Source organism: Deinococcus depolymerans (genome assembly GCF_039522025.1).
Taxonomy (GTDB): domain Bacteria; phylum Deinococcota; class Deinococci; order Deinococcales; family Deinococcaceae; genus Deinococcus; species Deinococcus depolymerans.
On the sequence record NZ_BAAADB010000004.1, the window covers coordinates 229624 to 279340 of the forward strand.

Annotated in this window: 35 protein-coding genes; 20 read left to right on the top strand and 15 right to left on the bottom strand. The window is 70.3% G+C overall.

Annotated elements, in window-relative coordinates; genetic code table 11:
• Positions 1–51 precede the first annotated feature (51 nt).
• From ABDZ66_RS03750 to ABDZ66_RS03775, 6 genes are all read left to right on the top strand, one after another.
• Positions 52–1599, top strand: a complete 1548-nt coding sequence (locus ABDZ66_RS03750; RefSeq protein ID WP_343756217.1) for a PucR family transcriptional regulator — start codon at positions 52–54, stop codon at positions 1597–1599.
• 267 nt (positions 1600–1866) lie between these two features.
• The gene (gene gabT / locus ABDZ66_RS03755; RefSeq protein WP_343756220.1) at positions 1867–3159 is read left to right on the top strand and encodes a 4-aminobutyrate--2-oxoglutarate transaminase; all 1293 of its coding nucleotides are present in this window, start codon (positions 1867–1869) and stop codon (positions 3157–3159) included.
• Between the two features lie 65 nt (positions 3160–3224).
• Complete coding sequence (locus ABDZ66_RS03760) at positions 3225–4586, top strand: aspartate aminotransferase family protein (RefSeq protein WP_343756222.1); 1362 nt, start codon at positions 3225–3227, stop codon at positions 4584–4586.
• On the top strand, positions 4583–5281 hold the full coding sequence (locus tag ABDZ66_RS03765; RefSeq protein ID WP_343756224.1) for a nitrilase: 699 nt from the start codon (positions 4583–4585) through the stop codon (positions 5279–5281). Before ABDZ66_RS03760 ends, ABDZ66_RS03765 begins: the two co-directional genes overlap by 4 nt.
• Entirely contained in the window at positions 5278–6789 is a 1512-nt protein-coding gene (locus ABDZ66_RS03770) for an amidohydrolase (protein ID WP_343756225.1), read from the top strand. Before ABDZ66_RS03765 ends, ABDZ66_RS03770 begins: the two co-directional genes overlap by 4 nt.
• Positions 6790–6829: 40 nt before the next feature.
• Complete coding sequence (locus ABDZ66_RS03775) at positions 6830–8278, top strand: NAD-dependent succinate-semialdehyde dehydrogenase (protein ID WP_343756227.1); 1449 nt, start codon at positions 6830–6832, stop codon at positions 8276–8278.
• A 360-nt stretch (positions 8279–8638) separates the two neighbouring features.
• Here the strand turns inward: ABDZ66_RS03775 and ABDZ66_RS03780 are convergent, their stop codons facing one another.
• Together ABDZ66_RS03780 and ABDZ66_RS03785 are read right to left on the bottom strand one after the other, a co-directional pair.
• Positions 8639–8827, bottom strand: a complete 189-nt coding sequence (locus ABDZ66_RS03780; protein WP_343756229.1) for a hypothetical protein — start codon at positions 8825–8827, stop codon at positions 8639–8641.
• Between the two features lie 440 nt (positions 8828–9267).
• The gene (locus tag ABDZ66_RS03785) at positions 9268–11064 is read right to left on the bottom strand and encodes an acyl-CoA dehydrogenase (RefSeq protein WP_343756231.1); all 1797 of its coding nucleotides are present in this window, start codon (positions 11062–11064) and stop codon (positions 9268–9270) included.
• 223 nt (positions 11065–11287) lie between these two features.
• Between ABDZ66_RS03785 and ABDZ66_RS03790 the strand changes: the two genes are divergently transcribed.
• Together ABDZ66_RS03790 and ABDZ66_RS03795 are read left to right on the top strand one after the other, a co-directional pair.
• Entirely contained in the window at positions 11288–12262 is a 975-nt protein-coding gene (locus tag ABDZ66_RS03790) for an NADPH:quinone oxidoreductase family protein (protein WP_343756233.1), read from the top strand.
• Positions 12259–12732, top strand: coding sequence for a MerR family transcriptional regulator (locus ABDZ66_RS03795; protein WP_343756235.1), 474 nt, complete (start codon positions 12259–12261; stop codon positions 12730–12732). Before ABDZ66_RS03790 ends, ABDZ66_RS03795 begins: the two co-directional genes overlap by 4 nt.
• A gap of 168 nt (positions 12733–12900) precedes the next feature.
• On the opposite strand, the gene ABDZ66_RS03800 is transcribed toward ABDZ66_RS03795, so the two are convergent.
• The 3 genes from ABDZ66_RS03800 to ABDZ66_RS03810 are packed head-to-tail and all read right to left on the bottom strand — an operon-like array spanning position 12901 to position 16621.
• Positions 12901–15108 carry a molybdopterin cofactor-binding domain-containing protein gene (locus ABDZ66_RS03800; RefSeq protein WP_343756237.1) on the bottom strand — a complete coding sequence of 736 codons (2208 nt, stop codon included), beginning with the start codon at positions 15106–15108 and terminating at the stop codon, positions 12901–12903.
• A complete protein-coding gene (locus ABDZ66_RS03805; protein WP_343756239.1) occupies positions 15105–16073 on the bottom strand; it encodes an FAD binding domain-containing protein in 969 nt (322 codons plus the stop codon). Before ABDZ66_RS03805 ends, ABDZ66_RS03800 begins: the two co-directional genes overlap by 4 nt.
• Complete coding sequence (locus ABDZ66_RS03810; RefSeq protein WP_343756241.1) at positions 16070–16621, bottom strand: 2Fe-2S iron-sulfur cluster-binding protein; 552 nt, start codon at positions 16619–16621, stop codon at positions 16070–16072. The genes ABDZ66_RS03805 and ABDZ66_RS03810 overlap by 4 nt, the downstream gene beginning before the upstream one ends.
• A 259-nt stretch (positions 16622–16880) precedes the next feature.
• Between ABDZ66_RS03810 and ABDZ66_RS03815 the strand changes: the two genes are divergently transcribed.
• The gene (locus tag ABDZ66_RS03815; protein ID WP_343756244.1) at positions 16881–17720 is read left to right on the top strand and encodes an IS5 family transposase; all 840 of its coding nucleotides are present in this window, start codon (positions 16881–16883) and stop codon (positions 17718–17720) included.
• Positions 17721–17942: 222 nt separating this feature from the next.
• Here the strand turns inward: ABDZ66_RS03815 and ABDZ66_RS03820 are convergent, their stop codons facing one another.
• The 7 genes from ABDZ66_RS03820 to ABDZ66_RS03850 form a co-directional block, all read right to left on the bottom strand.
• Entirely contained in the window at positions 17943–19220 is a 1278-nt protein-coding gene (locus ABDZ66_RS03820; RefSeq protein ID WP_343756246.1) for a cation:proton antiporter, read from the bottom strand.
• Positions 19217–20542 (bottom strand): ArsB/NhaD family transporter, encoded by a 1326-nt coding sequence (locus ABDZ66_RS03825; protein WP_343756248.1) that lies wholly within the window; start codon positions 20540–20542, stop codon positions 19217–19219. Before ABDZ66_RS03825 ends, ABDZ66_RS03820 begins: the two co-directional genes overlap by 4 nt.
• Positions 20542–20688: a hypothetical protein gene (locus ABDZ66_RS03830; protein WP_343756250.1), complete on the bottom strand. Its 147-nt coding sequence runs from the start codon at positions 20686–20688 to the stop codon at positions 20542–20544. Before ABDZ66_RS03830 ends, ABDZ66_RS03825 begins: the two co-directional genes overlap by 1 nt.
• A gap of 265 nt (positions 20689–20953) precedes the next feature.
• On the bottom strand, positions 20954–22264 hold the full coding sequence (locus ABDZ66_RS03835) for a DUF2254 domain-containing protein (protein WP_343756252.1): 1311 nt from the start codon (positions 22262–22264) through the stop codon (positions 20954–20956).
• Entirely contained in the window at positions 22261–23208 is a 948-nt protein-coding gene (locus tag ABDZ66_RS03840) for a mechanosensitive ion channel family protein (protein WP_343756254.1), read from the bottom strand. The genes ABDZ66_RS03835 and ABDZ66_RS03840 overlap by 4 nt, the downstream gene beginning before the upstream one ends.
• 248 nt (positions 23209–23456) lie before the next feature.
• Positions 23457–24041 (bottom strand): DM13 domain-containing protein, encoded by a 585-nt coding sequence (locus ABDZ66_RS03845; protein WP_343756256.1) that lies wholly within the window; start codon positions 24039–24041, stop codon positions 23457–23459.
• Positions 24042–24126: 85 nt separating this feature from the next.
• Complete coding sequence (locus ABDZ66_RS03850) at positions 24127–24759, bottom strand: YceI family protein (RefSeq protein WP_343756258.1); 633 nt, start codon at positions 24757–24759, stop codon at positions 24127–24129.
• Positions 24760–25055: 296 nt separating this feature from the next.
• On the opposite strand from ABDZ66_RS03850, the gene ABDZ66_RS03855 reads away from it, so the two are divergent.
• The 10 genes from ABDZ66_RS03855 (at position 25056) to ABDZ66_RS03895 (ending at position 42398) form a co-directional block, all read left to right on the top strand.
• A complete protein-coding gene (locus ABDZ66_RS03855; RefSeq protein WP_343756260.1) occupies positions 25056–25601 on the top strand; it encodes a DedA family protein in 546 nt (181 codons plus the stop codon).
• Between the two features lie 75 nt (positions 25602–25676).
• Entirely contained in the window at positions 25677–26870 is a 1194-nt protein-coding gene (locus ABDZ66_RS03860) for a transposase (RefSeq protein ID WP_343756262.1), read from the top strand.
• A gap of 103 nt (positions 26871–26973) precedes the next feature.
• Positions 26974–27261: a transposase gene (locus ABDZ66_RS03865; protein WP_343756264.1), complete on the top strand. Its 288-nt coding sequence runs from the start codon at positions 26974–26976 to the stop codon at positions 27259–27261.
• 74 nt (positions 27262–27335) lie between these two features.
• Positions 27336–28115, top strand: coding sequence for an integrase core domain-containing protein (locus ABDZ66_RS03870; RefSeq protein ID WP_343756266.1), 780 nt, complete (start codon positions 27336–27338; stop codon positions 28113–28115).
• A gap of 37 nt (positions 28116–28152) precedes the next feature.
• Positions 28153–28575 carry a transposase gene (locus ABDZ66_RS17255; protein ID WP_425544396.1) on the top strand — a complete coding sequence of 141 codons (423 nt, stop codon included), beginning with the start codon at positions 28153–28155 and terminating at the stop codon, positions 28573–28575.
• A gap of 293 nt (positions 28576–28868) precedes the next feature.
• A complete protein-coding gene (locus ABDZ66_RS03875; RefSeq protein WP_343756268.1) occupies positions 28869–31676 on the top strand; it encodes a beta strand repeat-containing protein in 2808 nt (935 codons plus the stop codon).
• 227 nt (positions 31677–31903) lie between these two features.
• Positions 31904–34678, top strand: coding sequence for a DUF7933 domain-containing protein (locus ABDZ66_RS03880; RefSeq protein WP_343756270.1), 2775 nt, complete (start codon positions 31904–31906; stop codon positions 34676–34678).
• Positions 34675–39642 (top strand): DUF11 domain-containing protein, encoded by a 4968-nt coding sequence (locus ABDZ66_RS03885; RefSeq protein WP_343756272.1) that lies wholly within the window; start codon positions 34675–34677, stop codon positions 39640–39642. Before ABDZ66_RS03880 ends, ABDZ66_RS03885 begins: the two co-directional genes overlap by 4 nt.
• Positions 39642–42158: a DUF7933 domain-containing protein gene (locus tag ABDZ66_RS03890; protein ID WP_343756274.1), complete on the top strand. Its 2517-nt coding sequence runs from the start codon at positions 39642–39644 to the stop codon at positions 42156–42158. Before ABDZ66_RS03885 ends, ABDZ66_RS03890 begins: the two co-directional genes overlap by 1 nt.
• A 105-nt stretch (positions 42159–42263) precedes the next feature.
• On the top strand, positions 42264–42398 hold the full coding sequence (locus ABDZ66_RS03895; protein WP_343756276.1) for a hypothetical protein: 135 nt from the start codon (positions 42264–42266) through the stop codon (positions 42396–42398).
• A 189-nt stretch (positions 42399–42587) separates the two neighbouring features.
• Here ABDZ66_RS03895 and ABDZ66_RS03900 read toward each other — a convergent pair whose 3' ends face one another.
• Positions 42588–44252: a GGDEF domain-containing protein gene (locus tag ABDZ66_RS03900; protein ID WP_343756278.1), complete on the bottom strand. Its 1665-nt coding sequence runs from the start codon at positions 44250–44252 to the stop codon at positions 42588–42590.
• Positions 44253–44523: 271 nt separating this feature from the next.
• Between ABDZ66_RS03900 and ABDZ66_RS03905 the strand changes: the two genes are divergently transcribed.
• Positions 44524–46707: a putative bifunctional diguanylate cyclase/phosphodiesterase gene (locus ABDZ66_RS03905; RefSeq protein ID WP_343756280.1), complete on the top strand. Its 2184-nt coding sequence runs from the start codon at positions 44524–44526 to the stop codon at positions 46705–46707.
• Between the two features lie 324 nt (positions 46708–47031).
• On the opposite strand, the gene ABDZ66_RS03910 is transcribed toward ABDZ66_RS03905, so the two are convergent.
• A complete protein-coding gene (locus ABDZ66_RS03910) occupies positions 47032–48168 on the bottom strand; it encodes an exo-beta-N-acetylmuramidase NamZ family protein (RefSeq protein ID WP_343756283.1) in 1137 nt (378 codons plus the stop codon).
• A complete protein-coding gene (locus ABDZ66_RS03915) occupies positions 48165–49685 on the bottom strand; it encodes an ABC transporter substrate-binding protein (protein ID WP_343756285.1) in 1521 nt (506 codons plus the stop codon). Before ABDZ66_RS03915 ends, ABDZ66_RS03910 begins: the two co-directional genes overlap by 4 nt.
• Between the last annotated feature and the right edge of the window lie 32 nt (positions 49686–49717).

The window sequence follows — 49717 nt, forward strand, 5'->3', positions numbered from 1 at the left end:
ACCATGGCAAGCGCTAGGGTGAGGCATGAACACTTTCGACCGGGGGTCCGCGTGCGCGTGACCGAGGCCCTGAACCTGCCGTCCCTGGGCACGGCGCGCCGGGTCGGCCAGGGGGACCTGAACCGCGTGGTGGGCGTGGCGCACGTGGTGGACGTGCCGGACACCGCCCGGTGGGTGACGCCGGGAACGTTCCTGCTGTCGACCGGTCTGTCCTGGCCGCGTGACGCGCAGGAACTCGCGGCGTTCGGGGAGGGGCTCGCGGCGTGCGAGCCGGCGGCCGTGGTGCTGGCCACCCCGCATTTCTTCACGGCGTTCCCGCCGCAGGTGGCGGCGGCGCTCGCGGCGCGCGGCATTCCGGCGCTGGAACTGCCGTACGAGGTGCCGTTCGCGCAGGTGGTGCAGGAGATCCACGCGCACGTCCTTCAGGAGCAGGCGGACGTGCTGCGGCGCAGCGAGCGCATTCACCGCGCCCTGACCCGCGCGGCCCTGAGCGGGAACCTGTCGGACGTGGCGCACACCCTGGCCGAGGGGCTGGGCCGGCACGCGGTGGTCCTGGGGCGTGACGGACTGCCGCTCACGCCAGGACCGGCGCCGGACGGGGGGGCGGCGGCGGCGGCGCTGGCGCGACCCGGAAGCCATCCGCGCGAGCTGGCCGGCGGGACGCTGGTGCCGGTGGTCCTGCGCGGAGGGCGTGAGGGGGGCGTGTGGGTGTCCGGACCAGCGGGGCGCGGGGACGCCCACCCGGGTGGGAGCGTGCCCGGCGCGGCGCAGGAACTGGCGGTCCGGGCGGCCGAGCACGCCGCGACCGTGGCGGGCCTGCTGCTGCTGGCGCAGCATGACGCCGAGGTGCGGGAGGCGCGGCTGGGGTACGCCTTCGTGGACACGGTGCTGGAGGGGCGGTTCACGGACGATCCGACCGCGCAGGAACGCGCCGCGCGGCTGGGCTTCGATCCGGACGGCGAGTACGCCGTGGGCCTGCTGGTCCTGCGTGACCCCCTGCCGCTCACGGCCGAGGGCTTCGCGGGCCGCGAGCGGGCGGCGCAGGCGTTGCGGCAGGTGCTCGGGTCGCTGGGCACGGCGCCGCTGGTCAGCGTGACCCTGAACACCGTGTGGTTCCTGCTGCCGGCCCGGCTGAGTCCGGAGCGGGTGTGGGCGCGGCTGGGCTGGCCGGCCGGGCCGCAGGCGCCCGGCGGAATGGTGTACAGCCGGGTGCGGCGCGGCGCGGCCGGCGTGGCCGAGGGGCGCGCAGAGACGCTGACGCTGGCCGCGCACGCCAGGCCGGGCCAGCTGCGGTCGTATGCGGAGGTGCTGGTGCCGCGCGCCCTGAGCGGTGACCGGGCCGCGCAGGCGGACCTGACGGGTCAGCTGCTGGGTCCGCTGGCAGCCGTGCGGGGCGGGCGGGAGTTGCGGCGCACGGTCGAGGCGCTGTGCGCCACCGCGTTCTCGCAGGTGGAGACGGCCGCGCGGCTGGGCATTCACGCGAACACGCTGCGTTACCGCATGGAACGGATCGAGGCGCTGACCGGGCGACCGCTGGCGCTGCCGGAGACCCGCAGCCTGTGGTGGCTGGCGCTGCAGCTCGAGCACCTGCAGACCTGATCCGGCCTGCGGTTGTACGGACCTCCGGTTGAGCGGGTGACCAGCCCCGTTCGGTCCGGACCCCGTCCCGCAGGAACGCCCTGTTCCTGTGCGTTTCCCACAGGGACAGGGGCGGACGGCTGTGGGTTTCCTCCGGGGTCCGGGGCGGGTGGGCCCGGTACGCTGACCCCGTCTCTCCTGACCCTGCTCCTGCCGACCCCGCACTGCCCACCCCCTGCTTCCCGTTCCCGCGGCCGCGCCCGGCGCGCCGTCCCTCAAGGAGACCCCATGACCGTCACCACCCGCACCCAGGAGCTGCTGGCCCTGCGAGCATCGGAAATCCCGCGCGGGGTCAGCCTCGCGCATCCCATCGTGGCGGCCCGCGCCGAGGGCGTGCGGCTGTGGGACGTGGAGGGCCGCGAGTACCACGACTGGATCGGCGGGATCGGCGTGCTGAACGTCGGGCACAATCATCCGGCGGTCGTGGCGGCCGTGCAGGCGCAACTCGCGAACTTCTCGCACACCTGCTTTCAGGTCACGGCGTACGAACCGTACCTGCGGCTCGCGCAGGCCCTGAACGCCCGGTTCCCTGGCCGCGGCCGGGCCAAGACGGTGTTCCTGTCGACCGGCGCGGAGGCCACCGAGAACGCCGTCAAGATCGCCCGCGCGTACACGGGCCGCCCGGCGGTGATCTCGTTCACGCATTCCTTCCACGGCCGCACCCTGATGGGCATGACCCTGACCGGCAAGAAGGCGTACTACTCGCAGAACTTCGGTCCGTTCGCGCCCGACGTGTATCACGCGCCCTTTCCGTACGAGTACCGGGGCACCAGCGTCGAGGCTGCCGTGGAGGGCCTGCGCGAACTGTTCCGCACGGCCGTGGACGCCAGCCGCGTGGCCGCGATCATCCTCGAACCCGTGCTGGGCGAGGGCGGCTTCCTGCCCGCCCCGGTCGAATTCCTCAGGGCGCTGCGCGGGCTGTGCGACGAGCACGGCATCGTGTTCATCGCCGACGAGATCCAGAGCGGCGTGGGCCGCACCGGGCACTTCTGGGCCATCGAGGCGAGCGGCGTGCAGCCGGACCTGCTGACCTTCGCCAAGAGTATCGGCGGGGGCCTGCCCATCAGCGGCGTCACGGGCCGCGCGGAGATCATGGACGCCCCGCAGACCGGCGGGCTCGGCGGCACGTACGCCGGCAATCCCCTGGCGTGCGCGGCGGGCCTCGCGGTACTGGGCCTGTTCGAGGACGGCACGCTGCTCGACCACGCCCGGCACGTCGGGGGACGCCTGCACGACGCCTTCACAGCCCTGCAGGCCGAAATCGGCGGCGTCGGCGACGTGCGCGGCCAGGGCCCCATGATCGCCCTGGAATTCGTGAAAGACCGCGTCAGCCGCGAACCCGACCCCGACCTGGCCACCCGCGTCGTCGAGGAAGCCCGGTCGCGCGGTCTGCTGCTCCTGAAGGCCGGCATGTACGCCAACGTCATCCGCGTCCTCGTGCCCGTCACCGTCACCGACGACGAACTGGGCGAGGGCCTGGAGAAATTCACGGGCGCGGTGCGGGCCGCGGCCGGCAGCTGAGGCGCGCGAGACCCTGCACCTCCCCGCCCTGTCCCTTCCCCCTCACCCCAGTCAAGGAGTTCCCCATGCCGTACATCAAGCTGAACACGCCCATTCCCGGCCCGCAGTCCGTCGCCCTCCAGCAACGCCGCGCCGACGCCGTGTCGAGGGGACTCGGGCAGGCGAACGCCGTGGCGGTGGCGTCCGCGCAGGGCTCGCTGGTCAAGGACGTGGACGGCAACACCTTCATCGACCTGGCCTGCGGGATCGGCATGATGGCGGTCGGGCACAACCACCCGCGGGTGGTGCAGGCGCTGCATAACCAGGTGGCGCAGGCGGTCCACCCGGGGGCGCTGGTCGTGAACTTCGAGGGCTACCCGGCGCTGGCCGAACGCCTGAACGCGCTGACGCCGGGCGACTTCCCGAAGAAGACGCTGCTGGCGAACGGCGGGGCGGAGGCCGTGGAGAACGCCGTGAAGATCGCCCGCGCCTACACGGGCCGCGCCGGGATCATCGTGTTCGAGGGCGCGTACCACGGGCGCACGAACCTGACGATGTCCATGACCAGCAAGTACGGGCTGTTCAAGAAGGGCTTCGGGCCGTTCGCGAGCGAGGTGTACCGCCTGCCCTTCCCGAACCCGTACCGCCCGCCGGCCGGCATGGACGCGGAAGGCTGGACCGACTGGTGCTGCTGGAACCTGGAGAACGCCCTGGTCGCGCAGATCGACGGCTCGGCCCTGGCCTGCATCGTGATCGAGCCGGTGATGGGCGAGGGTGGGTTCATTCCCACGCCCGCGCGGTTCCTGCGGAAGATCCGCGAGATCTGCGACCGGACGGGCGCCGTCATGATCGCCGACGAGATCCAGAGCGGCAGCGGCCGCACCGGGAAGATGTACGCCATCGAGCACTCGGGCGTGATCCCGGACCTGGTCATCACCGCCAAGAGCCTGGGGGCGGGCGTGCCCGTGAGTGCCGTCACGGGCCGCGCGGAGATCATGGACGCCCCGCACCTGGGCGGGATCGGCAGCACGTACGGCGGCAGCCCGCTGGCCTGCGCGGCGGCGCTGGCGGTGCTGGACGTGCTGCACGAGCCCGGCTTCATGGACAACGCCAGGACCGTGGAGCGCGTGGTACGCGAGGTCTGGGAGCCGCTGCGCGGCGAGCTGCCCATCGGGGACATCCGCGGGATCGGCGCGATGATGGTCGTGGAATTCGTGAAGGACGCCGGGACGAAGGAACCGTGGATGGAGGTCATCGCGAACGCGGTGCCGCTGGCCGTGAAGCGGGGCGTGCTGCTGATCCGCGCGGGGCTGTACTCCAACTGCATCCGCTTCCTGCCGGCGCTGGACATCCCGGAGGACATGCTGCGCGAGGCGCTGAGCGCCGTGGCGGACGCCGTGCGCGAGGCGTACGCGGCGCTGCGCGAACCGGAGGCCGTGACCGCGTGATCGGCCAGACCCGTCCGGCAGGCCGGAGCTTCCGGGACCGCGCGGTGCTGGCCGCCCGCGCGGACGGCCGCTACGTGGTCGTGCAGGCCCGCGCGGACGACACCCCGGCGCTGGAGGCCGTGCAGCGCGCCTGCTTCCCGGACCTCTCGGAGGACGAGATCGCCACGGAGGCGCACTTCCGGTCGCATCAGGCGCACTTCCCGGAGGGGCAGCTGGCGGTGCTGGACGTCGAGACAGGCGAACTCGTGGCCTCCAGCAGCGACCTGCGCATGAACGTGGATTTCGCGCACTACGCGCACCCGTACCTGCAGGAAACCGGGAACAACCTGTTCACCACGCACGACCCGCACGGCGAGTGGCTGTACGGCGCGGACATCGGCGTGCACCCCGGCTGCCGGGGGCAGGGCCTCGCCACGCTGCTGTACGGCGCGCGGCATGACCTGATCCGCCGGCTGAACCTGCGCGGGCACGTCGCCGGGGCCATGCCCAAGGGCTACGGGCGGGTCGCGGCTGACCTGAGCATCGAGCAGTACGTGATGGCAGTCATCCGCGGCGAACTCGCGGACCCGGTGCTGAGCGTGCAGCTCAGACGCGGGTACGGCGTGTGGGGCGTCATCCCGGACTACCTGGAAGACGACTCGTGCCGGAACTACGGGGTGTTCATCGTGTGGCGCAACCGGGAGTACCGTCCATGAGCACGCTGTATCACGGCGGCCCGATCCACCCCTGGGCGGACGCCCGGCGGGTGGAGGCCCTGCTGGTGCGGGACGGACGCGTGCTGCAGAGCGGCTCCCTGGCCGACCTGGACGGTCCCGGCGTCCGGCGCGTCGATCTGGAGGGCGCGAGTGCCTTCCCGGGCTTCACCGACGCGCACGTCCACGTGTGGAAGGTCGGGCAGCTCCGCACGACGTTGCTGGACCTGCGGGACGCGACCTCACTGGACGACCTCGCCGCGCGGGTGGCCGAACGGCACGCGCAGCTCCCGCAGGGCGCGTGGCTGTGGGGCCGCGGGTGGAACGAGGCGCGGCTGGGCGCTCCACCCACGCGCGAACTGCTCGACCGGCTCGCGCCGGGACGGCCGACGCTGCTCACGCGCACCTGCGCGCACATCCACGCGGTCAGCACACCCGCGCTGGAACGCGCCGGCATCCACCCCGGGACGCCCGCACCGGCCGGCGGTGAGATCGACTACGCGCGCGGGATCCTCACGGAGACCGCGTACGGCCTCGTGTACGGCGCGATGCCCGCCCCCACCCAGGCGCAGTTCGAGGCGTGGATCCTGGCCGGCCTGACCCACCTGAAGGCGCTGGGCTACACGGCCGCGACGGACCCGGCGGTCGATCCACCACTGTACGACGCGTACCGGGCGCTGGACGCCGCGGGTCGCCTGCCGATCCGGGTGAACCTGCTGTTCATCCGCCGGCCGGACGGCGGGGCCGCCACCTACCCGCTGCCGGAGAGGTATCTGTCGCCGATGCTGCGCTGCGACTCGGTGAAGTTCTTCCTGGACGGCGGCCTGAGCGGCGCGACCGCGGCCGTCAGCGTGCCGTTCCGGGAGACCGGCACGCGCGGCGTGCTGCGCTTCGACACCGCCGAACTGTACGAACTGGCCCGAGAGGCGCACGTGGCGGGCCTGCGCATCGGCGCGCACGCCATCGGGGACGTGGCCCTGACGCAGCTGCTCGGCGTGTACGCGCGGCTGGCGCGCGAGCATCCCGCAGGGCCGCGGCACCGCATCGAGCACTTCGGCCTGCCGGACGCCGGGCACCTGCGCGCCGCGCGTGACCTGAACGTGATCGTGGTGCCGCAGCCGGTGTTCCTGCATGAACTGCGCGCCAACTACGACCGCTACGTGCCCGGCGAACTGGCCGGGCAGGTGTTCCCGCTGCGGGCCATGTTCGACGCGGGGCTGGACGTGGCGTTCTCGTCGGACGGGCCGGTCGTGCGGGAACTGCGGCCCCTCGCCGGGCTGGCGGCGGCGGTGGCCGAGCCGTACGTGCCGGGTCAGGCGGTCACGCTCTCCCAGGCGCTCGGGGCGTACACGCGGGGCGGCGCGGTCGCGCACGGGGACGATCAGCAGCGCGGGACACTGGACCGCGGGAAGCACGCCGACCTCACTATCATCGGAGGCGATCTCTTCAGCACCGACCCTCACGCCTGGCCGGACCTCCCGGTCCGCGGGGCCGTCGCCCCGACCGCCTGATTCCATTCCCTGCCGATTTCTTTCCGCCCCCGGAGGCCCCATGACCACACTCCTGAACGATCCCGTCACCCGCTCCAAGGCCTACTTCGACGGCGGGTGGCACGCAACGCCGAAGACCTTCGAGGTCATCCACCCCGGCACGCTGGAACCCATCGGTTCGGTGGCCGACTGCAGCGCCGACGACGCCCGGCGGGCCATCAACGCCGCCGAGGCCGCCCTGAAGGAGTGGCGGCGCGTCAACCCTTACCGGCGCGGCCAGATCCTGCGCCGGTGGCATGACCTGATGTTCGTCCACAAGGAAGAGCTCGCGCGGCTGATGACCCTGGAGATGGGCAAACCCATCACCGAGACGCGCGGCGAGGTGCATTACGCCGCCAGTTTCATCGAGTGGTGCGCCGAGGAAGCCAGCCGCATCGGCGGCGAGCGCGTGCCCAGCCGCTTCGATCACAAGCGCGGCTTCACCAGCAGTGAACCCGTCGGGATCGTGTACGCCGTGACCCCTTGGAACTTCCCGGCCGGCATGATCACCCGCAAGGCCGCGCCCGCCCTGGCCGCCGGCTGCGTCATGATCCTCAAACCGGCCGAGCAGAGCCCCATGACGGCGCTGTACCTCGCGGAACTGTGGCTGGAGGCCGGCGGCCCCGCCAACACCCTGCAGGTGCTGCCCACCAACGACGCCCCCGCGTTCAGCGCGCCGTTCATGGAAGACGAGCGCGTGCGCAAACTGACCTTCACCGGCAGCACCGCCGTCGGGCGGCTGCTGTACCAGCAGGCCGCGAAGACCGTCAAGCGCGTCAGCCTGGAACTCGGCGGACACGCCCCGTTCCTGATCTTCGCGGACGCGGACCTGACCAGAGCCGCGCGCGAGGTGGTCGGCAGCAAGTTCCGCAACGCCGGGCAGACCTGCATCAGCACCAACCGGGTGTACGTGCAGCGCGAGGTCGCCGGGGAATTCACGGCCATCCTCTCGAAACTCACCGGGGAGCTCGTGCTCGGCGATCCGCTGCAGGACGGCACGGGGGTCGGCCCGGTCGTCGAGCAGGCGGGGCTGGACAAGGTGCGGGCGCAGGTCGAGGACGCCCTGGCGCGCGGCGCGAGGGCCACCGTGGGCGGCACGCACAAGGAGGGCCTGTACTTCCACCCCACGGTCCTCACGGACGTCCACCCGGACTCCCTGATCCTGCGGGAGGAGACCTTCGGCCCGGTGGCGCCTGTCGTGGTGTTCGACACCGAGGAGGAGGCGCTCGCGCTGGCGAACAACTCCGAGTACGGCCTCGCCGCGTACGCGTACACCCGTGACCTGTCCCGCGCGTTCCGCGTGGCGGAAGCGCTCGAGTACGGCATCGTCGGCATCAACGACGGGGGGCCCAGCGCCGCCGCGCCGCAGATGCCCTTCGGCGGGATGAAGAACAGCGGCGTGGGCCGTGAAGGCGGTCACTGGGGCCTTGAGGAGTACCTGGAAACCAAGTACATCAGCATGGGGCTCTGATCCGGACGCCGGAGATTCCCTCCGTGGAGGGAGTTCCGGTCATCCGGCGTCCGTGTCACCCGTGCACCGTCAACGGCACCGGGTCACGCGCGCAGCGTCACTCCTGCGGCTGGCTCTGTTCGGCGCGGGCCGGGTACAGGACCGGCACGGTCAGCAGGGGCACAGCGATGGCCAGCACGGCGAAGAGGAGTTCCATGTCCACAGTGTGCCTGCCGGTATCGCGCGGCTGATGACAGGCACCTTGACGCCATCTGGAGCGGAACTTGAGCGGGGGTCAAGGTGCCCTTAGGGTCACCGAGAGTCGGTTCTCATACGGACTCCGATTGAATGACTTTGTAAGCCATTCAATCGGAGTCCGCATCAGCTGAAGTGGGTGTCGTGCCGCAGCCGCGGCTTCGTCTCGGGACGGGGATCGGCGTCCGGTATGGGCAGGAAGTCCCCGTGCGGGTCCCGTGGACCGCGCCAGCTCAGGTAGGCGCAGTACAGCCCTAAGCCTGTTCCCAGCAGGACCTGAACGGTGATTCCCCACAGCAGCAGTTGCGCGAACATGCTTCATGCTGAACGAACCACCCTGACAGTCTCCTAACAGACCGGCCGGTCACCTGCCCTGCCCGCGTCGTCCCGGGGCCGGATGCGCCTCCTACCGCCTCCCGCGAGGGGACCAGCGCTGTCCGGCGACACCTGATACCGACTCCGTTTGAATGGCTGACAAAGCCGTTCAATCCGAGCGAAGCGAGTGGGAGAAAACCGGGTTCCGGACGTGGCGTTGACAGATCGGTGGTGTTCCGATCTGTTAACGAAACAAACGGAATCCGTATGATACCGACTCCGATTGCATGGCTTACAAAGCCGTTCAATCCGAGCGGATGCGACTCGGAGAGCTGCTCCGCAGAGAAGGAGCTGGGCGGGTTCCGGACGTGGAGTTGACAGATCGGTGGTGTTCCGGGGCGTGAACGGAACAGACGGCAGTCCGTATCAGCGCTGCCCGATCAGAACCAGTCCGTGTGCATGTCGGTGGTGGTCCGGTCGGCGCTGGCGAGCAGGTCGGCGTGCGCCCGCACCTTCGGGAGTTCGTGCGTGGCGTAGAAACGCGCGGCGTGCCGTTTGCCCTGGTAGAACGGCTGGTCGCCGGGGCGCGCGCCGGGCAGGGCGCGGGCGGCGGCGGCGGCCTGACGCAGCCACATCCACCCGACGACGGTGTGGCCCAGCATTTCCAGGGCGCTGTTCGCGTTCGCCAGCAGCAGGTCCGGGCCGAGTTCGGCGGCGCGGGGCAGCAGGGCGCCCAGCGCGGCCGTGCACTGCGTGACGGCGGTACGCAGCGCGGCGCGGATCTCGTCGAGGCCGTCCAGGTCGTCGCTGGCGTTCAGGTCCGCCTGGATGCGTTCCAGCAGCACGTTCAGGCCGCGCCCGCCCGCCTGGGTGAGTTTGCGGCCCAGCAGGTCGTTGCCCTGGATGCCTTCCGTGCCCTCGTGGATGGGATTGAGGCGGTTGTCGCGGTAGTACATCTCGACCGGGAAGTCGCGGGTGTACCCGGCGCCGCCCATGACCTGAATGGCGTCGCTGAGGGCCTCCTGGCTGTACCGGCTGGGCCAGCTCTTCACGATGGGGGTCAGCAGGTCCAGCAGCAGGCCGGTGTCGGCGCGCTCTGCTTCGGGGCCGGTCTGGAGGTCGTCCACGAGGCGGCTGGCGTACAGGCCCAGCGCCAGGCCGCCCTCCACGAAGGCCTTCTGCCGCAGCAGCAGGCGCCGGACGTCGGCGTGCTCGATGATCGGGACGGGCGGCGCGTGCGGGTCCTTGTTGCTGGCGTGGCGGCCCTGGCGGCGGTCGCGGGCGTACTCCAGGCTGGCGAGGTACCCGGCGGTGCCGAGCATGACGGCGCCCATGCCCACGCCGATGCGGGCCTCGTTCATCATGTGGAACATCTGCGCCAGGCCGCGCCCCGGTTCGCCGACGAGCTCGCCGACCGTCTGCCCGCCCTCGCCGAAGTTCAGGAGGGTGTTGGTGGTGCCGCGGTAGCCCATCTTGTGGTTCAGGCCCGCCAGGACGACGTGGTTGCTCTCGCCGACGCTCCCGTCCGCCTGCACGCGGTAGCGCGGGACCAGGAACAGGCTGATGCCCTTCACGCCGGCCGGTCCGCCCGCGATGCGGGCCAGGACGAGATGCACGATGTTCTCGCTCAGTTCGTGCTCGCCGCCGGAGATCCACATCTTGGTGCCGCTGATGGCGTACGTGCCGTCAGCGAGGGGCGTGGCGGTGGTGGTGATGTCGGCCAGCCCGGAGCCGGCCTGCGGTTCGCTGAGGGCCATGGTGCCGAACCAGCGGCCTTCCAGCAGGGGCAGCATGTACCTGCGCTGCTGTTCGGGTGACGCGAAGATGCGTTGCAGGTTGGCGTTCCCGATGGTCAGGAAGGGGTAGCCGCTGCTGCCCACGTTCGCGGCCTGGAAGTGCGCCTGCACGGCCTGCATGACCACCCACGGCAGTTGCAGGCCGCCGAGGTCCTCGTCGTGGTGGGCGCTGAAGAACCCGGCCTCGCGGAAGGCGCGCATGGCGTCCCCGACGGCGGCCGGGAGTTGCACGCGGCCCCCCACGACGTGCGGTTCGTTCAGGTCGCCCTCGCGGGTGTGGTTGGCGAAGTACCGGTCGGCGACGGTGTACGCGACGTTCAGGATGTCCTCGTACACCTCGCGGCTGTGCTCCGCGAAGCGGGGGCGGGCGGTCAGGGCCTCGGTGTCGAGGGCCTCGAACAGCTGGAATTGCAGGTCGCGTCGGTTCAGGAAGGGGGCCATGCGGGTCACTCCTCGGGTGCAGGGAAGGGGGATGGGGTCGGGCGAACGGGCTCCGCCGGTCGTGGGCCGCCGGTGTCCCGCGCTGCCGTGAACCGCGATCTGTGAATACCCAGAGCCTACCGACCGTGAACGTGCACGTCAACTTTGAACGTGCGCGTCAAGTTGACCTAAGATGGGCGCACGGCCTCAACCCACCCCACCCCTTTCCCCTGGAGGAACCCCCATGCGCGCCCTGACCTGCACTGCCTTCGACCAGCCCGAAACCCTGACCGTCCTCGACACGCCCACCCCCGCCCCCGCGCCCGGTGAGGTGACCATCGAGGTGCACGCCGCCGGCGTGAACTACCCGGACGCGCTGATGGTCATGGGCCAGTACCAGGTGCGCCCGCCGCTGCCGTTCACGCCGGGCGCGGAGGCCGCCGGGATCATCACCGCTGTCGGCGAGGGCGTGCGCGGCCTGAGTGTGGGCCAGCGGGTCGCGGCGTTCACCGGGACCGGCGCGTTCGCCACGCACCTGAACGCCCCGGCCGCTGCCGTCATGCCCCTGCCGGACGGCATGGACCTCGGCGTGGCCGCCACGCTGCCCCTGGCGTACGGAACGGTCATGCACGCCCTGATCGACCGGGGGCAGGTCAGGGCCGGCGAGACGCTGCTGGTCCTGGGGGCCGCCGGGGGCGTGGGACTGGCCGCCATCATGATCGGCAAGGCACTCGGCGCGCGCGTGATCGCCGCCGCCAGCACCGATGAGAAACTCGAACTGGCCCGCCAGCACGGCGCGGACGAGGTCATCAACTACGAGCAGACCGACCTGAAGGACGCCCTGAAAGCACTGACCGGCAAGCAGGGCGTGGACGTCATCCTCGACCCCGTCGGTGACCGCTGGGCCGAGAGTGCCTTCCGCAGCGTCGCGTGGGGCGGGCGGTATCTCGTGATCGGCTTCGCGGGCGGCGAGATCCCGCGCCTGCCGCTGAACCTGCCGCTGCTGAAGGGCGCGTCGGTCGTGGGTGTGTTCTGGGGCGAGTTCGCGCGCCGCGACCCCGCCGGGAACGCCCGCAACCTCGCCCGGCTGGCCGGCTGGGTCATGGACGGCACGGTGCGGCCGCTGGTCAGCGAACGCTACGCCCTGGAGGACGGCCCGCGCGCCATGCGGGACCTGCTCGAGCGCCGCGTGACCGGTAAAGTGATCATCACGCCGTGACCGACCCGACCCCACCCCAGCCCGACCCGACCCCGACCTTCTACACGACCGCCGAACTGGCCCGCGAGGCCGGCGTCACCCGCCGCACCGTCATGCACTACGCGGAACTGAACCTCCTGACGCCCGATCAGGTGACCGCGTCCGGCCGGGCACTGTACGGCCCGTACTCGCTGCGGCTGCTGCGCGACCTGATCGACCTGCGCGCCCTGGGCATGACCCTGGAGGAAGCGCGGGACATGGTGATCCTGCGCCGCGCCACGCACGACATCCACGGCCACTACCGCCGCGACTGGACCCGCGCGGACATTCCCCTGGACGACACCCGCCTGAAAGCGCTGCACACCCGCCTGCGCGCCATCAACGCGGCCTTCGAGCGGCAGGCGAACAACATGGCCCGCTTCGACCGCTGGCTCACCAAACGCTTCACCGGGGGCGACCTGCCCGACGCGACCCCCGACCCGGACGGGTAATACGGACTCCGATTGAATGGGCTGCAAAGCCTGCTGGGTCCGAGCGAAGCGAGTGGGAGCTGGGCGGGTTCCGGACGTGGAGCCGGCAATCCGGTGAAGTTCCGGATTGTCGGCGCAACAAACGGAATCCGTATGAGGCGTGCCCCCGGCGGCCCCTGAACCTGGCCGTCAGTCGTCCCAGCCGGCCAGGATCTTGTCGAGCGTGATGGGGAAGTCGCGCACCCGGACGCCCGTGGCGTTGTACACGGCGTTCGCGACGGCCGCGCCGACGCCGCTGATCCCCAGTTCCCCGAGGCCCTTGGCGCGCAGGGGACTGGACGCGTCGTCGAGTTCGTCGAGGAAGATCACGTCCATGTCCGGGATGTCCGCGTGGACTGGCACGTGGTACTCGCCGAGGTCGTGGTTCACGAACAGGCCCAGGTCGTGGTCGACGTGCAGTTCCTCCATGAGCGCCGAGCCGATGCCCATGGTCATGCCGCCCAGGCACTGGCTGCGGGCCGTGATGGGGTTCAGGATGCGCCCGGCCCCGACGACGCTCAGGGCGCGGTTCACGCGGATCTCGGCGGTGTGGGCGTTCACGCGGACCTCCACGAAGTGCGCGCCGAAGCCCGCCTGTGCGAACTGCTCGTCGAGGTCGCCGTAGGTCATGCTGCCGTTGGCACTCACGCCCTCTCTGCCGGCGAGGGCGCTCAGTTCGGTGCATTCGGCGCCCTGCCAGACCTTGCCGTTCCGGAACACGGCGTTCGCGTGGGTGTACCCGGCCTTTGCCGCGAGGTCGCGGCGCAGGGCGTCGCACGCGGCGTACACGCCGGCGGACGCGCTGTTCGCGCCCCAGGAGCCGCCGGAGCCGCTGGACGCCGGGTACTCGCTGTCTCCGAGGCGCACCTGCACCTGTTCCAGGGTCAGGCCCAGCATCTCGGCGGCGACCTGCCCGAGGATGGTGTAGCTGCCGGTGCCGATGTCGGTCATCTGCGTCTCGACGGTCAGGGTGCCGCCGGGTTCCAGGCGGACGGTCGCGCCGGACGGTTTGACGAGGTTCGTGCGGAACGCGGAGGCCACGCCGTACCCGATCAGCCATTCGCCTTCCTGTCGTTCGCGGGGCGTGCGGGGGCGGCCGTCCCAGCCGAAGGCCCTGGCGCCGGTCCGCAGCGCCTGCGCGAGCTTGCGGGACGAGAAGGGCCGTTTCGGGCCTTTCTCCGGGTCGAACGGCACGTCGTTCATCAGGCGCAGTTCGACCGGGTCCAGGCCCAGTTTCTCGGCGAGTTCGTCCATCGCGCCCTCGAGGGCGAGCATCCCGACGGCCTCGCCGGGGGCGCGCATGGACGCGCCGGGCGGCAGGTCCAGTTCGGACTGGCGGGTGCGGATCTGGCGGTTCGGGCCGGCGTACAGGTACTTCGTCTGTTCGCAGGCGGGTTCGCTGTCCCCGCCGGGCAGGTTGCCGGTCCAGGTGTCGTGCCCGACCGCCGAGAGGTTCCCCGCGCGGTCCGCGCCGAGCCGGACGCGCTGGATGGTCGCGGCGCGGTGCGAGGTGTTGTTGAAGATCAGCGGGCGTTGCAGCGCCGTCTTGACCGGACGGCCCAGCACCCGCGCGGCGGCGGCCGACAGCACGGCGTCCGAGAAGAACAGCAGTTTCGTGCCGAAGCCGCCCCCCACGTACGCGCTGATCACGCGGACGTTCTTCTGCGGCACCTTCAGCGTCATGGCCAGCCCCCGCCTGACCCAGTGGACGACCTGATGCGCGGTGTGCACGGTCAGCCCCTCGCCTTCCCAGTGGGCGATCGTGGCGTGCGGTTCCATCGGTGCCTGCGACTGGTCCGGCGTGGTGTAGGTCAGGTCCACGGTGACGGCCGCCTCGTCAAACGCCCGGTCGAAGTGCCCGACCACGCTGTCGGCCGCGTCGTCCGGTTCCTCGCCGCTGTCCACCGTGTCCGCCAGCGTGAACTGGCCGGGCGTGACCTCGTACTCCACCTCGATCAGGCTGGCGGCCGCACGCGCCTGCTCGAAGGTCTCCGCAACCACGAACGCGACGGCCTGGTGGTAGTGCCGGACCTCGGGGCCGGCCAGTTGCGGCGAGGCGTCCTCCTGCTGCGGGACGGGCGTGTCCGACGCGCCCTGCGCGGGCATGTTCTCGTGCGTGAGGACCAGCAGCACGCCCGGCGCGGCCTCGGCGGCGGCCGTGTCGATGGACCTGATCTTCCCCCTGGCGATGCCCGCACCGAGCACGAAACCGTACGTGGGCGCCTCGGGCAACTGGTACTCGTAGGCGTACGGCGCCTGCCCCGTGACCTTCAGCGGCCCCTCGAGGCGGGTGTGCGGGCGCGTGACGACGCGCTCCTGATCGATGGGGTTGGGTGTGGCGGGCTGGTCGAACTTCATTTCTCCTCCCCGGAGGCCTGCGCCAGCACGGCGCTCAGGGTGCGGCGCAGCAGCGGGATCTTGAAGGCGTTCTGTTCGGTGGGGCGCGCGTCCGCGAAGGCCGCGTCGATCACGGCGCGGGCACGCGCGTCCGGTTCAGCGCCGGCGCGGGCCGTCTCGGCCTCCTCCACACGCCAGGGGCGGGGCGCGACGCCACCGAACGCGAAGCGGGAGTCCCGGCCGTTCAGGACCGCCGCGACCGACACGAGCGCAAAGGCGTACGACGCGCGGTCGCGGACCTTGCGGTACACGTGCGTGCCGCCGGGTGGGGGCGGCAGCGTGACGCCCGTGATCAGCTCACCGGCCTCCAGCGTGGTTTCCAGGTGGGGCGTGTCGCCCGGCAGGCGGTAGAAGTCGTCCAGCGCCAGGGTGCGCCCGGTGCCGTCGGCCTTCAGGGTGTTCACGGTCGCGTCGAGTACGCGCAGCGCGACCGCCATATCGGACGGGTGCTGCGCGATGCAGGCGTCGGACGTGCCGATCACGGCCAGCGGGCGGCTCAGGCCGGTCAGGGCCGCGCAGCCGCTGCCGGGCTCGCGCTTGTTGCAGGGCAGGTTGGTGTCGTAGAAGTACGGGCAGCGCGCCCGTTGCAGCAGGTTCCCGCCGGTCGTGGCCTTGTTGCGGATCTGACCGGACGCCCCGGCCACGATGGCGCGTGACAGCACGGCGTAGTCGGCCTTCACGCGCGGGTGGCTGGCGAGGTCGGTGTTCGTGACGAGCGCGCCCACGTGCAGGCCGCCGTCCGCCGTGTCCGTGACCGCGTTCAGTTCCAGCCGGTTGATGTCCACGAGGTGCGCGGGCCGCTCGATGTCCAGCTTCATCAGGTCGAGCAGGTTCGTGCCGCCCGCGATGAACTTCGCGCCTTCGGCCAGGGTCGCCCCGGCGGCGGCCTGGGGCGTGAGCGCCCGCTCGTACGTGAAGGCCCTCACTGCCCCTTCTCCGGCTGCGCAGTTCCGTTCTGGGCGGCGTGAACCTCGCTGACGGCCGCGATGATGTTCGGGTACGCGGCGCAGCGGCAGATGTTCCCACTCAGTCGCTCGCGCAGTTCCTCGGCGCTGAAGCTCACGTCGTCCAGGTCGGCGGTGACGTGACTGGGCACGCCGCGCGCGATCTCGTCGAGCGTTCCCACCGACGAGCACAGCTGTCCCGGCGTGCAGTACCCGCACTGGTAGCCGTCGTGCCGGATGAAGGCGTCCTGGAGCGGGTGCAGGGCGTCGGGCGTGCCCAGGCCCTCCACGGTCGTGACGGCCTGCCCGTCGTGCATGACGGCCAGCGTCAGGCAGCTCAGGAGGCGGGTGCCGTCGACCAGCACGGTGCAGGCGCCGCACTGTCCGTGGTCGCAGCCTTTCTTGGTGCCGGTCAGGTGCAGGTGCTCGCGCAGGGTGTCCAGCAGCGTCACGCGCGGGTCGAGGGTCAGGGTGCGCGGCACGCCGTTGACCCTCAGGGTCACGGGCAGCTGGGGAGTGCTGGGGGTCATCTGGATGGTCCTCCGGGAAATGGTGGGGAAGGGGGGGCGGGTAGCGTCCGTGGCCTGCGCTCCGCAGCATGCGCGGGCGGCCTGGGCCGCCATGACGGAGTTTCGTGAAATCCGGTTCATGGTCGGGCAGCGACTGGCGGCGTGGACGGTCCCCGTTTCATTTGCGGGTCCCGGCGGCGTTCAGGGTAGTTGGCTGGAACTAGACTTTGTTGGCGAATTCAATAGACCTCCTGCGAAAGTCCCCCGCTACCCTGCGTGAGTGAGCCACGACCGTCTGGAACGCCTCCGACAGCCCAACCGCACACGCTTCAAACGGCACACCGGGATCTACCCCGAAACCTTCGCCGAGATGGAACTCGTCCTGGACCAGCGAGAACGCTCCAAGAAAAAGTCCGGTCGACCCCCCGCCCTCGACGCGAGTGAACAGCTCCTCCTTACCCTCGAATTCTGGCGGGAATACCGCACCTTCGCTCACCTCGGCCACGACTGGAACATTCACGAAACCACCGTGCAGCGCACGGTGGAACGCGTCGAAACCGCCCTGATCGGGAGCGGAGAGTTCCGACTTCCTGGCCGCAAGAGCCTGAAACGGGAAGAGAACGTCTTCCAGATCATCGCCGTGGATGCCGCTGAAACCCCCTGTGAGCGGCCGACCAGCCAACAACGCCGCTGGTACAGCGGCAAGAAGAAACGACACACCCTGAAAACGCAGGTGGTGATCAACGTGTCCACCCGCATGATCCTGTGCGTCGCCACCGCCTTCGGGTCCATGCATGACCTCACCCTGTTCCGGCAGTCGGGCGTCCAGATCCATCCAGAGACGGCGCTGATCGGCGATGCCGGCTACCAGGGCATTCGGCAGCATCACGGTCACTCGGTCACACCACACAAAGTGACGAAGAAAGCGCCGCTGACCCCTGAACAGCGTCAACAGAACCGGGAACTGGCGTCGACCCGCCTGCGGGTCGAGCATGTCATTCGGTGTCTGAAGATTTTCCGCGTGCTGAAGGACATGTACCGTCACCGGAGGCGACGCTTCTCCTTACGCGTCAATCTCATTGCGGCGGTGTGCAACCGCACCGTTGCCAGCGTGGCGTGACTTTCGCAGGAGGTCTATTGCTGACCGGCTGGGACGCAATTTGATGATTTCTGCTCCAGGTTACAGCCGAGGCAGCAAGAGAGCGGCAGCGTGGATCGTCACAGATCCACGCTGCCGCTCCCGATATCCGTGACCAGCGGCCCTTCGTTCCACTTCACGCCCGCTGCAAGGAGAGCCCCGACACTCCGCAGATGAAGCCAGAAGGTGAGTGCCGGTCCAGTTTCACTGGGACGGGGGCGGCGCAGCTTCCTGATGTTCACGTGCGGCCTGACGGGCCAGCTGCCCGACGGTCAGGCCCTGCACGACGATGCTGAACACCACGACCACGTAGGTCATGACCAGAAACAGATCCCGCGCCGGGCCGGCCGGGACGGTGAAGGCGAGCGCCACACTGATCGCGCCGCGCAGGCCGCCCCACACCATCAGTCGGCGCGTCACCGGTGGAAACGCCGTGCGGCGTCGCAGCAGCAGGTACGGTCCCTGCACGCTCAGCACCCGGGCCAGCAGCACCAGCGGGATGGCCAGCAGGCCCGCCAGGAGCGCCTGCCCACTGAACGTCACGGCCACGATCTCCAGCGCCAGCAGCGCGAAGAGCGCGATGTTCAGCACCTCGTCGAGCAGATGCCAGACGCTCTCGAACTTCTCCCGGCTGGACAGGGCCGCCGGGCGCCGCTCGGTCAGGGAGCCGACCAGCAGGCCCGCCGCGACGGCCGCCAGTGGGGCAGACACATGCAGGTGCGCGGCGGCCGCAGTCGCGACCAGTACCAGCCCCAGGGTGATCAGCACCTCCGTCACGAAGTCATTCACGGCGCGCAGCGCCAGATACCCCAGGAGCCCCAGCAGGCCGCCCAGCAGGAGGCCGCCGGCAGCTTCCTGCAGGAAGAACAGCGTGACCCCGGACCAGCCGGCGGCGGCGTGTTCCCCCTGCCCGGTGGTGGCCAGGGCGGCCAGCACCGCGAACGCCACGACGCCCACGCCGTCATTGAAGAGACTCTCGCCGGCCACGAGCGTCTCGATGCGCTTGGGCACCTGCGCCTGCTTGAGCATGCCCAGCACCGCGACCGGGTCGGTGGGGCTGATCAGCGCGCCGAACAGCAGGCACAGCACCAGCGGCACGGAGAGCCCCAGCGCGCCCAGCAGCGCGAACGTTCCCAGCCCGACCAGTGCGATGGACAGCGCCGTACTGAGCAGCGCGAACGCCAGCACCGGCCCCCGAAGCGCCCACAGGGCGTGCGAGTTCACGCCGAGGGCACCCGCGAACAGCAGGAACGACAGCACGCCCTGGAAGACGAACTCGTCGAACTGCACGCTGCGCACGGCGTCCACGGTGGCCAGGGCCGCCGGGACGCCCGCGCGGGCCAGCAGGAGCAGCAGCAGACTCACCAGCAGGCCCCCCACCGTCACGCCGATACTGGCGGGCAGTTTCAGGAACCGGGCGTTCAGGAACGCCAGGGTGGCCGTCATGGCCACCAGCACCGCACTCAGGTCCAGCAGATTCACATGACCCCCAGCCGGTTCGCGCCGTAGAACAACCCGATCGCCAGCAGCACCGTGATCACCGTGATCGGCGTCGCGTACCGCATGAAGCCCCCGAAGCTGATCGGGTGACCCTCACGCGCCGCGATGTCCGCCACGACGATGTTCGCCGACGCGCCGATCAGGGTGAGATTCCCGCCCAGACACGCCCCGAGACTCAGGGCCCACCACAGCGGATCGATCCGGGCGCCCAGCGTGCCTTCCAGCTCGCGCAGGACGCTGGCCATGCTGATCGTGAACGGGATGTTGTCCACGAACCCGCTGATCAGCGCGCTGCCCAGCCCGATCAGCAGGATGCCGGTGCCGACGTCCCCACCCATCGCGGTCGTCAGGGCCGACGCCACCTGCTCGAAGACGCCGGTGTGTTCCAGGGCCCCGACCACCACGAACAGCCCCATGAAGAACAGCAGGGTGGCCCATTCCACCTGTTCGAACAGGGCCACCGGGTCCAGATCCGCGATCAGCAGCAGGAACGTGCTGGTCGTCAGGGCGATCAGGCCGGCCTCCAGGCCCAGCGGGTGGCCCACCATGAACAGCAGCAGGGTCACCGCGAAGACGGCCAGGGCCTGCGTCATCAGCCGGCGGTTCACGACCGGGGTCGGCGCGTCCTGAAGAGCGGCCTGTAAGCGGTCGGCCGCCGCGAAGCCCTTCAGGTCACCACGCCGGGTCATCAGCACCTGCATCAGGGCGATCCCGGCGACGCACGCGACCACCGCGAACGGCGCGACGTTCACCAGGAAGTCCCCGAAGCCCTTGCCGGCCACCGAGCCAATGATGATGTTGGGTGGATCACCGACCAGCGTGGCGGTGCCGCCGGTATTGCTGGCCAGAATGATGGCGATCAGGAACGGGACGGGTCTGAGGCCCAGGCGCGTGACGACGGTCACCACCAGGGGCGCCATGAACAGCACGGTGGTCACGTTGTCCAGGAACGCGCTGAACAGGGCGGTCAGGCCACTGAAGATCCACAGGACGCGGACCGGCTCGCCGCGCGTGAGCAGCAGCGCCCGGCGCGAGACGAGGTCGAAGAAGCCGCTGCGGCTGAGCACGTTGACGATGTTCATCATGCCGAACAGCAGGAAGAGGGTGTTGAAGTCGATGGCGCCCCACGCCTGATTCGGGGCGAGCAGGCCCAGCAGCATGACCGCGCAGGCGCCCAGCAGGGCCGCCACGGTCCGGTGAACGTATTTCTCCGCGAGGATCAGGGCGTACGTCGCGATGAACAGGCCGGTGGCCAGCGGCGCCTGCCACGCGGCGGGCAGGTTGAAGAGGGTGCTCTCGTGCATCAGTGCCCCCGCACGAGCAGGCCCAGCACGGTGGCGATCCCACCGGCGAGGGCGAGCAGCCCGAACAGCATCAGGAGCATGTGACCGAGGGCGCGGCCAGTCGGTTCGGTGTCGTTCGGGTCTGAGGGTGAGTCCGTGCGTTTCATACTGTGCCTCCAGGGTGGGCGCGGCAACACGAAGGGGAGACTGCGCGCAGTCTCCCCCAATTCGGTGTATCGCCACCGGCACCCACATCCAATGTGACTTCTTCAAATCCAGTGTACTGCCCCAGCACCTGGGAGGTGACGCGTTGGTGGACAGGCACATGGCCGTGTCGGCTCCAGAGTGACGCTGGCTCCCGCCTCCGGCGAACGAGAGAGGCCCCCTGCTCTCACGGTCTCCCCTGGCCGGTCGGAGAGCAGGTTCCCAGGTTCAGGTGCTCAGCAGTGGCGCGGGCGTGCCCTCCGCATGGCTCCGGCTGGTCTCCAGCATGGCCTGGTAGCGCGCCTCCAGTTCACGCAGATCACCGGCGTTTTTCGTGTCTCGCCGCGCATCTTCGTGGGTCAACTCCGCGTGACGCTGCAATTCACGCTGCCGCTGCGGATCCGTCTCCTCCTGCGCCACGATGCGCAGCACGTCCAGCAGCCGCAGCGTCACGGCCGGACTGCCGCTGCCGTACTGGCGGATCATGTGGAACATGCTGTCCAGCAGGCCCCCATATGTGGTCACCGGGTAGACCAGCCTCAGGTGATGATCGCGGTACTCCACGCCGGGCGGCCAGGTACGGCCCTGAAGGCGGCACAGCGCGTCCCCGAACCGGTCGATCACGTCGACGGCCGTCACGGGATCGTTCGTGCCGGGACTCAGGGCCCGCGCGGCCACCTCGGCCAGCTGCCGGACCGTGAACTCCAGATCCTGCCCCGCGACCCGCCTCGGGCCCAGCGTCAACGCCGGCAACACGCGGTCCGGTAGACGCGGGACGCCCACCGCGACCGGCGTATTCGGGAACACGTAGTCGCCGGGCCGGACAAACACACGCAGCGCCACGCCGTCCCGCTGCGCGGCGGCAATCAGGGCGTCCGTGTCGAGCAGTTGCAGGTACCCGCTGTCCGGTGACCGCAGCACCTCCCCACCCGCCCAGAATGCCTCGGGCGGTGCGGGGGCCGCCGCTTCGTCGTTCCTCTCGCTCGTGGCCCGCTCCAGGGCCCGCCGCAGGTCGTCACGCAGCAGGTTCACCACGGCCGTCATGTTGATGCCGCGGGTCACGTGCGACAGGAAGTACACCAGCGCCGCCACGCACGCCAGCGCGAGCAGCATGCCCGCCGTGACGTTGTAGTGCGGCACGAACGGGTTGTCCTCACCGCCCTGCACGCTGCGCAGACTGAACAGCGTGAACGCGAACGTCGCGATGAACGTTCCCAGCACCGCCTGATTCCCGCGGTCCCGCGTGAAGTTGTCCAGCAGCCGCGGTCCCATGCTGCCCGCCGCGTACGACAGGGCCGCGATCGTGATGGAGAAGACCGTCCCAGCCACGCCGATGGCGCTGCTCGCCACGGCGGACAGCAGGCTGCGTGCCCCGCTCTCCCCACCCGAGTACACCCAGGTCAGGCCATCCGGAATCTCGTACCGCTCCTCCAGTTCGATGCCGGCCCAGGCGAGCAGCAGCGCCAGGGCCGTCATGACCGCCGGGAGGAACCAGAACTGCCCCGTCCACTCCCGGAGTCGCAGCAGGTAACCCTTCATGGCATCTCCGGCGCCTGGCGCAGCGCGGCGCGGGGCCTGGGGTTGGATTCCCGCGCGGGCCAGCCTTCCCGTTGCCGGGCACGGTCGCCGTCCGTCTCCTCCGTCTGATCGTGGAACAGCACCTGCTGCGTCGGGAGGGGAAGGTCGATCCCGGCTTCAATCAGGGCGGGCTTCAGGGCCTCCAGGACCCGGTCCTGAGACTCCACCACCTCACGCCGGACGGGCGGGTCAATCCAGTAGCGGACTTCCAGATTCACGCTGAAATCAGCCAGCTCCCGCACCAGCACCGTGGGCGCGGGGTCCGGGCGGATGTCCTCAACACCGCTGAGGGTCTCCAGAATGACTCGCTTGGCGTGCGCGATGTCGTCTCCGTAGCCGATGCCGACCGTGACGGCCAGCCGCCGCCGGTCGTACGCGGTGTTCACGATCACCCGGTTCGTGTACAGCTCACTGTTCGGGATGACCACCCGGCGGTTGTCGTATGTGCGCAGCAGGGTCGCGCGCACCTGAATGTCCTCGACGGTGCCCTCGTGCTCCCCACTGACGATCTGATCCCCGATCCGGAAGGGCCGCGTGATCAGGATGAGCAGCCCCGCGAGGAGGTTCTGGAAGATGTCCTTGAAGGCGAAGCCGATGGCGACGCCACTCACGCCCAGCGCCCCGAAGAGTGACGCGGCGGTCAGGGTCGGGAAGATGACCGTCAGGCCTACCAGGAGTCCCAGGGTCAGGATGACCCACCCAGTCAACCGCCCGAACACCAGCGCAATGCCAGCGGACTGACCAGCACGTTCTGCGAGGGCCTGCACGGTGCGGCGCGACACGCCCGAGACGAACCAGAACAACAGGAACAACAGCACACCCAGTGCCATGTTGGGAAGGCTGTTCAGCAGACCCTGCACAAGTGCCTGAAAACGGGTCAGGATCGGTTCGAGTTGCCAGTTCATTGGGCGCACAGTACGGCGCCTACCGGCCCGGGGCATGTGACGGCACTGACGGATTTCTCCATGCTTGGTCGGCTTATACGGACTCCGGTTAAGAGGTTTGCAAAAGCTTTCAACCCGAGCGGACTCGTAGAACTGCGCCGCAGAGCAAGCAGGAGAGAAACGCCCCTCCGGGCCTGGAGTTGGCAACCCGGAAGAACGCCGGGTTGCCAACGAAACAGACGGTAGTCCGTATGACCCGGCCGCCCGCTCTACTTGAGGGTCGCGGCGGCGAACGCCACGCTGAACTGATCGCACCACAGGACCACGCTTCCGGCCTGTTCGGGCGTGAAGGTGGCGGGCAGCAGGAACGTGCGGGTGCCGGTGGTGGCGATCTCGCCGAGGTCGGTGTACTTCTCCTTGCGGAGTTCCGGGGTGTCCTTGACGGTCTTCGCGGCTAGCAGCCACACTTTCAGGTCCGGGGCGGGTTCGGTCTTCAGGTTGTGGATGGTCAGGGTCCAGCGGCCCTGCGCGTTGCGGGCGAGGGTGACCGTGCCGGTGGTAGGGGCGTGCAGAGCGCGGAAACTGCCGGTGAGGGTGGTTTTCATGGCGCCCGCCTGCATGGCGCTTCCCTTCGTGGGGGTGCCGGACATGGCGCCGCCGGTCATGGTGTGGCCGGGCTGCGCGGCAGTCTGCCCCAGCACCGGAGAGGCGCTCAGCGTAATGCCCAGCAGCGCCAGAGACAGCAGCGCGGCCCGGTGAACCGGAGTGGGCCACGCAGCGGGCCGGAGAAGGGTCTGAACAGCGGTGGTCTGGGCGGTGGGGGTCTGAGCGGTACGGATCTGGGGACGGGTCATGACGGACTCCTCTGAAGCTGATGGTGAGAACTGGGGCGGAGGGTGTGGCGGCGAGGTGGAAGGTGCGGCGGGGCGCCGGAGTGGATCAGGGGGCCAGGGTGAGGTTCACGGTCACGCGGGTGCTGGTGTCACCTCCCTTGACGTTCACGCCGTGCGCCTGCGGGTTCACGGTGAAGGTCGCCTGCACGTTCAGGCTGTTCCCGCGCCGGGTGAGCGTGACGGGCGCCTTGAGAGGACGGGGCACGCCGCGCAGCGTGAACGTGCCGGTCACGTCGCCCTGAACGGCCTGTCCGTCCGGGAGGCGTTCCGGGCCGCTGAAGTTCTCCAGGGTGAACGACGCGTTCGGGAAGTTCCGGGCGTCCAGCGCCTCGCGGGCGTGCTCGTCACGCAGGGCGATCCCGGTCTTCAGGGCTGCGAGGTTCACGGTCACGGTGGTCCGCGTGCGGCGCAGGGCCGCAAAGTCGAGGGTGGTATCGCTGCTCTGCACGGCGTTCACGGTGCCGTTCACGGGAATCAGGGTGACGCGGTAAGCGAAGCCCACAGAGCCGTCCCGGACGCGGACCGTCGCAGCCTGCGCGGCGGCCGTGACGACCAGCGCGGCGGCCAGGATGACAGGCAGGGTGACGGGCAGCGGAACCCGGTAGCGGTGTGGCGGCGGGATGGAGCGGGTCGGAGCGGGCGTTTCAGGGTGCAGAGAACGGCGTGGGCGTCGCGGCATGGCGGGCCTCCTGGGGGGTCGTGAGTTGCGGCGTGAGAACGTGCTGCCGAGTGAAGTGATGGGATTCGGACCTGAGTTCCTGTGGTCTTGCCTTCTATACGGGCAGAGCGGCGGTCAGGTTCAACGGACCTCATACGGACTCGGGTTGAACGGTTTACACAAACTATCGGTAGTCCGTTGACTCTGGACGGGATTAGCGTTCAGCACACGTTTCGCTAGAGCCGTCAATATCAGCTTCCACTTCGTGTAGGACGCAATAATCGGAGGAGTCGATGGACTATCAATAAGCTCCGACCATGTTTGATCTCCTGCACCTGATCCAGAGTGTCTCCTATGCCGGCATCTTCGGCATGGTCTTCGCCGAGTCCGGCCTCCTGGCCGGCTTCTTCCTGCCCGGGGACAGCCTGCTGATCACGGCGGGCCTGCTCGCCAAACAGGGCACGCTCAACTTGCCGGGCCTGATGCTCGTGGTAGCGGCCGGGGTGATCCTCGGGGACGGCGTCGGATACGCCATCGGCCGGAAGTTCGGGCCGGCGGTGTTCAACCGCGAAGGGAGCCGACTGCTGCGGCCCAAGTATGCCCAGCGCACCCAGGCGTTCTTTGACCGGCACGGCAGCCGCGCGCTGATCCTGGCGCGTTTCGTGCCAGTGGTGCGCACCGCGGCCCCGACCATGGCCGGGGTGGGCGGCATGTCATACCCGAAGTTCCTGACGTACAACCAAGAGTTTCCACGTCCCCTGGAGACGTGTCCCACACGACGTCATGAGGGTGCAGAGAAAGAGAAATATCGGTCAACACGTCATTTTTCTTCGTTGCGTCATAGAGGGGATTTTTGGCCGTGACCTGCTCTTCTCTTCCGGTAGTTGGCTGGAACTAGACTCTGTTGGCGAATTCCCGGGTGGGGGTAACAATGCGCTATGAGTCTGCATGCAGCCCCTCTGGCCGAGATCCCGACGCGGACAGCCGAGCTCGTCCGCATCATCCTCCCCAAAGGCAACACCATTACACAACTGCGAGACTGCTTTGGCGCCGTTTACTCCGACGATCAGTTTCGGTCCCTCTACCCGACTCGGGGTCAACCAGCCTACGCGCCCTGGCGGTTAGCCCTGGTCACGATTTTCCAGTTTCTCGAACACCTCAGTGATCGGCAGGCCGCGGAGCACGTCCGTACCCGACTGGATTGGAAGTACGCCCTGGCCCTCGAGCTCGAAGATCTCGGGTTTCACTACAGCGTCCTGAGTGAGTTTCGCGCTCGTCTGGTCGCAGCTGACCAGGGCGAGATGCTCTTCAACACGTTCCTGCAGGCATGTCGGGATCACCACCTCCTCAAACCCGGTCGGCAGCGCACAGACAGTACCCACGTTCTGGCCCGGATGCGGGTGCTGAACCGTCTGGAACTGATCGGCGAGACGCTGCGCGTCGCGCTGGATGACCTTGCGACCGTCATTCCCGAGACGCTGTGTCAAGTCATTCCTGCCGCATGGTGGGCACGGTACAGCAGAAGAGTTGAGGAAGGGAACCTTCCTCACTCTGAACCCAGCCGTTCTGAACTCGCGCAAACGATCGGCGAGGACGGCTTTTTTCTCATGACCTCGCTGCTGAATGACACTGCGCTCAACCCCTTGCTGGATCGTCCAGCGTTGGCCATGTTGCGACAGGTCTGGTTGCAGCAATTTCAACGAGAACTTTCAGGCCTGGGTGTTACGCAGATCAAACTGCGTGCCCAGGAAGACACACCGCCGGCCGAATCCAGGCGGTGTACACCACATGAAGCCGAAGCGAGGGCCAGCATCAAACGCCACACTCGCTGGCAGGGATACAAAGTCCATTTCACCGAGTGCTGCGACGAAGCCGGACCCCGCTTGATCACCCACGTGAAGACGACACCAGCAACGCAGCCGGACGTGCAGGTCAACGACACCATTCAGACGGAGCTGATCGCAAGGGCCTTGCGGCCAGAAACGCATCTCGTCGATGCTGGATATCTTTCAGGGGATGGACTCGTCGAGAGCCAAGCGCGAGGAATCGATCTGGTCGGACCCCTGCGCGAATCCAGCAGTTGGCAAAGTCGGACAGCAGACGCTTTTGACCTCTCCGCCTTCGTGATTTAGTGGGAACAGCGTCAGGTGACCTGTCCTTCAGGGGTAATGCTCCAAGGATGACTTCCAGAACCTGACCCTCTTGATGCGAGGGACGAGCAAACTGGAGATCACCATGGGAAAACAGCGAAAAACCTGGAGCACCGACGTCAAAGAAGCCATCGTCCTCAGCGTGCTGCGGGGCGAACTCGGAGTCGCGGAGGCAGCCCGTCAGCACGGGGCCAACGAGAGTCTGATTCACAGCTGGAAAACCCAGTTTCTGGAGGCAGGCCGTGCCCGTCTTTCTGGCGACCGACCAGACCAGGGTATGACCACTCTGGAACGGGAGAATGATCGGCTCAAACGTATCGTGGCCGAAAAGGAACTGGAGCTGGATATCGCGCGAAAAGTGCGACGGCTCTGACGCTGGACGACCTGATCGTCCTCTGGCAGAGCCGGCCACAACTCAGCCTGCGACGTTTTGCCCAGTATGCCAGCGTGCCGTACTGGCGACTGCGGGACCATCAGCATGGCGCGCTAACGCGCCATGCGAAGCGGCAGCACCGTGACGCACTGTACGAAAAGGTGCGCCAGGTGGCCCTGCAGCATCCAACTTCTGGATACCGACTGCTGTATCAGGAACTCAAAGCTCAGGGCGAAGAGATTGGATTGCACAAGATCCGCGTAGCACTCGGTGAATTGCACCTCCACCCACCGCTGCCCCGGAAGACCCGGAAACCTTCACCGAAGGTTTCCGCACCACAGGATTGGCCTGAAGGTCGACGGGTGCAGATTGATGCGACCCGGCTGTCGCTGCCTGACGGGGTCTGTTGGATCTACTTCGTGCTGGACGTCACCTCGCGGGTGGTGCTAGCCAGTCGGGTGGTGCGGAGCCTGTCGATGCACCTCGCCAAATTGACGCTCGACGAGGCGGTCGCCGTGCTGCGCACTCATGGACACCACGAGAGCATCCTGGTTCAGAGCGATGGGGGCAGCGATTTCACCAGCGACCTCTTCCAGCAGGGCTGTTTGAAGTACGGCAGCTGGGTGCGCTGCAAGGTGTCTCAGCCGGGAGGGACTGGGATCCTCGAACGCCTCAACCGGACCTACAAATACCAGTTCGCCTTCCGCCAGGACTGGCAATCCATGGCCGATGTTCGGGCCGCCATGCCGGACTTTCACCGCTGGTACAACCACGAGCGCCGTCATTCGGCGCTCGGCTATGCCACGCCTTGGTCTACACTCACTTCATCGGCGAACGCTCGCAACGCCGCTTGAATTCAAACTTGGAGCATTACCAGGACAGGTCTCTACGATGTGGTCGGAACGATCACTCTCATGGACGAGACGACCAGCGGTACAAGTCAAATTTTCTGCATCAAGCTGTCGAAATTGCTCGATGCAGTCGCGCTGCACACGTGCGAAATCCGGAGTGAGGACTCTTGGCTTTCCTGATCGCGTGACATTCGAAGCGCTGCAGAAAGCCAGGGAACGAGCAGGACAAGCGGAGTTCCACCTAGCCTACAGGGATCGCGCAGGGATTGAGGCGACCGTGTCACAGGGTGTGCGCCGCTTTGGTGTTCGAGTGGCACGATATCGAGGAAAAGCGAAGGTGGCATTCCAGGAACTCTCGGCCGCGACAGCAATGAACATGGTACGTGCAACCCAATGGCTCGCCGGAGAGCGCCCGGAGAGCACGTATCGCACCCAATTTGCTCGACTACAACCAGCACATTGAATTCGCCAACAAAGTCTAGTTCCAGCCAACTACCCGGCGTTCAGGTAGGGCAGAGAAATGAGAATCAGGATGAGCTGCATGAACGGAGTTCTGTAAATTTTTTCAGGTTTGCCAGGGCAGAATGTGACATTTTTTACGCGGTGGGGGTATTCCGCTTCATGTGAGAAGCGTGTAAGAAACCTGTCATTAAGGTAAATTCGTGTAGCCAGGTGCGGCATGGAGCGGGACGAGGTGACCCTCAACGCGACGACCGACCATGCAAGATCCGAACCCACCTCATTTCAAGGAGATCCATGAAACACCGTTCACTGATGCTGGCCGCCTTCCTCGCCCTGGGGGTCGCCTCCGCCGCTGGCACCAAAGCCGGGACGCAGATCACCAACCAGGCGAGCGCCGCCTACCGGGACTCCACCGGCACCAAGCTCGACGCGAACAGCAACCAGGTGAGCACGCTCGTCAAGCAGGTCGGCGGCGTGACCATCTCGCCGGACGGGACGCCCACCACGCCCGGTCAGCAGCAGCAGGCCGTGCCCGGCGCGGAAGTCGTGTTTCCGTACACCCTGACGAACACCGGAAACGGAACGGACTCCTTCCTGGTGGACACCATGGTGGACGCCAGCGTCCCGAACACCGTCGCGCCCGCCACGCGCGTCGTGTACGTGGACGCCAACGGCGACGGCATCCTGCAGCCCGGTGAACGCGTGGCCCTGCCGCAGAGCGGCGGGAAGTCCGTCTTCCAGAACGTCGCCGCCGACGGTCAGGTGAAGTTCTTCGTGGTCCTGCAGGTGCCCGCCAACGCCGCCAGCGCCAACAAGGTCATCACGCAGCCCACCGCCACCAGTTCCTTCGACAGCACCAAGACCGACGGCGTGAGCGGCAGCACCAACTACTCGCAGATCAACGTCGTGCAGGACGCGGTCCTGAGCGTCAGCAAGAGCGTCGTGTCCACCACCACCGAGTCCAGCGGGGACCTGACCGTCGTGTACCGCGTGCAGTCCACCAACACCGGCACGCAGGCCGCCAGCAACGTCATCCTCGCCGACGACATCATCAGCGCCAGAAGCACCCTGCCGGTCGGCTCGACCATCAAGGCCAGCAGCGCCGTGATCTCCCCCACCACCGGCACGGTCACGTACCCCAACACGGACGGCGACAGCAACGACAACGATCAGGTGCAGGCGGTGTTCGGCAGCGTCGCGCCCGGTCAGTCGGTGCAGCTGACCTTCACGGTCACCATCCCGGCCGCCGCCGCGCCCACCAGCAGCCAGAACCCCTACTCGAACGTCGCGACCGTCACGTACACCGGCTCGACCGGCACGACCACCACCACGTCCTCCAACACCGCCGACGTGACCAAGGCCCCCACCGCCGCCGTCGCCATCGGCCCGAACGGTGACCCGCTCGGCGCGGCCGACCCCCTCACGGGCGCCGCGTACACGACCGGCGAGGGCCTGACCGTCACGCCCGACAACGCCGACACGCAGACCGTGGCGTCCCTGGCCGCCGGCAGCAGCGTCACCTTCGCGCAGTCGGTGCGGAACACCGGCAACAGCAGCGACGTCTTCGACTTCACGGCGGCGCTCTCGGACCTGCCGGCCGGCACGACCGTCGACCTGCTGCGTGACGGCGTGCCCCTGCCCGACTCGGACGGAGACGGCACGCCCGACAGCGGCCCCCTGGCCCCCGGCGAGACGGCCGTGATCCAGGTGCGGGTCCGCGTGCCCGCCCAGGCCGGCGCGGACGCCAACGGCGGCACCGTCACCGTGACGGCCACCAGCTCGGTCGACACCAGCAAGAAGGACACCACCACCGACAAGATCGGCACGGTCACCGCGCCCAGCGTCGCCATCGGTGACGCCAGCGGCAACAACGGTGGCACGCCCAGCAACCCCATCGACCGGTCCGTGCTGCCCGGCGCGCAGGCCGTGTTCCCGATGGAAGTCGGCAACAACGGCGCGCAGCCCGACAACTACAACCTCAGCGGCACCGTCACCTTCCCCACCAGCAGCGGCAGCGTGCCGGTCACCGTCGTGTACTACAAGGACCTCAACGGTGACGGCGTGCTCGACGCGAACGAACTCGCCGCCGGGCCGATCACGAACACCGGCACCATCCAGCCCGGTCAGGAGATCAAGCTGCTGGCCGTCGTGAACACGCCCAGCAACGCGCTGCCCGGCACGCTGACCGTCACGCAGACGGCCGAGAGCCCCGTCACGAACACCAGGGGCACCGACAGCAACGACACCGTGACCGTCCTGCAGGAATACAACGTGGCCCTGACCCCGGACCGCAGCGGCACCACCACCAGCCCCGGCACGGCCCTGTACCAGCACCAGCTGCAGAACGACGGGAACACCTCCTTCGGGCCGGCCGACCTGTCCTTCACCAGCACCCCCGCCGGCGCCACCAGCGGCTGGACGTACCTGTACTCCTTCGACAGCACCACCTTCTTCTCCAGCATCGGCGCGGCGTTCAGTGACGCCTCGGCCCGCAACCTGCTGGGCAGCAGCAACCCCACCACCCTGGACCCGGGCGAGCAGGTCACGCTGTCCGTGAAGGTCAACGTGCCGGCCGGCGCCCCCACCGAGAGCGTCAACCAGCTCACGCTGACGGCCGCCACCACCCCCGCCTCGCCCGCCACGGGCGCCGTGCTGCGCGACCCGGGCAGCAGCCCCGCCCGCGTGACCGACACCACCCGCGTGGTCGGCGGGAAGCTCGCCATCGACAAGACCGTCGACAACTGCGGCGTGATTTCCAGCTGCACCACCGTCAAGAGCGGCGCGGACGCCTTCCCCGGCGAGTACCTGCGCTACACCCTGAGCGCCCGCAACCTGTCCACCGAGGCCCTGACCGAAGTGGTGCTGCGCGACACCGTGCCCGCCAACACCGTCCTGTCCGGCGTGTCCGGCCCGGTCGGCGGCTTCTACCGGATTGCCAGTGGTCCCTGGACGGCCGTGACCACCGCGCCGGTCGCGCAGACCGCCGGCACGCTGGTGGAGTTCGCGGTGGACTCGAACGGCAACGGCGTGATCGACGCCACCGAGACCAGCCTGAGCAGCGGCGCGAGCGTCACGTTCACCATGACCGTCCGCGTGAACTGAGTCAGCCGGGCCGCTCCCCCCGGTTTCCGGGAGCGGGCCACCCCCCGGCCACGGGCGGCGCTTGCCGCCCACCCTTCCTTCCCCAACACCAGAACCTTCCCTTTTTCAGGTTTCTTTCAGGCTTCACCCCTTTTGACCGCTTCACCCACGGCCTGCACCGCCCTCACGCAGCCACCTCCCCCTTCAACTCACCACCGGTTGCTGCCGGCGTCCCAGGAGTTCCCTTCGTGTCTCCCGAACCTGTTTTTCCCCCTCTCCGCTTCCCCGCGCTGCTCGTGGCGCTGCTGACCGTGCTGGGCCTGACGCTGCTGGGCCAGCCGGTCCGCGCGGCCGGCGCGCCCGCCGGAACCGTCATCAGCAACCAGGCGAGCGCCACGGTGGCCGGCGAACTGTACCTCAGCGCCCCGGTCGAGACGCGCATCCGGGCGCGCTGCGCGCTGAACGTCACACCGGACGGCAGCGCCGCCAACCCCGCCTACCGGGTCGGCATCGCGCCCGGCGGGGAGAGCGTCCTGCCGTACCGGCTGGTGAACAGCGGCAACGTGAACGCCCGCTTCACGCTGTCCTGGCAGGTGGCCGCGGGCAGCGCCTTCACGCCCAGCGGCGCGCGGGTCGTGCGGGACGTGAACGGCAACGGCCTGCTGGACCTGGGCGAACCGGTCGTGTCGGACCTGAACGTCCCGGTGGACGGCGCCGCCGACCTGCTGCTGGTCGTGCAGGCCCCGGCCGGGGCGTCCGGTTCCGCGTTCATGGGCCTCGCGGGCCGCTGCGCGGACGGCAGTGCCAGCGACACCGACAACGTGGCGGCCGTGCGCGTGAGCGGCGGCGCCGAACTGCAGATCGAGAAGCTGTTCACGCCGGCCGTCCTGAATCCCGGTGAAAGCACGCTGGTGACGCTGCGCGTGCGGAACCTGGGCTCGCAGCCCAGCGGCGAGGCCGAGGTGCGGGACCCGCTGGACATCCCGGAACTCGCCGGTCTGTCGTACGTGCCCGGCAGCGCCCTGAGTCCGCTGGGCACGCTGTCCGTGACGGCAGCGGGGGCGACCGGCACGCCCACCGTGGCGTGGCAGCTGCCGCCGCTGCGTCCGGGGCAGGTGACGGACCTGCGCTTCCGCCTGCAGGCCGACCCGGACGCCCGGTCCGGAGAGCGCGTCAACACCGCCTACCTGAGCCTGCGCGGCGCGGCCGGCGTGCCACCCCTTAAGACCGAGGCGTCCCTGCAGATCCAGCCGCGCCTGGGCGTGCTGCTCGGCCCGGCCGGCAACGCCGCCGCCCAGCCTGGCGGGGAAGGCAGCGCCGACGACCGGCAGACGCGGGGGTTCGGCGTGCAGGGGCAGGCGACCTGCTTCACGCACGCCCTGCGCAACAGCGGCAACGTGACCGACCGCTTCACGCTGGGCAGTCAGTTCACGCTGGGCAGCGGACTGGTCGTGTGGCGGGACCCGCAGGGAGCCGCGTTGGCGCAGCCGGTCGAGCTGACGGCCGGCGAGGAACTGGACGTGCAGGCCTGCCTGACCGTCACGGCGGCCGGGGGCGGGGCGGTCCGGGCGCGGCTGAGTGCCAGCAGCGAGCGGGGCGCCGTCCCGAACCACACCGAGGACCTGGTGACGCTGGTGGACGCCCGCGCGCCGCAGCTGGTCAAGACCGTCTCACCGGCCGGGACCGTGCCGGCCGGCGAGCTGCTCAGGTACACCCTGCAGGCCGCCAACCCCTACGCGCACGCGCTGACGAACGTCGTGCTGCGCGACCCGCTGCCCCCCGGCCTGTCGTTCGTGGCCGCCTCGGACGGCGGCACCTTCGATGCCTTCACGCGGACGGTCGTGTGGCGCTTCCCGATCCTCGCGCCGGGCGACCGGCTGGACGTGAGCGTGCAGGCCCGCGTGAATGCCGACGTGACCGACGACACCCGCCTGGAGAACACCTTCTCGCTCGGCTCGGATGAACTGCCCAGTCCCGTGGTCAGTGCGCCCGCCCCGTCGAACGTGTACTCGAGCGCGCTGCTGCTCAGCAAGGCCGCCGCCCCGGCGACCGTCACGGTCGGCGACCGGGTCACGTTCACGGTCACGCTGCGCAACGCCAGCCGGGCCGCGGCCCTGCAGGGGGGCACGCTGCTGGACACCCCCCCGGTCGGCCTGACGTACCTGACAGGCACCGCCACCGTGGACGGCCAGCCGGGCCCGGACCCGCAGGTGCAGCCGGACGGCACGCTGCGCTGGACCGTGGGCGCCCTCCCGGAGGGCGGCACGCGCACCCTGACCTACGCCATGCGGGTCACGCCGCTGGCCGCGCCGACCCTGGTGAACGTGGCGCTGGCACGGATGCAGGCCCCGAACGGCGCGGTCACGCAGAGCAGCGAGGCGCGCGCGCGCGTGCAGGTGCAGCCCGGCGTGTTCGCCGCGCAGGCCGAACTGAACGGTCAGGTGTTCGTGGACCGGAACCGCGACGGGACCTTCACGCCGGACCTCGACCTGCCGGTCGCGGGCGCCCGGGTGCTGCTCGCCGGGGGGCGCGCCGCGCTGACCGACGCGGCCGGCCGGTACCACTTCGCGGGCGTGCCGCGCGGTCAACACGCCCTGCGACTCGATCCGCAGAGCGTACGGCACGCGCCGCTGAGCGTCCCGCAGGACGGCGGGCTGCCCGGCAGCCGCTCGGTGATGGTCCTGAACCTGACCAGCGTCGACTTCCCGCTCGCGCCGGCCGGCGGGGACGCGTTCTCCGTGCGGGACACGACCGTCACGCGCGGGGACGTGCAGCTGCGCAAGCAGGTCACGTGGCTCGGGGACACCCGTTACGCCGTTCAGGTCACGGTCAGCGCCCCGCGCGCCCTGCCGGGCCTGGAGGTCGCCGATCCGCTCCCGGCCGGCGCGGTCCTGACGTCCGGGCAGGCCGGATTCACCGTAGACTTTGCGGGCGGTTCCATGACGACCTCCTACACCTTCACCTTCAGCGGAACGCCCGAGCAGGCCGGCACGGATCCGTTCCTGCGCTGGAGGCTCCCGTGAGCCGCCGGCCACGCGTGCTGGCCCTGCTGAGCCTGGGCGTGGGCAGCGCCGCGCTCGCGCAGGACGCCGAACTGACCCGCCTGAACGGAACCGGACCGCACCCCGAACGGACCAGCCGCCCGGTCACCAGTGTCGGCCGGGCCCTGCAGTGGGCGGTCGGGGACGACTCCTTCAACCTGCAGGTGCATCAGCGCGGCCCGGTCCGGCTGGACCTGTACTCGGCCGCCTTCGACCCGCACGACTACCGCCAGCCGAACTCGGTGGGCGACGAACAGTACGGCGGCGCGGCGGTCGTCACGACCTTCACGCTGCTCGGCCCGGACGGGCAGCCCCTGCGCACCCTGCGCGCCCCGGACGCCAGCAGCGACTGGGTGACCGCCTTCGACGGCGTGCTGGAACCCGGCACGTACACCCTGCGGGTGAGCAGCGAGGGGCGCGGGAAGAACACCTTCGCCGCGCGCATCGAGGCGCACGCCGCCAGCCTGAGCGCCACGCGCGTGAACGTCACGGTGCGCGGGTCCACCTGGACGCCGGCCCTGACCGTCCACGCCCAGACCGGCGACCGCCTGCGGCTGTACGACGGGGACGGCCCCGGCGAGATGGACGTGCGCGTGGTCGACGCCGACGGCGCGGTCACGCCGCTGACGATCAGCGGGCCGCTGCAGTGGGTGGACCTGCCGCTTCCCGGCGCCGGCACGTACCGCGTCGAGCTGCGGCAACCGGAGGGCGCCCGGCAGTACTCGAACACGGTCGGGCTGGCCTTCAACCGGAGCGGCGAGGACCAGCGGATCACGCTGGCGCAGACCGACCGGGTCGGGCAGGTGCGCCTTCAGGCGCAGCTGGTGCAGCCGGGCGGCGAGATCAGCCCCACCCGCCTGAACGTCACCTTCGGCGGGGAGGTCACCCCGGTGGACGGCGAGTGGACCGCCGAGCGGCCCGCCGGCCAGTACGACCTGCACGTGGACGCCCCGGCCGGGACGGTCGTGGACGCCCCCCGGCAGGTCACGGTGCCCGAGGACGGCCTCGCGGACGTGCGCGTGCAGGTGCGCCCGCAGGTGCAGCTGACGCTGGCGCAGGACCGGCCGGCCGTGTGCGTGGGCGACCTCGTCACGTTCCACGCGGTCGCCAGCACCGGGTATGACGGCGTGGTGGGCGCACCGGTCGAGGTGAACCTCCCGGACGGCCTGCGCGCCCTGACGGCCACCCGGCTGCAGGGGTCCGTGCGGGCCGGGCAGCCCGCCACGCTGGAGGTCGTCGCGCAGGCCGAGCGGCCCGGCGAGGCGCGCGTCACGGCCAGCATGCCCGGCGCGCAGGCCAGCGCGGCCGTGCAGGTCAGCCCGCACCGCGCGGCGCTGCAACTGCGCCGCGCGGCGCTGCCGGCCGCGCGGCCCGGCGACACCGTGAGCGTGTCGCTGCACCTGACGAACACCAGCGAGGAACCCGTCCCGTACCTGCTGAGCGACACCCCCGGCGAGGGCCTGAGCCCCCTGGACAGCCCGGAATTCGAGGGCACGCTGCGGCCCGGCGAGGCGCGCACCCTGACGTACCGCGCGCGGGTCGACGCGGCCGGCGGCGCGGTGTCGCTCGGGGCGGAGCTCGTCACGGACTGCGCGGACACGCAGACGGCCTCCGGCACGCTGGACGTGCGGCCGCTGGTGGTGGCCGCGCCGGACCCCACCCCGGTCCCCGGCTCCACGCCAGCGCCCGGCGCCACCCCGGCCCCCGCCGGGGACGCCGCGCAGGCCGAGCCCGTCCCGGCCACCCTGCCGCCCGTCACGCGGGTCAGTGACATCCACGCGAGCGTCACCAGCACCGGGGCCGCTCAGGGCCTGATCTACGCGCAGCGCCTCCCGGACGGCGCGGAGTACCTGCCGGGCAGCGCCCGCTACGACGCGCGCCCCATCCCGGACCCGCTGCAGGGCCCCGGCGGCACGCTGTACTGGACGCTGCCCGCCCACCCGGGCGAACTGCGGTACTCGGCGCGGCACGAAGCGCCCCTGCCGGAACTGCCGGAACCCACCCTGGTCGCCACCTACGGGCAGGGGGAACGCGAGACGCTGCGCGGCCGCCTGGATCCTGGCGACCTCGCCGCCGCGCGGGCGCTGAACGCCCCCGCCCCCCGCGGTGATCAGGTCATCCAGTCCCCGCCCGACGGGCAGGTGTACCGGGACCGTGATCAGGTGACGGTGGTCGTGCAGGGCCCGGCGGACGTGCCGCTGGACGTCACCCTGAACGGCGCGGACCTGCCCGGCACCCTGATCGGCACGCGGTCCTTCGATCCGGCCACGAACCTCCAGCGCCTGGAGTACGTGGGCGTGCGGCTGACGCCCGGCCGGAACGTGATCGAGGCGCTCGGCGAGCGGACGACCGTCACGCTGGCCGGCCGCACCACCAACCTGCGCGTGCTGGGCGAGCAGGTCATCGCGGACGGCGTGACCCCGGTGGTGCTGCGCGTGCAGGCCGTGGACGACCGCGGCGTCACGACCGCGCTGCCGTTCGTGACGGTCCGCACCTCGCTGGAACCCACCACCCCGGACGCCAACCCGCTCGAGGCCGGTTACCAGGTCCGCCTGAAGGACGGGGAAGGCACCCTGCGTTTCGCGCCGCAGGCCGCGCCGCTGCGGCTGGAACTCGAGGCGGACCTGGGCGACGGCCAGCCCATCCGGGCCGAACAGCGCCTGGCGCCCGGGCGGGGCTCCGTCGCCACCGGCCTGCTGAGCGCCACGCTGAGCGGCGCGGGCCTGCAGGTCACGGCGCGCGGCACCCTGGAAGCCCCGCTGGGCCAGGGGCACCTGATCGCCGCGGCGAACACCGACGGCCTGCGCCCCGAGGAGGCCAGCGTCGGCCGGTACCCGGCGCACGGGGACCGCAGCGCCGCCAGCGTGCCCCTGAGCGGCCTCGACCCGGTCGCGTTCCGGTACGACCATCCGGACTTCACGCTCGCGTACATGCAGGCCCCGGCACCCATCCGCACCCTGAACGTGCCGGGCCTCCCGACCGCGCTGAGCGTCGTCACGCACGGCGCGCCCGGCGCGGCCACCGTCAGCGGGTTCGTGGCCGCCCTGCCGGGCGGGAGCCGCACCGAGACCCTCACGCCGGACGGCACGCGCCTGCTGCGCCTGAACGGCCCCGCCGCGCCCGGCAGTGAGACCGTGGACCTGCTGGTCAGCGGGCCGGACGGCGACAGCGAACGCCGCCTGCGGCGCGGCGAGGACTACACCCTGGACGGCCCGGCCGGCCTGCTGACCCTCGCGCGGCCCCTGAGTGCCGTGACGGTCGAGGGCGGCCTGCTGGTCACGCAGGCCCTGCGCGTCAGCTACCGGCCCGAGGGCAGCGGTGAGCGGCAGCTGGCCTTCGGGGCGGAGGTGCGTCTCGAGCGCGGCCCGCTGAGTGCCAGCGCCGCCACCGTCCACCTGCCCGGCGTTCAGGCCGGCGCGGGCCTGACCACCGCCGTCCGCGCCGCGTACGACACGCCGGACCTGAAGGTCACGACCCTCGCCGCGCTCAGCGGCCAGGACGTGCTGCTCAGCGCGGCCGCGCAGGGACAGCTGCCCGGCGGCGCACGCGCCAGCCTCAGCGTCTCACGCCAGGACGACGGCTACGCCGGCCTGAACGCCGGGCAGGCCGGCACGCACGCCGCCGTGAACGCCAGCGTGCCGCTGGGCCGCTCGCTGGGCGCGGTGCTGGGCGGCGAGTACCACGACGCCCCGGCCGGCCAGGACGGGGAGCACACCACGCAGGGGCAGGTCGGCGCCGCCCTGAACGTGAACCTCCAGCCGGTCACGCTGGGCCTGGGCGTCCGGCAGCAGTTCGGCGCGACCAGCGGCACCAGCCTCACCGCCAGCGCCGGCTATCACGCCGCGCCGCTCGACGCGGACCTCACGCACGCCCAGCCGCTGGGCGGGAACAGCAGCCCGCAGACCACGCTCAGCGCCCGCTACGCCCTGACGCCGCAGGTCGCCGCGACGCTGGGCGGCGTGGTCACCTGGCCCGGCGGGAGCGCCGCGCCGGGCCAGGCGCTGAGCCTGGGCCTCGAGTCCCGCCTGGGCGGCACGAACCTGAAAGTCGCCTACGAACTGCCCACCGCCGGTGGCGGCGGCAACCGCGCCCGCTTCGGCGCGGACACCACCCTGCCGCTCGGCCCGAACCTCAGCGCCTCGCTGGGCGGCGGCGTGCTGCAGGAACTGCCGGGCGCGGGTCGCGCCGCGCCCGGCCGGGAGTTCAACCTGAATGCCGCGCTGCGCTACCAGGACACGCGCCTGAGCGCCTCGGCGGGCAGCGACTTCTCGGTGAAGAGCGGGCAGTGGCGTACCGTCCTGCGCGGCGGGGCCGCCCTGACCCTGAACGATCAGGTGACGCTCAGCGCCGACGCGCTCAGCGAGTTCGGCCCGGCGCGCGGCGACCGCCTCACGCTGGGCGGCGCGCTGCGCAAGAACAACTGGCAGGGACTGATCAGCGCCGCGTACGAGCGCGGCAGCCTCAGCAGCAGCGGCAGCACGTTCAGCGGCAGCGCCGAGCTGGCGTACCACGCCGCCACCTGGGCGCTGCGCGGCGGCCTGGCCGTGCGCGCCGTTCCCGGCGATCCCGGCAGCCTGACCGTGCAGCCCAGCCTCAGCGGCTCGTACCACCTGAGTGACCGGTTCGCGCTCGGCGCGGCCCTGCACACCCAGGTGCAGCCCCTGAACGGCGTGGTCCGCACCGCCACCGGCCTGGAGGCCAGCTACCGCGCCCTGCCCGGCACCTGGCTGACGCTGGGCTACAACCTGACCGGCTTCGACCCGATCAGCACGCAATCCACCCGGCGCGGCGCGTACCTGCGCCTGGACCTCAGCGCCGACGAACACCTCGGCGATCTCATCGCCGGGCTGGGAGGTGCCGGGGACCCGGCGCCCGCCCCGGGTCCCACCGGTGCGCCGGACGCCGCCCCCACCCCCAACGCCGACCCGACCAAGGACACTCCCTGATGCGCGCCTCCCGGCCCCTGCTCCGCTCCCTGCACCTGCTCGTCACCTTCGTCGCGGCCCTCACGGGGCACGCGGCGGCCGGCTCCAGCTACTGCACCGCCATCTACGCGACGGCCGGCCCCACCACCTCCGGCGGCCCGTCACGTCACCTGTTCCTGAACACCATCACGGGCACCACCGCCGACTACGACACCATCGACAACAGCAAGGTCACGAACAGCCCGGGTACGTACTCGTACAACGCCACGGCCCTGAGTCCACTGGACGGGCAGCTGTACTACGTCGAACGTACCGGCGGCACCCTCCTGCGCTACAACCCCGCCACGCGGCAGACCACGCGGGTCGCCCAGAACGACCAGCTGCGCAACAACAACAACACGTACGGGTCCATCATCGGGGCGGCGATCGAGGAAACCGGGAAGATGTACATCTACCACAGCTTCGGGTACGTCTCGATCTTCCAGAGCACCACCGGCACCCGGCTGGCCATCCCGACCAAGATCACCTACCCCACCTCGTTCGTGCCCACGGCCAGCGGCACGAACGGCGACATCGTGCTGGGCGCCGGCAACCAGCTGTACATCATCGTGGAAGGCAGCCTGAACGGCGGCGCGGCCGGCAGTCACCTGATCGCCATCAGTGACAGCCTGGTCGCCGGTACCATCACGCCCATCACCGTCAACGGCGCGCCGCTCACTGCGCTGAACGGCCTGGCCATCGAACCGTTCCGCACGCTGCCGAACGGCACGACCGTCATCGGCGAGACGTACTACCTGTCGAGCAGCTCCAACATGTACACCATGGCCGCCGACGGCAAGGCCACCAACATCGAAACCGCCAGCCAGGGCATCACCGACCTGGCGTCGTGCAACGTCGTCCCGGACCGGCCCAGTCTCAGCAAGGTGTTCGAACCGCCGTTCGTCAGTGCTCCCGGCGGGACCAGCCGCCTGACCATCACGGTCGGCAACAACAACAAGGGGCCGGTCACGCTGTACACGGACCTGGTGGACCCGCTGCCCAGCTCGCCCGCGCAGATGACCTTCGCGCCCACGCCGAACATCAGCGGCACCTGCGACAACAGCCGCATCACCCTCAACAGCAGCTCCACCCCGCCCGAACTGCGCTTCAAGGCCGGGGCGTACATCCCGGTGGGCGGCTGCACCCTGCAGGTGAACGTGACGGTCCCGCAGTCCGGCACGTACCGCAACACCATCGTGGGCAGCACCATCATCACCAGCGCGGACGTCGTGCAGGAATCCGCGACCGCCACGCTGTACACCGCGCTGGGCGTCAGCAAGACCTTCAGTCCGGCGCTGCGCCAGCCGGGGCAGACGACCACCCTGACCGTCACCCTGAGCAACCCGAACAGCGCCGACACGACCAGCCTCAACGTCGAGGACCGCGTCGCCGAGACGACCGGCGTGAGCGGCCTGACGCTGGGGGCCGTGCAGGGCAACACCTGCGGCGGCACGGTCAGCACGGCCGGCGGGGTCCTGACCATCGGCGGCACCACCCTGCGGGCCGGCGCGAGCTGCAGCGTGAGCCTGCCCGTGACGCTGCCGGCCGGCACGCCCAGCGGTCAGTACACCAACACCATCCTGCCCACGCAGGTGAGCGCCACCTTCAACGACGGCGTGCGGACCTCCAGCGTGTTCGGGGCGCAGCGCGCGACAGCCAGCGTGACCGTGACGCCCTTCGCGCTGGTCAGCAGCGCCGTCCGGACCACGCAGAGCCCGTCCACCGTCACGAACCCCCACCGCCTGACGCCCGGCGTGACCGGCCCCGTGACCTTCACCCTGAGCCGCCCGGGCGGCGCCCGCTTCCAGTACCTGCTGTGGTACGACGCGGACGGCAACGGCGAGGTGAGCAGCGGCGACGCGGCCATCATCCCGGCCGGTCAGACCAGCGGCACGCTGGACGTCACGGACAGCTTCCCGAAACGCCCGGACGGCACGCCCGCCGACGTGAACCTGCTCGTGCAGGTGCTCGTCCCACCCGGGCTGGCCGCGGGCCTGAGCGAGACCGTGACGCTGGGCGCGGCGCAGACGACCGGCGGCGCCACCCGCACGGCCTCGCTGACCGACACGACCGTCATCGGGCAGAGTGGCGGCGCGGGCGGCAGCCTGACCCTCGGCAAGTTCGTCCGGAACGTCACGGCCGGCGGGCCGTTCAGTCTGAACGCCAGCACGGGCGGCGTGGGCGAGCAGCTGGAGTACTGCATCAATTACCTGAACCAGGGAGTCGGACCGCTCAGCGAGGTCGTCATCACCGACCCCATCCCGTTCTTCACGCAGCCGCTCGGCGACGGGTACGCGCCCGGACAGGGCGTGCGGCTGGTACGCGGCGCGGCCGTGCAGGCCGGGCAGACCGTCACGCCCGGCAGCGCCGCCAGCAACCTGAGCAGCGCCGCCGACGCGGACGCCGGCACGCTCGGCAGCAACCGCCTGACCGTGACGGTCGGCGCGCTCGGCGGGGGCGAGCAGGGCACCGCCTGTTACCGCGTGCAGATCCGCTGACGCGCAGGGTCCGTCCCACCCGGCGACACTGCCCCCGCCGGGTGGGACGGACTGCCGATTTTTTCGCAGTGGGCGCGCGGCGGCGGGTGCTACCTTCGCGCACCGATGGCACGGAAGAGAGGCAGGGGACGCCGGAAGGCACGGGGCGCACGCGATGACCGGTGGGTGACGCACCTCTCGAACGTCCTGCTGTGCGTCAACGTCCTGCTGCTGTACGCCCTGATCCGCCCCGCCGGCTGACCCTCGGCCCGGCTGGGATCGCCTCATACGGACTCCGATTGAATGGTCTTTGCAGCCCATTCAATCCGAGCGAAGCGAGTGGGAGCTGGGCGGATTCCGGACGTGGAGCCGGCAATCCGGTGAAGTTCCGGACTGTTGGCGAAACAAACGGAATCCGTATCACACGGGCAGGCTGCGCGGGCGCCGCTGTCAGGGCGACCGGCGTGAGGCTTTCATGGCGTACATGCGGGTGTCGCTCAGGCGGATCAGGTCCTCGGCGGTCCTCGCCTCGTCGGGGGCGCTCGCCGCGCCGGCACTGGCGGACGCCCCCCGGAACCCGGCGTCACGCAGCTGCTGGGCCGCGTCCACCACCCGGGCCAGCGCGTCGTGGGCGCGGACTGTTCCGGGCAGGATCACCATGAACTCGTCGCCGCCCAGCCGGAACACCGACGCCTGGGGCGGGAAGGCCGCGCGCAGCGCCTGGGCGAACCTGCGCAGCAGCGCGTCCCCGCGCGGGTGGCCCTCGCTGTCGTTCAGCCGTTTCAGGCCGTCGAGGTCGGTGGAGACCAGCAGGCACGGGCCGGCATGCAGCGCGGTGTTCAGCGCCCGCTCGAAAGAACGCCGGTTGCCCAGTCCGGTCAGGGAGTCGGTGGCCGCCTCGGCCTGCAGGCGGTGCAGGGATTCCAGGCGGCGGTGCGCGACCTGCACGGTCCGCGCCGCGGCGAACAGCAGGTCGCGTTCGGGCTCGGTCCAGACCGGCGGGTCCGAGCGGTACACTGTCAGGATGCGCGGACCGGTCACGGCGTCCAGCGTGACCGGCATCATGGCGGCCGCGTTCAGGCCCAGCGTCCGCACGGCGCCGGGCAGCTGGTCGCCGCCCAGGAACACCGCCTGACCGGACAGCAGCGCCTGACCGTAACGGTCGGAGTCCGGAATGCCGCGCTCCTGGAAGTTACGCAGGGGCAGCGGCACCTCCCCCTGACTGACGATCAGGCGGAACCAGCCGGTCTGATGCCCCCACAGCGCCGCCCAGCCGGACCCGAAGTGATCCACCAGCAGGGCCAGGACGTCCTGGGCGGCGCGGCTGAGGGTCTGGTGGTCGTCGAGAACCCGCGAGAGCCGCAGCAGGGTCTCGGCCTGCCGCCGCGCGGTCTCGGCGGCCTGCCGGGACTCGAGCAGTTCCGTCACGTCGTAGCCGATGCCCAGGACGCTGCCCGGGTGGTCCGGCGGGGGCAGCGGCAGGTACCAGGATTCGAAGGTGCGGGCGCCCAGCTGCACGAGGCCACTGACGGTCTCGCCCTGCTGGGCGCGCCGCACGAGGTCCGGCACCCTCGGGACGCCGCTGAGCAGGTCATGAATGGAGCGGCCCTCCAGCTGCGTGCCGCGCAGGTGCAGCGCGGTCAGGCCGCGGCCGGCGGCCAGCTGCACCGTCCCGGCCGGATCGGCCGCCCACAGCAGCAGCGGCGCGGTGTCCAGGGCGAGCTGCAGCTGCCGTTCGAGGTGCTCGACCGTGTGGCGCTGCTGCCGGCGCGTCTCGAGCTGGCGCAGCAGGACGCCGAGCGTGCCGGCCAGGGCCTGCTCGTCCGCCGTCCAGGGCTGGGCCGGGTCGAGCCGGACGGCCTCCCACTCGGCCCCCCCGCAGCAGGGAACCGCAAACCGCAGGGAACCGGACGGCCCTCCCGGCGGGTCCGGGGCCGCCGGGCCGGGGGGCCCCGCGTCGGTTGCCGCCCACAGCTGCCGGCGTGCCGGTGACGACTGCAGGATCAGGTCGGCGCGCAGCGTCTGTCCGGCCAGGGCGGCAGCGACCGCCTGGATCCGGTCCTGGTCCGCGCCCCGGCCGAGCAGGTCTTCGAGCCGCGTCAGTCCTTCCAGCACGCTGCGAACCGTCCCGGTAGGCCGCGCATGCCTACCGGGTGGCTCGGCGCTGCCGGGACCGTCCATCCTGTCTCGACAGTACGCCATCAAGGAGGGGAAGCGGGTAAACGGTCGCTTCATGCAGGGGAGGGTCCCGGACCGGCCATGTGCGGAAACTCCACACGCCCGGCGGGGGCGGTCCGCTAGACTCGGGGCAGTTCTTCCCTTTTACTCCTGAGTCCGGACAGGGAGCGTTTCCCTGAGTGCCGTTTCCTTTCCATGTGGGTGTCTGATGAGTGACGAATCTTCACCGAGCTGGGACGCCGGCGTGACCGCCCTGGGCGCCCTGCATGATCCCGGTCAGATTCATCAGCAGGTCCTGCGTGACCTGATGCGCTACGCGGGCGCCCGCGGCGGCCTGATCGCCGTGGCCGGCACCGCCGACGGAACGTTCCGGGTGTTGTGCACCGAACAGCTGCCTCCCACCCCCCTGGCCTCCTGGCCGGTCTTCACGCTCGACGCCGGCAGCGCCTTCACGGCGGCCCTGCACGGCGAGCGGCCCTTCCACCTCCCCGATCCCCTGCCGGCCACGTGGCCCGCGGGCACCCTGTCCCTGCGGGCGCAGCTGGAAGAACTCGGAACCACGCTGATCGTCCCGGTCCACGACGGGGGCCACCTGGCGGCGCTGGTGGCGCTGGATGTCCGTCACCGGCTGGGAACGGCGCAACTGGACGGCCTGCAGCGGCTGGCGCGGCAGATCCTGCCCGCCCTGCAACGCGCGCAGCTGCTGCAGGCGCTGCGCAGCAGCGAGGCGCAGGCATCGGCCATGCTGGAGGTGCTGGAAGAAGGCGTCATGCTGATCGACCCGGACGGGCGCGCCATGCAGGCGAACGCCGCCGCGCACCGGATCACGGGCGTCACGGACCTGCGTGACTTCCCGGACGTGTTCGACCCCCGCTGGCGGCTGATGGATCCCGCCGGCGTCCCGCTGCCCGTCGAGGCGTACCCCGCGGTACGCGCCCTGCGGACAGGCGTGACGGTCCGCGACACCCAGGTGCTGTTCACCCGCCCGGACGGCGGCTGGATCATCGCGTCCCTGAACGCCATTCCCCTGATCGAAGGCGGGCAGCAGGTGGGCGCGGTCGTGTCGTTCACGGACGTGACCGCCAGTTACCTGCTGCAGCGGCAGCTGGAAGCGCAGGCGCTGCACGACCCGCTGACCGGACTCCCCAACCGGCGGCAGGTGACGGGCCTGCTGGAGCAGCTGTGCGCGCCGCACCCGGCCCAGCGGGCCGCCGTGATGATCCTCACCCTGCATCACTTCCCGAACCTGCTCGACCGGCTGGGGCGGCAGGGCACCGACCGCCTGCTGCAGCGGGTCGCGCAGGAACTCCGGGACGCCATGAACGACCGCGGGGTCGCCGCTCACCTCACGGAGCACGAATTCCTGCTGCTGTTCCGCTCAGGCGGCCAGGACGACCCGGCTGGCACCTGGGCCGCGCAGCTCCTGGACCGCCTGAACGGCACCTTCGGCCTGGAGGGGCAGGCCGTGCAGGTGTCGTTCCGGCTGGGGTACGCGCTGCACCCCGAGGACGGCCACACCCCGGCCGAACTGCTGCGGCACGCCGACCTGGCCCTCAAGCACACCTGGACCGGGCACAGCCCCGCCGTGCGCCGCTTCGAACCGGCCATGGCCGCCGACGTCGAGCGGCGACTGCGCCTGGAGGAATGCCTGCAGCGCGCCGTGACGAACGGCACGCTCAGCGTGCACTACCAGCCGGTCGTGGCAGTCCCGCAACGCGAGACCCGCTCCCTCGAAGCCCTGCTGCGCTGGCAGGATCCCCTGCTGGGCACCGTCAGTCCCGCCGAGTTCATCCCGGTCGCCGAGACCAGCGGCCTGATCAACGAGCTGGGCACCTTCGTGCTGCGCGAGGCGCTGGCTCAGGCGGTCCGCTGGAACGCCCACCGCCGCGCTCCGCTGAGCGTGAACGTGAACGTCAGCGTCACGCAGTTCACCAGCGGCACCTTCCCGGACGTGGTCCGCGACGCCCTGAACCGGACGGGCGCGGATCCCCGCTGGCTGACGCTGGAGGTCACGGAAGCCGTCGCCGCGCAGGACCTTCCCAGCGTGACGCGGCAACTGCACGCCCTGAAAGCCCTGGGCATCCGCATCGCCCTGGACGATTTCGGCACCGGGTACTCCAGCCTCGCGCTGCTGAGTCAGCTGCCGATCGACTTCCTGAAACTCGACCGGCTGCTCGTTCAGGGCGTGCACCTCGACGCGCGCCGGCAGGTGCTGCTGCGCAGCGTCGTCCGGCTGGGCCTGGAACTGGGGTTCGTGGTCGTCGCCGAGGGTGTCGAACAGCCCGAGGAACTCGGGTTCGTGCAGGCCTGCGGCTGCGCTCACGTGCAGGGCTTCCTGCTGGCCCGCCCCCAGGCCCCGCAGCAGCTGAACCTGAACGCGCCCCACCCCTGACCGGCGGCCCGACCGCCCGGCACGCCACTGGTACGGACCCGGATTGAACGGGTGACCAGCACCCTGCAATCCGGGCGCAGGCGACTCGGAGCGCTGCTGCGCAGCGTGGGAGCGCGACGGGCTGCCGGGCGTGGCGTTGGCCCCCCGGTGGGCTGGCGGGATGTGAACGAAACAGACGGCAGCCCGCATCCGGTGGAGGTCATACGGATTCCGTTTGTTTCGTTAACACCACCGATCTGTTAACTCCACGTCCGGAACCCGGTTTTCTCCCACTCGCTTCGCTCGGATTGAACGGCGTTGTAAGCCATTCAATCGGAGTCCGTATCAGCGGGCGTAGAGGTGGTGGGGCCGCAGGGTGCGGGCGTGTGCGCGGGCGGCGTCCTGCCACGCGGCGGCGGCGTGCAGGGCCGCTCCGGGCGTGGCAGGCAGGTCGCCGGACGGCACGCCCAGGAGTTTCTGCAGCCAGTCGGCGTTGCGGGCGGCGCCCTGTTCCTCCAGGGCGGTCAGCAGCGCCAGACCCAGCGGCAGCAGGTCGCCGGCGGGGCCGGTGCGGTGCAGGTGGACGCCGGCGCAGCGTTGCCCGGCGTGTTTGCTGGTGGTGGGTGTGAAGTGGGCGGGGCGGGCGGTGACGCCCAGGTTCAGGGCGTTCAGGCGCGCGGCGAGTGCCTGGGCGTCCAGGCCGGGCGCGCCGAACAGCCGGAACGGGAGGGCGGTGCCGCGTCCCTCGCTGGCGTCGAGCGCTTCCACGAGCGCCCCGGCGGGGTACAGGGCGGTCGCGTCGAGGTCCGGCAGGTTCGGGCTGGGCGGCACCCAGGGCCGCTGCGGGTGCCATCCGTCCGGGGCGTCGGTGGGGATGACCTGCACGGGGACGTCCTCGGCGGCGGCGAGGACGCGGGTGACCTCGCCGATGGTCAGGCCGTGGCGCAGCGGCAGCTGGGCGCTGATGCCCACGTACGATTCGAAGGCCGGGTCGAGCAGCGGCCCCTCGACCGTGAAGCCCAGCGGGTTGGGCCGGTCGAGGATCACGATCCGCAGCGGGCGGAGGCGCGCGGCGCGCAGGACGTCGCGGACGGTGCTGACGTAGGTGTAGAAGCGCACGCCGACGTCCTGCAGGTCCACGATCAGGGTGTCGAGGCCCGCGAGGCGGCGGGCGGTCTCCCCGGCGCTCAGGTGGTACAGGACGGTGGTGGGCAGGCCGCTCGCGGCGTCCCGTTCGAGTTCCGGGGCCTCGCCGGGAGCGCCGCTGCCGTCCACGCCGTGTTCGGGTCCGAACAGGCGTTCGGGGATCAGTCCGGCGCGGGCGAGGGCCACGGCGGCCGGCGTGAGGTCACCGGTGACGCCGCTGGGGTTGGTGAGCAGCCCGGTGCGGCCCCACCCGGCGGCCTGCCCGGGCCGGGCGAGCAGGTGCTCCAGCCCGACGCGCGGGCCGTCCGCAGGGGGGGTCGTGTGTGCGGCGCTCACCGTTCGAAGACGGAGTAGTTGCTGCTGATGACCGCGCCGCCCCTGACGTAGTAGTTCCCGATGCGGGCGTGGAACGCCGCGACCGAGTCGGGCTTGGCGATCAGGATGACCGGCAGGTTCTTCGCGAACAGAAGTTGCCACTCGTTGTAGAGCTTGCGGCGCTGCGCCTGGTTCCCGAGCGCCTCGGCCTGCGCGAAGAGGTCGTAGGTGCGCCGCTCGCTGGGGGTCATGGCGGCGAGGTCGGGCACGCCGCCCTCCTGGGCGGGTTGCAGGCTGCGGCGCCAGTAGTGCAGCGCCCCGCCGGGCTGCCAGATGTCCTTGCGCAGCTGCGGGTCCGGCTGGTCCCCGAAGGTGGACAGCACCGATTCGAAGTTGCCGCTCAGGGCGGTGGACAGGACGGTGCTGCCCGTGACGCCCTGCAGGTTGACCTTCACGCCGATCCGCGCGAGGTCGCTCTGGAGGATCGTGCCGATGCCGGGCATGGTGGCGCTGTCGGCGGCGTGCAGAATGTTGAATTCGACGTTCGGGCCGCCGCCGGGGAAGTTGCGGATGCCGTCGCGGTTGGTGTCGCGGTACCCGAGGCTGTCGAGGCGCACGGCGGCCTTCTGGAGGTTGTAGCCGCCCAGGTACCCGCGGGTGTTCGTGTACCACTCGCTGATGGGGGCGACGCCGTGACCGGGCAGGCTGGCCAGCCCGTTGAAGACCGTGTCGATGATCCGTTCGCGGTTCACGGCGAACTGCATGGCCTCGCGGAAGCGCAGGTCTCTGAAGGCCTTCTTCAGCCAGGGGTCGCGGCTGTCCTGGTTCAGCGCCCAGTGGACCGGGGGGTTGTTCAGGCCGACGCCGCGCACCACGCGGAAGTTCGCGCCGGCCACCTCCTGGCGTTTCAGATCCGGGAACTGCGCGCCGGTGATGGGCGCCGAGTCCAGCTGCCCGGCCCGGAACGATGCGATCTGCGCGTCCGGGCTCTTGATGATCAGGTACTCCAGGCGGTCCATGTACGGCAGTTGCGTGCCGGCCGGGTCGCGCCGCCACGAGTGCGGGTTGCGGGTCAGGGTGACCTTCTGGTCGACGGTGTAGCTGCTGAGCATGAACGGCCCGGTGCCCACGATGTCCTTCAGGGGCGTGTTCGTCGCCCAGGCTTTCATGAAGCCGTCCGGGTCGCGCTGCGGGTTGAAGCGCGCGAGTTTGTGCTGCGGGAGGATCGGCACGAAGGTCAGGGCCTGCAGCATCGCGCCGTACGGGCGGGGCGCGCTGACCTTCACGGTGTGGGCGTCCACCTTCGCGAAGGTCAGGGGGTCCCTGCCGACGCGGAACACGGCGGACTGGTTGGCTTTCAGGCCGGTGTTCGCGGCGACGTCGTTCAGGGTGAACAGCACGTCGTCGGCGTTGAAGTCCTGGCCGTCGCTCCATTTCACGCCGCGCCGGAGGTTCGGTAGTTGGCTGGAACTATGCCCGACACCACTGAAATGGGAGCGTCCGGGGCCTATCCCCGGACGTGTCAAAAGAGCTCCCACTCGAGAGTTTCGTCTGTCAGAACCCCGCCTGT

Bases quoted from the DNA above. Each gene is read 5' to 3' on its own strand.
- gabT (WP_343756220.1), top strand. From the start codon at position 1,867: ATGACCGTCACCACCCGCACCCAGGAGCTGCTGGCCCTGCGAGCATCG.
- ABDZ66_RS03760 (WP_343756222.1), top strand. From the start codon at position 3,225: ATGCCGTACATCAAGCTGAACACGCCCATTCCCGGCCCGCAGTCCGTC.
- ABDZ66_RS03770 (WP_343756225.1), top strand. From the start codon at position 5,278: ATGAGCACGCTGTATCACGGCGGCCCGATCCACCCCTGGGCGGACGCC.
- ABDZ66_RS03775 (WP_343756227.1), top strand. From the start codon at position 6,830: ATGACCACACTCCTGAACGATCCCGTCACCCGCTCCAAGGCCTACTTC.
- ABDZ66_RS03780 (WP_343756229.1), bottom strand. From the start codon at position 8,827: ATGTTCGCGCAACTGCTGCTGTGGGGAATCACCGTTCAGGTCCTGCTG.
- ABDZ66_RS03785 (WP_343756231.1), bottom strand. From the start codon at position 11,064: ATGGCCCCCTTCCTGAACCGACGCGACCTGCAATTCCAGCTGTTCGAG.
- ABDZ66_RS03790 (WP_343756233.1), top strand. From the start codon at position 11,288: ATGCGCGCCCTGACCTGCACTGCCTTCGACCAGCCCGAAACCCTGACC.
- ABDZ66_RS03800 (WP_343756237.1), bottom strand. From the start codon at position 15,108: ATGAAGTTCGACCAGCCCGCCACACCCAACCCCATCGATCAGGAGCGC.
- ABDZ66_RS03810 (WP_343756241.1), bottom strand. From the start codon at position 16,621: ATGACCCCCAGCACTCCCCAGCTGCCCGTGACCCTGAGGGTCAACGGC.
- ABDZ66_RS03825 (WP_343756248.1), bottom strand. From the start codon at position 20,542: ATGCACGAGAGCACCCTCTTCAACCTGCCCGCCGCGTGGCAGGCGCCG.
- ABDZ66_RS03830 (WP_343756250.1), bottom strand. From the start codon at position 20,688: ATGAAACGCACGGACTCACCCTCAGACCCGAACGACACCGAACCGACT.
- ABDZ66_RS03835 (WP_343756252.1), bottom strand. From the start codon at position 22,264: ATGAAGGGTTACCTGCTGCGACTCCGGGAGTGGACGGGGCAGTTCTGG.
- ABDZ66_RS03840 (WP_343756254.1), bottom strand. From the start codon at position 23,208: ATGAACTGGCAACTCGAACCGATCCTGACCCGTTTTCAGGCACTTGTG.
- ABDZ66_RS03845 (WP_343756256.1), bottom strand. From the start codon at position 24,041: ATGACCCGTCCCCAGATCCGTACCGCTCAGACCCCCACCGCCCAGACC.
- ABDZ66_RS03850 (WP_343756258.1), bottom strand. From the start codon at position 24,759: ATGCCGCGACGCCCACGCCGTTCTCTGCACCCTGAAACGCCCGCTCCG.
- ABDZ66_RS03855 (WP_343756260.1), top strand. From the start codon at position 25,056: ATGTTTGATCTCCTGCACCTGATCCAGAGTGTCTCCTATGCCGGCATC.
- ABDZ66_RS03860 (WP_343756262.1), top strand. From the start codon at position 25,677: ATGAGTCTGCATGCAGCCCCTCTGGCCGAGATCCCGACGCGGACAGCC.
- ABDZ66_RS03865 (WP_343756264.1), top strand. From the start codon at position 26,974: ATGGGAAAACAGCGAAAAACCTGGAGCACCGACGTCAAAGAAGCCATC.
- ABDZ66_RS17255 (WP_425544396.1), top strand. From the start codon at position 28,153: ATGTGGTCGGAACGATCACTCTCATGGACGAGACGACCAGCGGTACAA.
- ABDZ66_RS03875 (WP_343756268.1), top strand. From the start codon at position 28,869: ATGAAACACCGTTCACTGATGCTGGCCGCCTTCCTCGCCCTGGGGGTC.
- ABDZ66_RS03890 (WP_343756274.1), top strand. From the start codon at position 39,642: ATGCGCGCCTCCCGGCCCCTGCTCCGCTCCCTGCACCTGCTCGTCACC.
- ABDZ66_RS03895 (WP_343756276.1), top strand. From the start codon at position 42,264: ATGGCACGGAAGAGAGGCAGGGGACGCCGGAAGGCACGGGGCGCACGC.
- ABDZ66_RS03905 (WP_343756280.1), top strand. From the start codon at position 44,524: ATGAGTGACGAATCTTCACCGAGCTGGGACGCCGGCGTGACCGCCCTG.